Here is a 57,671-nt window from a genome sequence, read left to right on the forward strand (position 1 = left end):
TTGCAGGCGGTGGGAACCATGACCGGCATGAGCACGGAAGAGTATCAGGCCATGATGATTGCGGGAGGGCGATCACCAGAAGGCCAGCGATCAATAAGGGAGAAACGTTGATGGCCCGCATTACCGCTGGCGTAGGGACCAGCCATGTGCCCGCGATCGGCGCAGCGATGGACAATGGGAAAGTGGGCGAGCCCTATTGGGCGCCTCTGTTCGCCGGATATGAATGGTCGCGGCAATGGATCGCGCAGGAAAAGCCGGACGTCGTGATATTGGTCTATAATGACCATGCGTCCGCTTTCGACATGAAGATCATCCCGACCTTCGCGATTGGCTGTGCAGACCGGTACGGCATTTGCGATGAGGGCTGGGGGCCACGGCCGGTGCCCGATGTCGAGGGGCATGCCGACCTTGCCTGGCACATCGCGCAGAGCCTGATCCTGGACGAGTTCGACATGACCATCATCAACGAGATGGATGTCGATCATGGATTAACCGTGCCGATGAGCCTGCTGTTCAATCAGCCTGACAAATGGCCGGTGAAGGTCGTTCCGCTGGCCGTCAACGTCGTCACCTATCCGCCGCCGTCGGGCAATCGTTGCTGGATGCTGGGCGAGGCGATCGCGCGGGCGGTGGAAAGTTTCCCCGAGGATCTGAACGTGCAGGTGTGGGGCACGGGCGGGATGAGCCATCAGTTGCAGGGGCCGCGCGCCGGGTTGATCAACGCCGAATGGGACAATCGCTTCCTGGACCTGTTAAGTGCCGAAGATAATGGGCAGTTGCGCGCTATCCCGCATATCGAATATCTGCGGGAAACCGGATCGGAGGGGATCGAGATGGTGATGTGGCTTATCATGCGCGGTGCGCTGGGCAAGAAGGTCACGCCGCTGCATCGTCATTACCATGTTCCCGCATCCAATACGGCCGTCGGGCATCTGGTGTTGAGGCCCGACGATTCATAGCAAGGATCGAGGGGATGGGTCATGGGTCGCGCTGATATCGAGGATGCACTGGCCAAGCTGGAACAGGTGCATAAGCAGCTGGGGGTGCTATCCACCGGTGCGGAGCCGGGCTGGGAAAAGCAATATTTGCAGGCCCGGCGGACATTGCAGGAACAGATCAACCGATTGTGCCAGGCGGATGCGCAGCTGAACCTGTCCGATGAGGATAGCCGTCGGTTTCGCGATGCCTTTGGCAAGTTCCGCACGGCGACAGCGTTGCACCAGGCGGATTGGCCGGTCGTCGATATCGACCGGCAGAACACAGGATACATTCAGTCTGCCGCGAATGTGGGGCAGACTTATCAGCAATTCATGACGGTGATGCGCGCGCTGATGCAGCGATAGCCAGAGCGCGCGGCCAGCAAGATGAGGAGTTAGAATATGAGAATCGCGCTGGCCGGTGCGGGAGCTTTTGGTGAAAAGCATCTGGATGGTCTGAAGAATATCGACGGCGTGACCGTCACCTCGCTGGTTGGGCGCAATTTGGAGCCGACGCAGGCGATCGCGGCAAAATATGGGATCGGGCATGCGACGACTGAGCTGGCCGAGACGCTGGCGCGCGATGATGTCGACGCGGTTATCCTGTGCACGCCGACGCAGATGCATGCGGAACAGGCGATCGCCTGCATGGATGCGGGCAAGCATGTGCAGGTCGAGATACCGCTGGCCGATAGTTGGGCCGATGCGCAGGCGGTATTGCGCAAGCAGGAAGAGACGGGGCTGACCTGCATGGTCGGGCATACGCGGCGCTTTAACCCGAGCCATCAATGGGTGCATCGGCAGGTCAAGGCAGGCGCGTTCAACGTTCAGCAGATGGATGTGCAGACCTATTTCTTCCGCCGCAAGAACATCAATGCCAAGGGTGAGGCGCGGTCATGGACCGACCATCTGCTGTGGCACCATGCGGCGCATACGGTGGATCTGTTCGCCTATCAGGCGGGGCGGATCGTGGACGCGCATGCGATGCAGGGACCGATCCATGCCGAGCTGGGGATCGCGATGGACATGTCGATCCAGCTGAAGAGCGAGAGCGGGGCGATCTGTACGCTTTCGCTGAGTTTCAACAATGACGGGCCGCTGGGGACGTTCTTCCGCTATATTGGCGATACGGGGACCTATATCGCGCGCTACGACGACCTGTTTAACGGCAAGGAAGAGCCGATCGACGTGTCCAGGGTGGACGTGTCGATGAACGGGATCGAGTTGCAGGACCGGGAATTTGTGAGCGCCATCCGGGAAGGACGGGAGCCTAATTCGAGCGTGGCGAAGGTCTTCGACTGCTATCGGGTGCTGGGCGAGCTGGAGAAACAGTTGGGGTGAGAAGCGGCGTCCGCGTCATGGGATGGATAGTGGTGGATCGGCAAAATCAATGCGGGCCACCATTGTCGGCCCCGGCTTTCTCTGCGGCCAGTCTTTCCTCGATGATGCGGCGGCCAAGCGCCAGGCCGTTATCGGCGATGATGAACGCCATCTGATCCCCGGCGCTGCGGTTGACCTCGCCCTGTTGCGCCTCGATCATTAACCGGTCCTCTTCGAAGCCTTCCTCTATCCGAGCGGCAAGTTTCGCCGTGAAGTCGTGATCGCCGATGTTGAAGTTATGGGCATAGCTCCAGAAGAAGTGACTGTTCTGTTCGTCCTCGGGAGTGACGATCTGCGTCGCGCGGAACTGCATCGCCTCGCTGACGCGCTGGCCTTCAGGGGCGCCGCTGCCCGCCGGTGCGCTGCCCGAATCCATCAGGAACACATTGCCCGGTATGTGCAATTCGTAAATATGCCAGCGATCGACGGGACCTTCGAACGTGTTGAAACCCTTAAGATAAGGGGCGATGCCCGGCTCCCCCAAATACCAGCGGGTCAGCCGCACCTTGTCGGCGTCCCGCTCGATCTTGGGGCGGATATGGGCGATCGTCGCTGAACCGCCCAGCGTATTTTCATGCACATAGGTCAAATGGGAAAAGTCGAGCAGGTTGTCGAGGATAAGGCGGTAATCGGCCTTGTAATGTATATATGCCGGAATGGACGCCCAGGCCGGATCGTCCTGATAATGGCAGTCGGGGATGAGGCCGGGGTCGGCCTTTGCCGGGTCGCCCATCCATATCCATACCTGTTTATACCGTTCGACCGTCGGGTAGCTGCGCACATTGGTGTTGGGGCTGACCCCCTTTCGGCCGGGTTCCTCGATGCATTTCCCATCGGCGTCGAACAACAGGCCATGATACATGCAGCGCACGCAGTCGCCTTCCCGCCGTCCTATCGACAGCGGAGCGAAGCGGTGGCTGCATCGATCCCGAATGGCGGCCACCTTGCCGCCCGTCGTGCGGAAGAACAGGATGTTGTCGCCAAGCAGCCTGCGCGACATCATCGAAGTCACGTCCAGTTCATGGCTCCATGCGCCGACATACCACGCGTCGCGAATGAACATCCTGTCTCTCCTCCATCCAATGCCGTCATGATGGCATTTAAGGAGGAGCGCGGCGCTAGTGACGTGCGAAAAGCTTTGGCCATTTACTCAAAAATCGCATAGGATTTCGGCGGTGTCTCAGTCCACCATGCCCCCTTATTATTTCATCTACGGACAACATATCCGCGATCTCGATCCGCGCTTTATCCATGTCGAGAGAATCAGCGATCGCGGCACCCTGCACCACGGCAATGTCGAACCGCACGTCCATCCGCACCTGCATCAGCTTTCCTATTGGTTGCAGGGCGAAGGCCGTTTCACCATCGACGGCGCAGAGCATGACCTTTCGCCTGGCACGCTGACATGGATACCTGCAAACGCGGTCCACGGTTTCAGGGCGGACGCGGCCGCCGACGCCATCGTGCTGAGTCTGTCGCATGATTTCCTGTCCAACGTCCTTGACCATGTCGATGCCGCGCCGGTTGACGCGCTTGCCCGGAACCCGCTGATCTCGAAAATGCCCGAGGACCTGACTAGCCGCGTACGGGAGGCGTTTCTGGACCTGGAACGAGAACATCAGTTTCCGTCCTGGGGCCTGAAACATGTGGTGAGCGCGCAAGTGCAACTTATCATGGTCATGCTCGCCCGCTTGTTCGAAGCCGACCGGCTTGCATGCTATGCCCCGCCCAAGGCAGCTACGCTGTTTTCCCGCTTCATCAGCCTGCTCGAACAGCGATTTCGGGAGTGCCGCACGGTCGATGCCTATGTCGCGCTGCTGGGAACGACGCCTTATCTGCTCAATCGCGCCTGCCGGGAAGGGGCGGGCCGGAATGCGTCTGAAGTGATCCGGGGTCGGGTCCTGTTGGAGGCAAAGCGGCTGCTCCATTACACTGCCCTTAATTCGGGAGATGTCGCCTTTGCACTGGGCTTTAGCGATCCGGCGCATTTTGGCCGGGCGTTTCGCGCGGAAACCGGCCTGTCTCCGGCCCGCTGGCGGGCGCAGCAACGCAGGCTGGCTGACGCGAACAAGGATTAAGCGTAACCTCGGATCGCGACGCTCTGGACGACAATCAATTATCATGATAAATATAATCATGAGTGAGTTGGGAGATGCCCTGCATGAATGATGACGACCAATCTCTCCTGCAAAGACGCAGGCAGGTGCTGGGAACCAACGCGCCGCTTTTCTACGACCGGCCTTTGCATCTGGTCCGGGGCGAGGGAGCGTGGGTGTTCGATGCGGATGGGCGCCGCTATCTGGACGTCTATAATAATGTGCCGCATGTCGGCCATTGCCATCCCCATGTGGTGGAGGCTGCGTCGCGGCAACTGGCGACGCTCAACATCAACACGCGCTATCTGCACGACAATGTCGTCGATTACGCCGAACGGCTGGCCGCCACTACTGATTATGATCATGCGGGCGTCTTCTTCACATGTACCGGGACGGAGTCGAACGAGCTGGCGCTGCGCATCGCCCGGCATGTGACGGGCGGCACGGGCATCATCGCCAGCAGCGTCAATTATCACGGTAATTCGGCAGTGCTCGCATCCCTCTGCACCGCCTTTCCAGTCCCTGAGCCCTTTCCTGACTTCGCCCGGCTGGTGCAGGTGCCCGATCCTTATCGCCACCGCTTGGGCCGATCCGATGCCGAGTTGGCGAGTCATTATCTGGATGAAGCGCGCGGGGCGATCGCTTCGTTGCAGGAGGGTGGCGTCAAGCTGGCGGCCCTGCTGATCGATCCTTCCCTGGCCAATGAAGGCTTGCCCGAATTCGTGCCCGGATACCTCACCGGCCTGGTCGAACTGGTGCGTGCGGCGGGTGGCCTGGTCATCGCGGACGAGGTGCAATCAGGCTTTGGCCGAACTGGTGCCGCGATGTGGGCTCATCAGTATCACGGCATCGTTCCAGACATCATCACCACCGGCAAGCCGATGGGCAACGGCTTCCCGATCGGCAGTGTCATATCGACCTATGACGTGATCGACGAGTTCGGCCGGAGCGCGAATTATTTCAATACTTTCGGCGGAAATCCGGTGGCGACGGCCGCTGCTGCCGCAGTGCTGGACGTCATAGAGAATGAAGGGCTGATCGCCAACGCCGCCACCGTTGGCGCCTATGTCGAAGAGCGTTTGGCGGCGTTGATGATGCGCCATGAGATCATCGGCAATGTGCGTTGTCGCGGCATGTTCTTCGGCCTTGAACTGGTGGCGGATCGCGCAACGAAGGAACCTTCGCCCCATGCGGGCCGGATCGTCAATGCGATGAAGGACAAGGGCGTGCTTGTCAGCCGCATCGGTCCATTCGACAACATCCTCAAGATGCGGCCGTCGATGGTGTTCACCTGTGAACAGGCGGACATCCTTCTGACGGCGCTTGACGAAACGCTGGAAGAAATGGCCTGCTGATGTCCGCATCAAACGACGCTTTTTACGCCCGAACGCCGGATGAACAGATCGCCGCGCTTCAACTGCTGGCGGAAACGGCACTGAAGCTATGGCCGGGGCGCTTCACTGATCTGACGCCCGTCAAATATCGGGAGAACGCGGTATTTTCGGTGTTCCGCGACGATGGCCGCCGCTTTGCCGTGCGTATCCACCGATATGGATACCATAGCCCCGAGGCGCTGCGATCGGAACTGGCCTGGATGCGGTTGTTGGCCGATGCGGGCGTGGGTGCACCCCTGTCCGCGCTCAGCCGGGCGGGCGAGGCACTGGTCGCGGTGACGCATCCCGCAGTGCCAGAGCCGCGCCAGGTCGATTTCCTCGAATGGTTGCCTGGAACGCCGATCGGGTCGGCGGACCATGGCCTGTCCCTGACTGGCGCGGATGCAATCGCGGCAATGGAGAAAGTCGGGGCGCTTGCGGCCCGCGTGCACGGTCATTCGCACGCATGCACCAGTGCGGGGATGATGGCGCGTCATGCGTGGGACGCGGATGGGTTGATCGGATCGGAACCCTTTTGGGGACGCTTCTGGGAAATGCCGGGACTGACGACGGCGCAGCTTGAACTATTGCAGGAAGCGCGAAAGCACGCCGCGCGCGACTTGGCCGCCTTTGGCATGGATGGCGATCGATACGGCCTTATCCACGCCGATTTCGTGCCGGAAAATCTGCTGTTCGACGGCGAGCGGATCAATCTGATCGATTTCGACGATTGCGGCTTTGGCTGGCATATGTTCGAACTCGCGACCGCGCTGTTCTTCCTGGACCATCAGGAGGATTATGCGCTGCTGACGCAAGCGCTGCTGCGCGGTTATCGTCAGGAGCGTGTGCTGCCCGCCGAGCATGAAGCGCTGTTGCCGCTCTTTCTGTTCCTGCGCGGCACCACCTACATGGGCTGGACGCAAACGCGCTATGAAACGGAAACGGCCCAGACCCAGGGGCCGATGATAATCCAACGGACGTGCGACCTGGCGGAGCAGTATTTGAAGACGAAGTCGTCGGAAATGCTGAGCCGCTGCTGAAAGTTACAGGAAAGGCAGAGTGCCGACATCGACGATGCCGCCGCCGCCATCGACGCTAAGCGCCGTCCCTGTCATGAAGGATGCATCATCGGACGCGAGGAAGGCGACGACCGCCGCCATCTCGTCGGGCCGCGCCATGCGTCGCAAGGGGTAGGCGCGGGTTAGCTGTTGCTGAAGCTGAGCGGGATCGATGCCCTTTTCCCGCGCCATGTCCTGGATTTCGCGCTGCGCCATTTCGGTGAGCGTCCAGCCCGGGCACATCGCGTTGCAGCGGATATTTTCCGGTCCATAGTCGAATGCGATCGACCGGCTAAGCCCCAGCAATCCCGCTTTTGATGCACAGTAGGCGGCGTAGGACGGCGCGCCGGCGAGGGCCGCGACCGATGATATCAGGACGATCGCCCCGCCGCCGCGCGTGCGCATCACCGGAATGACGGCCCGGGCGGCCAGCATCGCGCCATCCAGATTGACGTCGAACGCGCGATGCCAGTCCGGCAGCGAAATGCTTTCCACCGATCCGAATTGTTCGGTGCCCGCGCTGACCACCAGAATGTCGATGCCGCCAAGCTCCGCAGTCGTCTTGTCGACGGCGTTTCGGATGTCGGCGGGGCTGGTTGTGTCGCCGACGATCGCGATGCCGTCGCACTGTGTTGCGACCTTCGTCAGTGACTCGCGCCGTCGTCCGAGCAAAACGACCCGGCCGCCTTCGTCCGCGATGCGCTGCGCTGCGGCAGCCCCGATCCCGCTGCCGCCGCCGGTTATCAGCGCGACCTTACCGTCAAATCTTTTCGCCATTTTCTCTCATTCTCCGATGATGGCTGATCCGGCGACATTTCCCTTGATTAACTTATCATGATAAATTACTCAATGGGTCTTGAGGAGACAGGTCTCCGGCCGCGCCGCTTGGGCGGCTCGCCGAACGGCCTATCCAATAACCAAGGTGACATTGGATACGACACGGCTAAAATAGGGGGAAATTGATGATGACTTGGTCTGCTTCACGGCTAAGCTCGGCATCCTTGATAGCGATGATGCTGTGCAGTCAGCCAGTCATGGCACAGGATGCTTCCGCACCGCCTCAGTCCGATCCAGCGCCCATGCCAACCAGTCCCTTCGGCGAAATCACCGTCACCGCCCAGAAACGTGAGCAGAGCCTGCGTGACGTACCGGTGTCGATATCGGCCTATTCCGGCGATCAACTCAAGAAGCTGGGTATCGCCAACACTACTGAAATCACGCAGCAGATCCCGGCGATGCACATCAATGCATGGTCGCCCAATGTGACGATCTTCAACCTGCGCGGCATTTCTCAGAACAACTTCACCGACTATCTCGAAGCCCCTGTCGCCGTCTATACCGACAACGCCTATATGGGTTCGATCAACGGCATCAGCGGACAATTGTTCGACATCGAACGGGTGGAGGTGCTGCGCGGCCCGCAAGGCACGCTGTTCGGACGCAACGCTACGGGCGGGGTCGTCCATTATCTCAGCCATGGCGCCACCGACCGCGACCTGAATGGCTATGTCGAGGGCAGCTATGGCCGTTTCCGGCAACGCTCGCTGGAAGGCGCCGTGGGCGGGCAGATTGCGGAAGGCTGGCGCGCCCGCCTGTCCATGCGTCGGGCGTTGGGCGGCAATTATATCAAGGCGAAGGATACCGACGCTGCCAATGGTCTGGTCAGTTCTGGGCAAGATGTCGGCGGGCAGAACGCCTTCTCCCTGCGCGCGACAACGCAGATCGACGTGACGCCCGACTTTATGGTCGAACTATGGTATAAATATTCGCGCGACCATGAAGTGCCGACCGGTGCCTACTCTTTCGAAAATTGCGTGTTCGAAGCGAATGGCTATTGCCGGGTCAACTCTGCGGGTTTGACCAACGGTCCTGGCGGCGTGGTCAATGGCATTACCGGAGCGAAAGCGTCGCCCTATGACAATTTCTCCGGCACGCCGGGGCACCTCAATCGCCGGGTTCATATCGGTCAGGCGAACGTCACATGGTCGCTGGGCGATGTCGAGCTGACGTCGATCACCAACTATACCAGTCTCAGGAAAGACTATCTGGAGGACGGTGACGGCCTGCCGATCGAAGTGATCGTGTTCGGCACGACCGCCAAATATGACCAGGTTTCGCAGGAATTGCGCCTGTCGGGCGGATCCGGGCCGCTCAAGTGGCAGGTGGGCGGCTATTATCTCGACATGCGCACCAAGGGGACGATGACCACGATCGGCGCGCCCGTGATCGGCAACGCTATCGACCTGAATGGTTCAGCCAACGCCCCGCGCGTGCTTGAACGCTATTCGCTGGTGTCGAAGAACTGGTCCGTGTTCGGGCAGGGCGAATATCAGTTGTCGCCCGCCTTGTCGCTGATCGCGGGTCTGCGCTATTCCAAGGACACGAAGTCCATGGACTATATCTCGACGCTCAGCGATACCGGTTTTCCGGACCAGACACTTGCGACGGACGAGACATTTGCGAGCCAGCGGCCCGGCGCGAACCGCATCAGCCATGGCGACTACGCCGCGCGCGTGTCGATCAATTACAAGCCCAATCGCGACCTGTTGCTGTTCGCGGCCTATAATCGCGGCATCAAGGGTGGAAACTGGACCCTCGCCCCGACCGTGACGGCGGAACTGTTCCAGCATAAGCCCGAAACCTTGCACAGTTTCGAACTCGGCGCGAAGCTGTCGACCCCGGATCAGAAATTGCGGGTCAACGCCACGCTGTTCCACTATATCTACGAAGATTATCAGGCGTTCGCCATGATCGGCGGCACGCCGCAGGTGTCGAACAGCGATGCGCTCGCGACCGGCGCGGAAGTTGAACTTACCTGGCAGCCGATAGACCATCTGAACATGATGCTGGGCGGCAGTTGGGAAACGTCCAAGGTCAGGACCGTCCGCGCCGCGGGTGAACAGATCGGGCCGGAACTCTTCCCCGGCGCGCCGGATGCGCAATATTGCACCAATATTGGCGGCGCCTTCCGCTGCGTCTTTCCCGATGCGACCGTCAGGAACGCGGAATTCCCAAACGCGCCACGGTTCAGCCTGAACTATCTTGTCCGCTATGATTTCGACGTCGGGGCAGGCACGGGCGCGGTGCAGGTCGATGGAGCCTGGTACGACAAGCAGTTCCTGGAAGTCACCAATGCCGCCTCTTCGGTCCAGCCCGCCTATAATGTGACGAACGCTTCGGTCAGCTGGACCGATCCAAGCAAGCGGTTCGACGTATCGCTATGGGGCAAGAACGTCTTTGGCGAGCAGTATCGGGCCTATACCCTGAACCTCGGCATCCTTGGGACGACGTCCTATTATGCGCCGCCCGCCAGCTATGGCGCGACGGTGCGAGTGTCCCTGTGATGAGGGGGCCGGCGCGCGATCGATCCCACCCCGACCATCCGCTGGCCATCGCCAGTTTTGTCCTGTTGGGGACGATCGGCGTCCTGTCCTTCATCGTGCAGCCCGCGCTGGTTCAGGGCTTCGTCACGCAGCTTCACTTGACCGAAACGCAGGCGGTGGACCTGGCCGGGATCGAGATGTCGGCCGTCGCATTGATGACCGTCATATTGGCGTTCGTGGGCAACCGCTTCGACTGGCGCATGTTGACCATCGGATGCCTGCTGGTCGCTGGCGCGGGCAATCTGGCATCGGCGGTGACGGCGGGAGGAAGCGGCTTCGGCGCAGCACGCTTCCTCGCCGGATTGGGCGAGGGCGGAGTCATCAGCCTGAGTTTCAGCTTTGTGGGCCTGACCCGGCGCACCGACCGCAATCTGGCTTATTATCTCGTCCTCCTGCTCGCCTACGGCGCGTTCGGCATATGGCAGGCGCCCATGCTGTTCGCGACGATCGGGCTGAAGGGGATATTCCTGATCTTCATGACGGCGACGTTGCTGTCCATCGCTTGCGCGCCTTTTTTGCCGCGATCGTCCAATGACGCCGATCGGCACGAAGGACAGGTCGCGCCGCGATCGTCTGGACTGCTCATGGTTTCGGCACTTACCGGCGTTCTGGTTTATAATCTGGCGCAGGGCATCGCATGGGCAAACCTGTTCCTGATCGGCATTGCGGCTGGCCTTGGCGAACAAAAGGTCGCTGATGCCCTCTTCATCTCTCAGGTCGTGGCGGTGGGCGGGGCGCTTGCCGCCATCGTGCTTGCCGAACGGATCGGACGCATGCCCGTCTTCGCGGCGGGAATATTGGGCGGTGTCGCCTGTATCGGCATGCTGATCGGCAAGCCGGGCGCCACCGTCTTCCTGATTGGGGTGTGCGGGTTCAACTTCCTCTGGAACATGGTGCAGCCCTTCATATTGGGCGCGGTCAACGAGATGGACGGCAAGGGCCTGATGATGCGCGCCGCGATCGCCGTGCAGATGGTCGGCCTGGGGGGCGGGCCGATCCTGTCGGGACGCCTGATCGGCAGCGGCGATTTCACCCTTGTGGAAGCGGTTTGCATCGGTTGCTTCCTGATCAGTTTCGTCCTGTTGATCCTGCCGCTGCGCAAGCGGCATGTCATTATGATCCATCCCCATGGCGCTTTCGCCGACGCGGGCTGACCCAGCAAAGGGGGAGGGCGCGGCCCGGCAGGAAGTCTTCCGCCGGGTCGCGTCTTTTTAAACCGGAAAGATGGCGTTGATCTGGCCAGTACCCGATGAGGGGAAATAGGGCGTCACGACCTCTGCCTTGCCAGTATAGTCCGCGCCGCCCAGTACGCCCATCATCATCGCGGTGTCGTGCATGAAGCCTTCGCCATGGCATTTGCTGGCATAGTCCTGCAACATGCCCGCAAAGCTGCGCCATTCGCCCTGTTCCCACATTTCCACAGCGCGCCGATCGACGGCTTCGAGCAGCGGGCTCCAGATCTTGTCCCTATATTCTTCGGACTCGCCATTCTGGGCGAAGCGGTGGGACAGTGACCCGCTGGCGAGGAAGGCGACATTGCCGTCATAGTCGCGCTCCACCGCTTCGCGCATGGCGCGGCCGAGCGTCATGGAATCCTCAAGCGTGTGGACCATGCAGAGCGCCGACACCGACACGGCGCGGAAATGCTGGTCCGGGTTCATGTAGCGCAGCGGCACCAGCGTGCCATATTCCGGCTCCAGCGACGCGATCTGATGCGCCCGCGTATGCACCCCCGCCTGTGTCGCAGCCGCCGCCAGCAGTTCGCCCAGCGCGGGATTGCCGTTGCAGGCATAGGGCATGTCCTTGATGAAATGCGGTAGCTCGCCGGAGGTATAGACGCCTTCCCACCGTGCCGAGCAGTTCACATGATAGCCTGAATTCACCAGCCAGTGCGTATCGAACACCACCAGCGTATCGACGCCCAATTCCCGGCATCGGCGGCTGATGATGCGATGCCCTTCGATCGCGGCCTCGCGGCAGCCCTTGTGCGGGCCATCCAGTTCCGACAGATACATGGACGGCACGTGGGTGATCTTGGCCACCAGTGAAACCTTGCCCATTGCGGCACTCCTTTTCCTTAAAACCTATGCGCCGTGAACTACGCCCGACTTTTGCAGTCGCTGGTGAATGGTGTTCGCCTTCCAGCCTTCTGCTTCCTCCACATACATGGACAGCGCCAGCGGGCGCTGCGCGAATAGCGGGTCCAGGAAGGTGCGGATGGCGGCGAACAGCACATCGAAATAGGCCTGGCGAAACTCGGCGGGGCGGCCCGCGCCCATCTTGACGTCGATATTGACGAAGGCGTCGTCAGGCCCTTTGCCATCGGCGATGACATAATGGTCCAGCCTGATGCCGCGCACGCGGATGCCGCCAACGGGGAACACGCCGCCAGCTTCCTCGCGCATGTGGCGCGCGATCAGCGCCAGCAGCTCGTCAAGGTCGAACGCGCTTTCGATATTAGCGGTATATTCAACGGTTGCATGTGCCATGCGCCTTACCCCCTCATGCCGCGACCAGATGATTGACCAGCCGCCCGACGCCTTCCACCTGCGTCACTACCGTATCGCCGGGCGCGCAGAAATGGACGCCCTGCGGCGTGCCGGTCAGGATCATGTCGCCGGGCATCAGTGTGGTGTGGCGGGAAAGATAGGCGACCAGATCCGCCACGGACATGATCATGTCCGCGGTCGTGCCGTGCTGAACCAGCTCGCCGTTCACATGGGTGGTCAGCTTCAGCGCCTGCGGGTCGGGTACGTCCGCCGCATCGACGATCCATGGGCCGATCGGCGTCGTCGCATCACGGTTCTTCACCCGCGCATTCGGCCGATAGTAATTTTCCAGATATTCGCGGATCGCATAGTCGTTGGCGACGGTGTAGCCGCTGACGCAGGCCAGCGCTTCTGCCGCCGTCACATTGCGGGCAGGGCGGCCGATCACAGCGACCAACTCGCATTCGGGGTGCATCTGGTTCCCGTCGGCGGGGCGGGGCGTGTCGCCTTCATGTCCGACGAAGCAATTGCCGCCTTTCATGAAGATCAGCGGCGTCGCCAGCTTCGGGGCAAAACCAAGTTCCTTGTTATGATCGGCGAAGTTGAGGCCCAGCGCATAGACTGCTGCGCCATTGACGACCGGCGGCAGCCATTGCGCGGACGCGGCGGGGATGGACGATCCATTGGGCAGGATCAGGCTTTGTTCGTCCTGCGACACCCGCACCCATATGTCCCGGCCACGTTGATAGATGCGTGCCCGCTTCATTGCGCATACTCCTCAACAAGAGCAGTGGCAGGTTCGAAACCCGCAGCCTCCGCGCGCAAGGTCATGCCCGCCTCCACTTCGGGGGCGTCGCCGGGCAGGCCAATCAGCAGCACATCGCCTGCCCGCAACGTCAGGAAGGCAGATATGTCCGCGATCAGTTGGCCAGGCGCGCGCATGAGGCGGTCGAGCGGCCATTCATGCGCCGCTTTGCCATCCACAAAAGTCGTGACCCGATCAGGCAGAGCGGGCGCTCGCCATTCTCCCATCAGTAGGAAGCCATCCGCATTACGTTGCGCAATGGCAGGCCGATAATAATCGGCCTGTCGGTACGCGATATCGACGGAGATAGCGGCCGCACCGACACAGTCCAGCGCGTCTTCCGCGCTCACCCCGGTCGTGTCCCGCGCGATCAGCAGTGCGACCGTCGCCGCCGCGAAGGCGCTCCGCCCCGGTTCGAGCCGCAGGGTGCCACGCGACAAAGTGACCGCAGGTTTCATAAAGACCACCGGCGCTGCTGGAGGCGCGAGATAGGGCTTTTCGTGAAAGTTCGGGGCTAGCCGGGCCAACTCGTCCCGGTCGTTCAGGACCACGCCATAGATGTGCCCATTGCAAATCATCGTCTTGTCCTCTCGCGGGCACAGGGTAACAGGGGAAAAGGCTGCACCCGAATCAACCGGGGCGGCCGTCGAAGGGGGCGCGCATGGCTAAGGCAAAGGCCGGACTGACCAGATATTCCCAATCGCTGGCGGGCACGTTGCTGGCGGCACGAGAGGCGGTGATGGCGCCGATCCGCCCGATCCTGCGGCAAGCGAACGTGACTGAACAGCAATGGCGCGTCCTGCGCGTGTTGACCGAGGTGGAGGAGCTGGACGCTAGCAGCATCGCCAAGGAAGCCTTGCTCTATGCCCCCACCGTCACGCGCATCCTGCGGGAACTGACCGAACGCCAATGGGTCGTTCGCAGCATCGATCCGAACGATGGCCGCCGATCGGTCATTTCCATTTCCGATGAAGGGCGGCGGCTGGTGCAGGGCACGGCGACCTACACGGTGCCGATGCTGTCCGCTTATGCCGAAGCCTTTGGCGAGAAGCGGCTGCGCGACTTCATTGCCGAAGCGCGCGAACTGGCCAAGGCGCTCGAACGCTTTTCCCCCGACCGCTGACCGCCAGCCCGTCACAGCGCGACCGTCATCGTTTTGAGTTCCAGATAATCGTCCAGCCCATGGCGCGATCCTTCGCGGCCAAGGCCCGACATCTTGATGCCGCCAAAGGGCGCGACCTCGGTCGAGATAGCGCCGGTGTTGACGCCCACCATCCCGGCCTCCAGCGCTTCGCCCACGCGCCAGCTGCGCGCCAAATCGCGGGTATAGACATAGGCGGCAAGGCCATCGGGCACCGCGTTCGCCAGACGGATGGCCTCCGCCTCGTCGGCAAAGCGCATGACTGGCGCTACGGGGCCGAAAATCTCCTCCTCTAAAAGGCGCATGCCGGGACCAGCGTCGGCCAGGATCATGGGTGGCACGAACCGGCCCTTGATCGGCCTATCCGCGCCTACCGGCATTGCTCCCTTCGCCTTTGCGTCGGCGATCAGCGCCGTCACCTTGGCGACCGCCGCATCATCGACCAGCGGGCCGATCGCCGTGCCGGGCGCATCGCCGGGTCCGACCGTCAGCGCGGCGGCGGCGTCGGCAAAGGCCTGGACGAAGCGATCGTAGATGCCGTCCTGGACGTAAAAGCGATTGGCGCAGACGCAGGTCTGCCCGCCATTGCGGAACTTGGCGATCATCGCGCCCGCCACCGCTGCGTCGATATCGGCATCATCGAATAGGATGAAGGGCGCGTTGCCGCCGAGTTCGAGGCTGAGCTTCTTCACCGTGGGCGCGCATTGCGCATAGAGAAGCGCGCCGGTGCGGGTCGATCCGGTGAAGCTCAGCTTGCGCACGATGGGGCTTGCCGTCAGCGCCCCGCCGATCGCGACGGGATCGCCGGTGACGATGTTGACCACGCCCGGCGGAATGCCTGCCGCCTGCGCCAGGACGCCCAGCGCAAAGGCGGTGAGCGGCGTCTGTTCGGCGGGCTTGATCACGATGGTGCATCCCGCCGCCAGCGCGGGCGCGAGCTTGCGGGTGATCATCGCCGCCGGAAAATTCCAAGGCGTGATCGCGGCGACCACGCCCACGGGCTGCTTGATCACCATGATGCGGCGATCCGCCTGCGTCGCCGGAATGACTTCGCCATAGGCGCGCATGGCTTCGGCCGCGAACCAGCTGAGGAAGCTCGCGGCATAGGCGATCTCGCCCCGCGCTTCGGCCAGCGGCTTGCCCTGTTCGGCGGTCAGGATGCGCGCCAGTTCCTCCTGATGGTCCATGACCAGCTGATGGTAGCGGCGAAGCGCATCGGCGCGGGCGGACGCGGGGAGGGCGGCCCAGCCGGGCAAAGCGTCCGCCGCCGCCGCGATCGCTTCCTGCGTCTCCCGCGAACCCATGGCGGGCACGCGCGCGATCAGGCTATCGTCGGCGGGATTGCGAACGTCCAGCCATTCCTCGCCGCTGCGCCACTTTCCGCCGATCAGGCAGGCGTCAGGCCTCAGGTCCAGTGTCACCGGACCCCCATTCGGGGCGTCGCGTGCGTGCCGCGCGCCAGGGCGACATTCTTCGTCTCCATGTAGAAGTCGAAACTCCAATCGCCGCCGTCGCGGCCGATGCCGCTTGCCTTCACGCCGCCAAAGGGGGTGGGGAGGTGACGGACATTCTCGCTGTTTACCCACACCATGCCGACATCCAGCGCTTCCGACACGCGCAGCGACCGGGCGAGATCGTTCGTCCACACATAGCCCGCCAGCCCGTAATCGACATCATTGGCCTTGGCGATCGCATCGGCTTCATCGTCGAACGGGATCGCCGTCAGCACCGGGCCGAAGATTTCCTCACGCGCGATGCGCATCGACTGTTCGGCCTGGGTGAACAGGGTCGGCTGGAAGAAGAAGCCGCTCGCCCCGTCCACCGGCGCGCCGCCGACCGCGATGGTCGCGCCTTCCTCCGCAGCGATCCCGGCATAGCTCGCCACCTTGGCGAAGTGGCGCGGGTGGATCAGCGGGCCGACCTCCGTCGCCGGGTCGAACGGGTCGCCGACCTTGAGCGCCTTCACCCGCTCGGCCGCCTTCGCCACGAAGGCGTCGTAGATGTTGCGCTGAACCAGCAGCCGGGAAGAAGAAGTGCAGCGCTGGCCATTGAGCGAATAGATCATGAATATCGCCGCATCCAGCGCCGCATCCAGATCGGCGTCGTCGAACACGATGCAGGGATTTTTGCCCCCCAGTTCGAAATGCACCCGCTTCAGGCTTTGCGCGCCCTGGCGCATGATCGCGCTGCCGGTGGAGGATTCGCCGACGAAGGCGATCGCCTTGATGCCCGGATGCTCGGTCAGGCGGCGGCCGGTGGTTTCGCCCAGGCCGTTCACTGCATTGAACACACCTGCGGGCAGCCCGGCTTCCGCGCCGATCTCCACCAGCAGCCGCGCTGAATAGGGCGACCATTCGGCAGGCTTGTGCACCACCGTGCATCCTGCTGCGAGAGCGGGCGCGATCTTCCATGTGGACAGCATGAAGGGCGTGTTCCACGGAGTGATCACCGCCACCGGGCCGATCGGCTTGCGGGTCGTGTAGTTAAGATGATCGGGCGCCGACAGCGCCTGCCCATCGGCGGCAGCGGGCGAACGATCGGCGAAGAAGCGGAAATTTTCCGCCCCCCGCAGCGCCGCCTTCGACATGAAGCGCCAGCATTGCCCGGCATCCAGGCACTCGACCGCCGCAATCTCGTCCGCATGGGCCACGATCAGGTCGGCCATGCGGTTGAGTATCCGGCGCCGTTCGTCGGCCGGGGTCGCCGCCCAGATGGGAAAAGCCTGGCTGGCGGCGGCCACCGCCGCCTCCAGCTGCGCTTCGGTCGCGTCGGCGCACTGGCCCAGCACATCGCCCGTGCCCGGTTCCAGCACGTCGAACAACGTCCCTTCCCCCGCGACCGGCTTGCCGCCGATGAAATGGCCCAGCGGGGCAGCGGTGAAACGGTCGATCGCCGCCATGGCGAGGGCGCGCTTGTCGGTCATCGGCAAACTCCGGGATGAAAGGGCCGCATCAGTCATGCAGCACCTGGAAGGATAGAAATTCGCTCAGGCCATGCGGCCCGAACTCGACGCCGAAACCGGACGCCTTGACCCCGCCAAAGGGCGTGTCGGGACGGATCGCGCCATGTTTGTTGACCCAGGCGGTGCCGCATTCCAGTTGCAGCGCAAGGTCGCGGGCGCGATCGATGTCGGACGACCAGACCGACCCGCCCAGACCGACCTCCGCCGCGTTGGCCGCAGCGATCGCTTCGCCGATGTCGGAATAGCGGATGATCGGCAGTGCGGGGCCGAATTGTTCCTCGTCCACCAGCGCCATGCCCGGCTTCGCATCTGCGACCAGCGTGACGGGATAGAAAAGGCCGCCGCCCGCCATCGGACTGCCGCCGGTCAGCACGCGCGCGCCATCCGCGCGCGCTTCATCGACCAGCCGGGCGACCTTGCGGAACTGCATGTCATTTTGCAGCGGGCCGAGCAGGCTGTCCTCCTGCGTGCCGGGGCCGGTCTTGACCGACGCGGCATAGGCGACCAGCGCGTCGCACACGGCGTCATAGATGCTGTCATGGACGAACAAGCGCTTCAACGCGGCGCAGGTCTGGCCATTGTTGATGAACGCGCCCCAGAACAGCCCTTCGGCAATGGCTTGCGGGTCGGCATCGGGCAGGACGATGCCCGCATCATTGCCGCCCAGTTCCAGCGTCAGGCGCTTCAGCGTGGGCGCGGCGCTCGCCATCACCTTGCGCCCCGTGGCGGTGGACCCGGTGAAGCAGACCTTGGCGATGTCGGGATGGCTGGTCAGCAGGCCACCAAGCTCATCGGGTCCGGCGACAGCGTTGAGGACGCCGGACGGCAGCGCCGCCTGCAACAATTCGACCAGCTTCAAGGTGGTCAGGGGAGTGAAGGGCGACGGCTTGATCACCACCGTATTCCCGGCGCGGATCGCGGGCATGATCTGCCAGATGGCGATCATCAGCGGCCAGTTCCACGGCGTGATCGCCGCGACCACGCCCAGCGGACGGCGATGGATAGCGATATGCGCGGCTTCATCGTCCTGCACATATTCGACCGGCAGCACCAGACCCGCCGTATGCCGCGTCCACGCCGCCGCGCCGCCCACTTCGAAACGCGAGCCCATGCCATTCATCGGCTTGCCCTGTTCGGCGGTCAGCAGCCGGGCAAGGTCTTCGGCATGGTCTTCGATGATGTCGGCGCAGCGGGCTACAGCGGCCTGCCGATCCGCATCGGGCGTCGCAGCCCATCCGGCGAAGGCGGCACGCGCCGCCGAAATTGCGCGTTCGCATGCCGCCGCATCGACTGTGGCAACCGCCCCCGCAGCATCCCCGGTCGCGGGATTCGCTATAGTGGAGAGCGTTTCGCCATATTCAGGCGACCCAGCTATGATAGCGCCAGCATATGTCATTCGCGGCCATCCTTCTGCTTAGATGTTGGCAGCAATAACTTATCATGATAAATTATTCAAGGGATGGATCTCTTTATGGTTTTCTGTTTCTGCGATTGGCATTTTCATGATGGACAGACGCGAACCGCGTCGCGAAGAAAGAGGCGAGGGCACGACATTGCCGCAGCGAAAATCATCAGGCGCGCCGCAGGTGCCGACCATCAGGGCGGTGAGCGTTCAACGCCTGCTTGAGCGGATCGACAAGGATGATGAAAAGGTCGCCGCACTGCTGGCCCGGCACGAGGTTGCCCCTGCCGGATTGCTCGATCCTTACGCGATCATGCCGCTTGCGCATTATGTCGCGCTGTTGGAGGACGCCGCTGACCTGCTCGACGCGCCGCACTTGGGCGCGGAGATGGGCAGTTGTTTCCGGCCCGCCGATATTGGCCCTACCGGACTGCTCTTTTCCCTGTCGGGCACGCTTGGCGATGCCTTCGCGCGCATGGGCCGCTACCTGCCCGCCTTTCAGACATCGACGTCCTCCGGTCTTTTGAATGCGGGCGAGCATATGTTGTGGGCGTACCGGATCCACGACCCGCGAATCTGGCCGCGGCGGCAGGACGCGGAATATGCGGTGATGGCGACTTGCGAGCTGATCCGCAGCTGTCTGACAACCCCATGGTGGCCGATCGAGGTGCATTTCGAACATGCCGCGCCAGCGGACCCCCGGCCGTTGCGCCGATTGTTCCGCGCGCCAATATTGTTCGATCAGCCTACGAACGGATTGCTGCTATCGAAGCAGGATGTCGAGCGGATCAACCGTGTGGAGGATCGTGACCTGTTGCACGTGCTGGAACGGCACGTCACCGAACTGCTCCAGGTCCACCTGGCAGAGGATAGCTATACCGGACGGGTTGAGTGGCTGATCGCCATGTATCTCGACAAGCGCCCGATCACGCTGGAGGGCATCGCAGCCGCACTGGGTCTTCCCGCTCGTAGCCTGCAACGCCGTCTTGCCGAAGAGGGAACTTCGTTACGTCAGTTGCTGCGTGATCACCGTACGCGGCTGACAGACGCGCGGCTCGGCGAAGGGCGAGGCGATGTCGCAGGCTTGGTGCAAGCGCTGGGCTATTCGGAACGGTCGGTTCTCTCTCGCGCTTATCGAGGATGGACCGGCCGCTCGCTGATCAGGGGCCGGAAGGCCGGTCACGGCAATTAACGCGCGAACTCAGTTCGTGGCGCGCTTTGTTCGTTTCTTGTCGTAATCCGCCATATCGCCGCAAGGAATTCCGCACCAGACCTGCCTCCGAACTTTGGGAGAGGGTCGATGGAAGAAGTGATGCGGCGGCTGGACGCCCTCAATTATTACACGGCCACGAAAAAATATGACATTCAGTATCCTCGCCTGACGCAGGACATTGACGTCGACATCGTCGTGATCGGCGGTGGTTTTTCAGGCATCAACACCGCGCTTGAACTTGCCGAGAAAGGCTTCACCAACACCGTTGTCCTGGAAGCGCGCCATTTGGGTTATGGCGGCACGGGGCGTAATGGCGGGCAAGTGATGGCGGGCATCGGTCACGACATCAACAAGGTCGCACGGCATGTCGGCAAGGAAGGGCTGGAGACTCTGTTCGACATTGCCAGCCTGGGCGCGGGTATCCTGCGCAGTCGGGCGGAAAAATATGGCATCGATGCCGACGTCCAGCGCGGCTACGCCTACCTCGCCTACAATGATCGCCAACTCAAAACGCTGCGCGGCTGGGTCGATGAATTTCGTGCCGCCAGTCCCGGCGAGGATATAGAATTGCTGATGGGCAAGGACGTCCAGAAGGTGATCGGATCGGACCTGTTCGCTGGCGCTATCAAGCATATGGGCGGTGGCCATGTCCATCCGCTGAACCTGTTGCTTGGCGAAGCCATGGCTCTAGTTGGCCATGGCGCGCGGATATTCGAAAACAGCCCGGTTATCAGCGTCGAATATGGCGACCGCATCACCGTCCGCACCAACGCAGGCAGCGTCCGGGCGTCCAAGCTGCTCTGGGCGTGCGACAGTTTCCTGGCGGGGCTGGAACCGGAAATATATGGGAAGACGATCAACACCTATGCTTATCAGATCGCGACCGAGCCGCTGCCTGATGAACTGATCGAGCGTATCAGTCCGATCCGGGGCGCCTATAGCGACATCAGGCCGGTAATCGACTATTATCGCGTCACCGCTGACAACCGTCTGCTTTATGGATCGGCCACACAGATGGTCGAATATTTTCCGTCCGACATCGCCGCCTGGACCCGGCCGTTGATGCTCAAAACTTTCCCTTATCTCAAGGATGTGAAGATCGATTATGCCTGGGGCGGGCCGATGGCGTGCAGCGCCAACCTGTTTCCCCAGATCGGGACCTTATCCGGCCGCCCGAACGCTTTCTTTGTTCAGGGATATTCGGGCTTTGGCGTCACGCCGTCGCATATCGTCTGCAAGGTGCTGGCAGAGGGAATGAGCGAAGGATCGGCCCGCTACGACCTGATGAGTTCGATCCCGCATATGCGCGTACTGGCCAAGGATTCGCTGCGCCGGGGCATGTTATCCGGCGCTAAGACCTGGCATCAAATCTCGGGCTTTTTCAATGGCCGCCGCTGATCAGCAGAGCATAGGAGGGTAATCATGTTCGCCATACATCAGAATGTTGTTCCAGACCTTGATAGTTGGGGCACTGTTGCCGACCTGGGTTCCGAAATAGTCGAGGGCGAAGGACTGTGCTTTGGCAAGATGGTCCATGGATCGCCCGACATGCCGTTCTCATGCGGATATTTCGCGACCGTCAAGGGCAAGTTCCGCATGACTTATCCTTTCTCGGAACACGCCATCGTGGTCGAAGGTAGCGTCACGCTGACAGACGAGAGCACGGGCAAAGCCACGACCTATGGTCCCGGAGATGGCTGGTTCGTCGAACGCGGCACGTCGGTTCTGTGGGAAATCCACAGCGATCGTTTTACCAAAAATTATGTCGCGATAGCCTGAGTTGAACGGAGGCATATCGGGTGCGGGGTGATAGGTTCGCCCTTATCCGGCGCTGACACTCTGCCCCCGGGCGGCGCGCCAGTCGCGGGGTGAGCGGCCGGTGTGGCGGGCGAAGAAGCGGGAGAAGTAGGCGGGGTCGTCAAACCCCGTGGCATAGCCGACCTCCGCGACCGACAGGTTGGAATAAAGGAGCAGGCGGCGGGCTTCGAGCAGGGCGCGCTCGTCGAGCATGGCGGCAGGGGAGAGCCCTGCGGCGCGGGCGCAGGCTTGGCGGAGCGCGGTTTCGCTGACGCCCAGCGCGCGGGCGTGGGCAGCGACAGGCTCCCGCTTGCGGAAACGCTGTTCGATCCGATCGCGCAGGCGGGCGACGAGGCGGGCCTGGCGGCCGCCGCTGCTGGCGCTGGCGTCGGACAGGGTGGCGTGACGCAGCGCCTGGACCATGAGCCAGAGGAGGAGCGCTTCGACCGCCGCGCGTTGTCCCGGGCCGGACCATGCAAGCTCGCGGGCGAGTGCGCCGATGCGGGTTTCCACTTCGGCGGCGCTGGATATGGCGATGGCGCGGGGCGCACGGAAGAGCGGTTGAAGGTCGGCGTCACGCTGCAATAGGTGGCGCAGATAGCTGTCCGCGATAGTCGTCACCCAGCCCCGCGAGTCGCGGTGCCAGGCAAAACCGTGGATGATCCCTGCTGGCACCAGCAGCAGGCAGGGCGCTTCAAATGTGACGCTTTCCCCATCCGCCCGCATCGATCCGCCGCCTTCGGCGATGAGGATGATATGGTTGAGATCGCGATGGAGATGCGGCTGGATCGTCCACTCGCTGGGGCGGGAACGATCATCCAGGCTTTCGACATGGACAAAGCCCTCCGCAACACTGCGCTGAGGCTCTCCATAGAGGTAGAAGCGGTGGACGGGAGCGGCCATGGTTCGCCATAAAATCTGCTGGATCATCCAAGTCATACGCCAGTTCCTCCCTGTCCGGCAAGGGTCGCCTCGCGCATCATGCACGGCGTCAGATGCGGGAGAGGTTTCATGAAGACACAGGTCGCCATCATAGGCGCGGGGCCTGCCGGGCTGCTGCTGGGCCATTTGCTTCGGGCGGAGGGGCTGGAGGTGGTCGTGGTGGAGCGAGCATCACCCAGCTATGTTCTGGGGCGCATCCGCGCAGGCGTGCTGGAGCGGACCACGACGGACTTGATGGACCGGCTGGGCCTTGGCGAGCGGATGCATCGTGAAGGGTTGCCCCATGACGGCTTTCACCTGGCCAGTAGCGAGCGGTCGATCCGCATTGACATCGCGGGCCTGACCGGACGGCAGGTCATGGTATATGGCCAGACGGAGATTACCCGCGACCTGATGGAGGCGGCGGCCGGACGCGGTCTGGAGATCGTCTACGAAGCGGATGAGGTGGCATTGCATGACGTTGACAGCGATGCGCCGTACCTGACCTATCGCAAGGATGGTCGGCAGGAGCGGATAGATGCGGAATTTATTTGCGGGTGCGATGGCTTTCACGGTCCTTCGCGGCGAGCCATGCCGGCTGGCGTAGCGACCGCCTATGAGAAGATATATCCGTTCGGTTGGCTGGGCATCCTGGCGGATGTGCCACCGTGCGATGACGAACTGATCTATGCCAATCATGAACGCGGCTTTGCGCTGGCGTCCATGCGATCGGGGACGCGCAGCCGCTATTATATTCAAGTGTCACTGGATGAACGGATCGAGGATTGGCCGGACGATCGGCTGTGGGATGAGCTGGCAGTGCGGCTGGGGCCTGAAGCGGGTGCGCGGATGGTGTGCGGGCCAGCATTGGAGAAGTCGATCGCGCCGCTGCGATCCTTCGTATTCGAGCCGATGCAATATGGCCGGCTGATGCTGGCAGGGGACAGTGCGCATATCGTGCCGCCGACGGGAGCGAAGGGGCTGAACCTAGCGGCGTCGGATATATTCTATCTTTCGGCTGCCTTGACCGGATGGTTCCGACGGCGGGACGGGGACGCGATAGCGGGCTATTCCCAGCAGGCGCTGGCGCGGATCTGGAAAGCGGAACGATTTTCCTGGCAGCTGACGCGGCTGATGCACCGCTTTCCGGAAATGGATGCGTTTGACCGGCGGATGCAGGTTGCCGAGCTGGACTATATTGCCTCTTCCAGAGCGGCGCAGGCAGCTATCGCGGAAAATTATGTGGGATTGCCGCTTTGAAAAGGACTGGCTCGCGAAGCGCGAGAGCATCTGCGAGGAACAGCAGTTGCGTGCAGGTTCGACGCGCTGCGCTCACCCATCCATCGCTTCTAACTCGATACCTTTGGTCTCGCGCACGGTCATCGCCACGAAGACGAGTGAGATGGCCGCGAAGGTCATGTACATGCCATAGGTTCCGGCCAGGCCGACATTGTGAGCCAGCCACGGGAACGACGAACTGACCACGAAATTCGCCAGCCATTGCGCAGCACCGGCCACAGCCAGCGCGGAGCCTCGCATCTGGTTGGGAAACATCTCGCCGAGCATCACCCACATCACCGGACCCCAACTGAGATTGAAGAAGACCACGAAGAGGTTGGCCGCGATCAGCGCTACGAAGCCGAGATCCCCCGGGAGATGGAGACTGCCATTTACCAGTTCGCCTTGCCCGAAGCACCACGCCAACAGTCCGAGCGTCATCGTGATGCCAGCGGACCCGATCAGCAACAGAGGGCGCCGACCCAAGCGATCGACGAGCAGGATCGCGGCCAGGCAGGCGACAATGGAGACCACACCCGACAGGATGTTGATCTTCAAGGCGTCGGCTTCGGTGAAGCCCACTGCCTGCCACAGCACGGCGCCATAGTAGAAGACCACGTTGATGCCGACCAGTTGTTGGAACACCGCCAAGCCGATCCCGACCCAGACGATCTTGCGCCACCCACCGCCCGGTTTGCGAAGGTCTGCGAGGCTCGGCTGGTGATCGTGGGAGAGGGACGCATCTATCTCGCCGAGCTTGGTCGCGGCGGTTTGTGGACCGAGTAGCCGCGACAGCACCTGAAGCGCCTCCTCCTTGCGGCCCTTCGCCATCAGGAAGCGGGGACTCTCGGGAATGCCGAGCAGCGCGAAGAAGAACAGCACGGCGGGCAGCGCCTGCACCCAGAACATCCAGCGCCAAGCGGCCTGTCCACCCCATCCGGTTCCCAGGGACGACCCCGCTGCCTGCGCCAGATAATAGTTGGCGAGGAAGGCGCCGGTCAGGCCGCTGATGATCATCACTTGCTGAATGCTGGAAAGCCGCCCCCGTACGTGGGAGGGCGTCACCTCGCTGATATAGGCTGGCGACAGTACGCTGGCCGCGCCCACGGCCATTCCTGCAAAGAAGCGGGCGAGCGCGAGGATGACGGCAGACGTCGCCGCGCCGGACCCGCCCGCGCTGATGATGAACAGGAGTGCTGCAGCCATCATCACCGTCCGGCGGCCCCAGACATCCGCGAATCGCCCTGCCAGGAAGGCGCCCAGCGCACAGCCCGGCAGCAGCGCGCTGACCGTGAGACCCAGTTGCGCCTCGGTGAGATGGAAAGTCTGCCTAAGCCCGTCCTGAGTGCCGTTGATGGCTCCGGAATCGTAGCCGAACATGAAGCCGCCGATAGTGGCCACCGCCACTATGCGGCCGATCAGGGCAAGGTTGGTGCCCCCTCCTGCTGTTGTTTGCATTTACCCTGTGCCCCTCCAATGGGATCGCTAACATGCCGGGCTGCCGCTCAAGGTCAAGTAGCGTCTGTGGGATGGACGTCTGATTTTCGCAATCGCTTGCGCCCATCTTGGCTGCGACTCCGGCTCTGCCTGGGCTTTCCCAGGACTTGGCCGGTGTAGCAAACCTCTTGAAGATCTCGACTGTTAGCGCTAATCCTGATCCGAACACCGCTTCTTTGCAGGCCTTGCCGTATCAATTCACTTGCCCACACCGTGCTCCAGTAGAAGCAATGGTTTGAAAATAAAATGAAGCGTGTCCTATGCCAACTCTGATCGCAGGCGACTCCCGCCTGGACTTGTCGCCGGAGCGCGGCGGTTCCGTGCTGCGCTTCGACTGGCGCGGGATGCCCATTTTTCGGCCTGCGACCGGCCCCGGCATATTGGACGTCGCGAGCTTCCCGCTCGTTCCATTCTCCAACCGCGTAGCTTTGGGACGGTTCATGGCCGCAGGGCGCGAAGTGGTACTCGCTCCGAATTTTCCCGGCACAGATCATCCCCACCCACTTCATGGTTTCGGCTGGCTTGCGCAGTGGGATGTGATTGCACTGGATGAGCGCCACGCAGTGCTGGAGCATCGCTATGCTGGAGGTGAGTGGCCTTGGCCCTACGTAGCGGAACAGCGACTGGACCTTTACGATGATGGCCTGGAAATGAGCCTCTCAGTCATTAACCTCGGCCATGATCCCATGCCTGCGGGCTTGGGCTTCCACCCCTATTTTCCGCGACAGGCAGACACGCTCTATCATGGGCTGCATCGCGGCGAATGGCGCAATGATCCGACTGGCCTGCCGCTCGCACAGGAGATTAGCCCCACGCCACAAGATTGGTGGCACGGCTCGCCGGTCGGCTGCCGGGCCGTCGATACTCTTTACACGAACCGTCACGGCGGCCTTCGGATCGAGTGGCCGTCACGCCGTTTGGCGCTGAAAATCGCGCCATCGGCAACTCTGCCACACACGGTCGTCTATTCGCCGGCAGGCATGGATTATTTCTGCGTCGAGCCGGTCAGCCACATGACCAATGCAGTGAATATGGACGACGGGACGGAAACGGGCCTCCGTTATATCTCTCCGGGCGAAGTCTTTATGGGAAGCGTAGAGTTAAAGGTGGAGCAACTCTGAAAGATCACCGCACCGCTCTCTGAGGATGAGATGCGCAAACCCGAGAAAGCGAAGCAGCGCCGCTATCCTCAACCCTTGATGATTGAGTGCGGCGGCGCATCGCTGGCGCGAACTATGAGCTCATAGGGAAGTTGTCGATTGCAGGGCTCAACGGCCTCGCCCGCCAAGGTAGAGTGGATGCCCTCGATCAGCATGCGCATGCCCTGTTTCGCCATTTCGACAACGGGTTGGCGAATCGTGGTAAGTTCAGGCCAGATCGTCGTTGCGATCGATGTGTCGTCAAAGCCGCAGACCGACAGGTCGTTGGGTACGTCGAGCTTTAACCGATGCGCGACCGCAACCGCAGCCGCAGCCATGTCGTCGTTACTGGCGAAGATGGCCGTGGGCCGAGGCTTTAGGGCCAATAACGCCTCCGCTGCCTTCATCCCCGACCGGTAGGTAAAGTCGCCGCCGACGATCATCGCCTCGTCATCGGCCAAGTTCGCGTCCCTGAGCGCGCGGCGATAGCCGTTGAGACGCAGGGTGCTGGAGGCCTGATTGGGTTCGCCCCCGATGAAGCCAATGCGGCGGTGCCCTTGTTCGATCAGGCGAGACGTCATGGTATAGGCAGCGGCCTCATCGTCTATCGTCACCGACAGGGCCTGCGGATCCGGCGATCCGGTGGCGATCTGGGCGAACGGCTGGCCACTTTTGCGAAGTAATTCCAGCAGCGCGGCGTCGTCGCTAAGCGGTGGCGTAAACAACACCGCATCAACACGATGGGCCGCCAGGGTGGCCATGATCGAGCTGGCATCAGTGCCAGGACCGCAATGTTCGACGATCAATTGCGCGCCACTTTGGCTGGCTCCCTCCAGGCTGCCCACAAGAAATTCGCTCAGATAGGCCGCGCTCGGATTGCTATGCAGCAGGGCGATCCGGCATTGGCGGCCGCCAGCAAGGCTTCTGGCGGCCGGATTGGGAACATAGCCCAGTTGCGCAACAACTCTTTCGACGAGCTGTTTCGTCCTGGCGGTGACCTTTGGTTCGTTGTTGATCACTCGGGATACGGTCATCGCAGACACACCGGCGGCGCTGGCGACGTCCGCGATGGTTATACTGCTTCGGCTACGCCGCGGAGCACGTTGTTTTGGTGTGTGGGGACGCTGAACCATTGCCGTAACGCTATTCACCATTTGACGCGAATTGCGCAAGCGGGTTGCACCAAAATCCATGTTAGCGCTAAATAGCCATCTTGGGAGAGCAGGCGAATCGTGTTTTTGGGTATTGATCTCGGCACGTCGGGCGTGAAAGCCGTGATCGTGGACGCCGACGGCACAGTCGTCGCGCAGGAATCCGCGCCGCTAACAGTTTCGCGTCCCTCTGCCCTATGGTCTGAACAGAATCCCGAGGATTGGTGGGAAGCGACCGACATCGCGATCCTGGCGCTTGATCCTGACTTGCGCGCGGGCGTGCAGGGAGTGGGCCTGGCTGGTCAGATGCACGGCGCTACTCTGCTGGGCGATGACGACCGGCCCTTGCGTCCTGCTATATTATGGAACGACGGCCGCAGCTTTGCCGAATGCGCTGAGTTGGAAGCCGCCGAATCGCGCTCGCGTGCGATCACCGGCAATCTCGCCATGCCCGGCTTTACCGCGCCCAAGCTGCAATGGGTCCGCAATCATGAGCCCGCGACCTTCGCGGCGACGCGCAGCGTGCTGCTGCCAAAGGATTATCTGCGCCTGCGCATGACCGGCGACAAGGCGTCGGACATGTCAGACAGCGCCGGAACCCTGTGGCTGGATGTCGGTGCGCGGACCTGGAGCAAAGAGATGCTCGCGGCGACCGGGCTCTCCGAAAGCCATATGCCGACCCTCTACGAAGGCAGCGACGTCACCGGAAGCCTACGAGCTGATGTCGCCGCCCGCTGGGGCATGGGACGGGTGCCGGTGGCAGCCGGAGGGGGAGATAATGCCGCCGGCGCAGTCGGCGTCGGCGTGATGGGAGAAGGCGATGCGCTGCTTTCGCTCGGCACGTCTGGCGTCCTCTTCGTCGCCACCCGCGATTTCCGTCCCAACCCGGCTCGCGCCATGCACGCTTTCTGCCATGCCTTACCCGAGACTTGGCACCAGATGGCCGTTCACCTCTCCGCCGCTTCCTGCATCGACTGGGCCGCGAGGCTGATGGGCACGGCCGGGCCGGCGGAGGTGTTTGCCCTGGCCGAAGGTGAAGGTGTCTCCTCCGGACCCGAACTGTTCCTGCCCTACCTGACCGGCGAGCGCACGCCGTATAACGATCCGCACGTGCGCGGCGCGTTCCTGTCCCTCGGCAGCGAAAGCTCCCCTGGCAGGCTTGCCGCTGCGGTGCTTGAAGGCGTGGCGTTCGCCCATGCCGATGGCCTCGCCGCCTTGCGCGAGGCAGGCACCAAGCTGTCCTCGCTCTGCGTCATCGGCGGTGGCGCTCGGTCGCGGCATTGGGGCCAGATCTTCGCTGCGGTGCTCGATACGCCGCTGGTCTATATCGAGGGCGGAGAGGTCGGCCCTGCGCTTGGCGCGGCCAAGCTGGCGCAGATCGCCATCACCGGCGCGCCCGCCGCGGAGGTTTGCGTGCGGCCGCCAGTGCGCCATGTCATCGAACCCGATCCCATTCTCGCCGACCGGCTTGCACCCAAGCTTGATCGTTTTCGTGCGGCCTATCCGCTCATTCGCCAGATTCAGGAGTAATTCTTTTGTCCGCTGACTATTTTTCCCCATTCGACACCATCCGCTACGAAGGACCCGACAGCACCAGCGAACTCGCCTATCGCTGGTACGACAAGGACCGGCTGGTCATGGGCAAGCGGATGGAGGAGCATCTGCGCTTTGCCGTGTGCTTCTGGCACACCTTCTGCTGGCCGGGCAGTGATGTATTCGGCGGCGGAACCTTCCGTCGGCCCTGGCATGCTGGCGCCAACGACGCGGCCAGCGCCCGGTCCAAGCGCGACGCGGCGCTGGCCTTCGTCGAAAAGCTGGACGTGCCGTTCTACTGCTTCCACGATATAGACGTGATGGCCGAGGCCGAGGATGCCGCCGGTTTCCGCAGGAGCTTCGCCGAAGCGGTCGATCACCTTGAGGAACTACAGGGTCGGCACGGCCGCAAGCTTCTGTGGGGCACGGCAAACTTGTTCAGCCACCCGCGTTACATGGCCGGGGCGGCGACCAATCCCGATCCCGAAGTCTATGCCTGGGCCGCCATGCAGGTGCGCGACTGCCTCGAGGCGACCCATCGGCTGGGCGGGCAAAATTATGTGCTGTGGGGCGGGCGCGAAGGCTATGATACGATCCTGAACACCGAGATCGGTATCGAGCAGGACAATTTCGGCCGCTTCCTCAATCTGGTCGTCGATCACAAGCACCGTATCGGCTTCACCGGCGCCATCCTGATCGAGCCCAAGCCGCACGAGCCGACCAAGCATCAGTACGACTTCGACACCCAGACCGTCTTTGCTTTCCTCCAGCGCTATGGTCTGGAAAAAGAGGTCAAGGTCAATATCGAGGCGAACCACGCAACGCTTTCGGGCCATAGCTTCGAACATGAGATCGCCATGGCGCGCGCATTGGGCGTGTTCGGCTCGATCGACGCCAACCGTGGCGATCCGCAAAATGGTTGGGACACCGACCAATTTCCCAACTCGGTTGAGGAGCTGACGCTGGCGATGATCGAGATCATCCGAGCAGGCGGATTCACCACCGGCGGTTTCAATTTCGATGCCAAGGTGCGCCGCCAGTCGATCGATGCGGCGGACCTGTTCCACGGGCATATCGGCGGCATCGACACGATCGCGCGCGCCCTGTTGCGCGCCGCTGCGATCATCGAGGACGGCCAACTCGACGCCTTCCGGCAGGAGCGTTATGCCGGCTGGCGCGGCGAGATGGGCGCGGCGATCCACGCACCTGGAGCGACGCTTGCCTCGGTTGCCGACATGGCCGTGCAAAGCAACCGCGGGCCTGAGCTTCGATCCGGGCGGCAGGAATGGTGCGAAAATCTCGTGAACCGGTTTTGATGGACCAGGCAATGGAAATAATCGCACAGGTAAACGAACTTTGTCGTTCAATTAGACATCATCATCGGCTAAGCTAAACCTTGTCGAGGGCCGATCACAAAGTGGAAAACGCCCAGTGAGCCGTAAGCTATTTGTACAGTCCGCCTTTTTTGCAACATTCGTGGGCGCATTCGCCAGCCTTCAGCCATTGCAAGCTGCGCCCGCTGGTCCGGATGGCGACTTGCTGTTCCGCCAGCGCTGTTCGATGTGCCATTCGGTCGTGCCGAGCCAGCCCAAGCCCTTGGCTCCCGGCTTGTCGGGCGTGGTCGGGCGCAAGGCGGCGTCTACCCAGTTCAATTATTCAGCAGCGCTCAAAGCGTCGAACCTGACGTGGACCAAGCCTAATCTGGATCGTTACCTCAGCGCACCCATGCGGATGGTGCCTGGAACCCGCATGGCCGTCTCAGTGCCTGACGCGGCTCAGCGTGCGGCACTGATCAAATATCTCGAAACCAAGAAATAAGATTATTGGACGTCGGCTTGCCGACGTGGGAGGGCAGAATGTTGCGGAAGGCCTTGAAGTGGGTCCTGTGGGCTCTTGTCGCGCTGGTGGTGGTTGTTGCCGCACTGGTTGCGTGGAACTGGGATTTGATCCAGCGCACCGCGTTGGGCGGAGTACATGTATACGAGGCCGTCCCCCCGCAGCTGCCGGCCGAGGTCAAGCGCCCGGCGATCCTAGTCTTCTCCAAGACCAACGGTTTCCGCCACGAAGAGGCGATCCCCGCCGCCAATGCCATGTTCGCCGCGGTCGCGAAACAGAAGGGCTGGGGCTACTTCCAGACCGAGAATGGCGCGACCTTCAGCCCGGCTATCCTGTCGCGGTTCGATGCGGTGGTGTTCAACAATGTGAGCGGCGATGTCTTCACGCCCGATCAGCGCAAGGCGTTCAAGGCCTTTATCGAGAATGGCGGCGGCTTCGTTGGCATACATGCTGCTGGCGACGACTCGTCCCGTGATTGGACCTGGTATCTGAAGGACGTGATCGGGGCGCAGTTCATCGGCCATCCAATGAACCCGCAGTTCCAGGAAGCAACCGTCAAGGTCGAGGACCGCACCCATCCCGCCACCAGAGGTCTGCCCGCAAGCTGGAAGCGCACGGACGAATGGTATTCGTTCGACAAGCCCACCCGTCAGCCCGGCTATCATGTTCTGTTGACCCTGGACGAGAGCTCTTTCGCCAACCACAAGATGTTCGGCAAGGATCTGGCCATGGGCGCCGACCACCCGATCGCCTGGTGGCACTGCGTCGGCAAGGGGCGGGTACTCTATTCGGGTCTGGGTCACCAAGCGAGCGCCTATGCCGAACCGCTCTATCGCGGGATGCTGACCGAGGCGGTGGACTGGTCGCTGCACGGCCGGGAATGTGCCGCACCGGCGCCAGCCACGGAGACGCCCAAGTGAAGCCTGTTCGTTATGGCATGATCGGTGGCGGGCAGGGCGCCTTCATCGGCGGCATCCACCGCACCGCTGCGGCGATTGCCGGAAACTGGCAGCTCGTCGCCGGGGCTTTCTCATCGACGCCGGAGAAATCGAGGGCTTCGGGCGCCGAGATCGGCGTAGATCCGGCCCGGACCTATGGATCGTGGGCCGAAATGCTTGAGCGCGAAGCGGCGCTACCGGAAGGTGAGCGGATCGAGGCGGTGGCGATCGTCACCCCCAATCACATGCATGCCGCGCCTGCCGTGGCGGCCATGGAAGCGGGCTTCGACGTGATCATTGACAAGCCGCTGGCCGACACGATGGAAAACGCCAAATCCATCGCTGACGCCGCCGCGCGAACTGGCCGCCAGATCGCGGTGACCCACACCTATACCGGCTATCCGCTGGTGAAGCAGGCGCGCGAACTGGTCCGGGGTGGTCAGTTCGGCCCGGTGCGGCGTGTCGCGGTCAAATATATGCAGGACTGGCTGAGTCGCGCTTCCGACCTTGAAGGTAATAAGCAGGCCGCCTGGCGCGTCGATCCCAAACAATCGGGCGACGCGGGCGCGTTCGGGGACATCGGCACCCATGCCGCCAACCTCGTCGAATTCATCACCGCCGAGCGGATCACCGGGATTTGCGCCGAGCTGACCATGCTGCCCGGCCGTGCGATCGATGACGACGGCGCCGCGCTGTTCCGGCTTTCGGGAGGCGGCAAGGGTACGCTGACCGCCAGCCAGATCTGCGTGGGCGATATCAACGATCTCGCCATCGACATCTACTGTGAGCATGCGGGCTTCCACTGGCGGCAGGAAGAGCCCAACACCCTGCGGATCGGCTATCGGGACAAGCCAACCGAAATCTGGCACGCGGGTGCCAACCGCGCTTACCTTTCGCCCGAAGTCCTGGCGATCCAGCGCACTCCGGCGGGTCATCCCGAAGGCTATCTGGAAGCCTTCGCCAACATCTATCGCAGTTTCGGCGAGCAGATCCGGGGCGCCGCCGCGCCGGTCGGGGAGCCTGGTTATGCCACCATGGAGGACACCCTCGCGGGCATGCGGTTCATCGCAGCCGCGCTCGAATCCAGCCGACGCGGCGCGGTCTGGGTCGATCTTTAGGAGAGTAAAATGATGAAGGGTCCCGCTATCTTCCTCACCCAGTTTGCGGGTGACGAAGCGCCGTTCAACTCGCTCGATGCGATCACCAAATGGGCCGGGTCGCTCGGCTACAAGGGCGTGCAGATTCCCACCTGGGACGCGCGGCTGTTCGATCTGGAAAAGGCGGCCGAAAGCCAGGACTATGTCGATGAGGTCAAGGGCGTCTGCGCGGCGAACGGCGTCGAAGTGACCGAGCTTTCGACCCATTTGCAGGGCCAGCTGGTCGCCAGCAATCCTGCCTATGACACGCTGTTCGACGGTTTCGCGCCCCCGCATTTGCGCGGCAATGTTGCGGCTCGCACAGACTGGGCGGTGGAGCAGTTGAACCTTGCCGCCAAGGCGAGCCGCCGCTTCGGCTGTACCGCCCATGCGACCTTCTCGGGCGCGTTGCTGTGGCACACGGTCTATCCCTGGCCGCAGCGCCCCGCCGGGCTGGTGGAGGAGGGCTTCGCGGAACTTGGCCGCCGCTGGAAACCGATCCTCGATCGCTTTGACGAAAACGGGGTCAACGTCTGCTACGAACTGCACCCCGGCGAGGATCTGCACGATGGTGTGACCTTCGAACGGTTTCTCGACGCAGTCGACCAGCATCCGCGCGCGAACATCCTCTACGATCCGTCGCACATGGTGCTGCAGCAGATGGACTATCTGGCGTTTATCGACATCTACCATGAGCGGATCAAGGCCTTCCATGTCAAGGACGCCGAGTTCCGTCCGACCGGCCGCGCCGGGGTTTACGGCTCCTACTCGGGTTGGGTCGAGCGGCCGGGCCGCTTCCGGTCGCTGGGCGACGGGCAGATCGACTTCAGCGCCATCTTCTCCAAGCTGATCCAGTACGGCTATGACGGTTGGGCCGTGCTGGAATGGGAATGCGCATTGAAGCACCCGGAGCAGGGCGCGACCGAGGGCGCGCCGTTCATCGCCCGACATATGTTCCGAAAGGCTGACAAGGCCTTCGATGACTTCGCTGGCGGTGGAGTCGATGATGGGCTGATCCGCGACATTCTCGGCCTGAACTGAACAATAAAAACAAGCGGGAGAGGGCGATGGAAGAGGACGGGCACAACCGGAAAAGCCTGTTTTGGGTATGCGTGCTGTTGGTCTTCACCGCGGCGCTGTCATTTTCGATCCGAACCGGCGCGTCCGGCGCGATCAAGGCGGCTCTGCTTGACGGGCCGGTGCCGCTGCATTCCGGCGAGATGATCGCCGCGGCACTAGGTAACTCGTTTCTCGGTTTTGCGCTCAGCCTGCTGGTGATTTCACCGCTGCTCGACATGATCGGGGCCAAGCGGGTCGTCCTGTTCTCTTGCGCCTGCTTCATCCTGGGGCCGATCCTGATCCTTCTGTCCCCGCGGATGGGCGGGATTGAGGGCGTATATGGCCTGCTCAATGTTGGCATGGTGGTCTGCGGCCTCGCTTGGGGCGGGATGGAAGGTTCGGTCAACCCGGTCACTGCCGCGCTTTATCCAGACGACAAGACACACCGCCTGAACCAGCTCCATGCATGGTGGCCAGCAGGCATTGTCGCTGGCGGCCTCGCCTCGCTGCTGCTGTTCAAGCAGCTCGACCTTGGCTGGCAGGCGGTGATCGCGCTGATTCCGATTCCGGCGGTGGTGTGCGGTATCTGGGCGCTGACCCAGGAGTTCCCGAAGACGGAAAGCAGCGCGATGGGCGTGCCATTCACGCAGATGCTGGCCGAGCCGTTCAAGCGGCCGGGCTTCTGGATATTCCCGGCGGTCATGTTCCTTACCGCTTCTGCCGAGTTGGCGCCCGGATCCTGGGTCGATGTCGCGCTAACCCAAACAGTCGGCATGCCGGGCATTCTGGTGCTGGTCTATGTCTCGGCGATCATGTTCGTGATGCGACATTTTGCCGGGCCGCTGGAGCGGCGGTTTTCGGACATGGGGCTTTTGTGGTTTTGCACGATGCCGGCTGGTATCGGGCTCTACCTGCTTTCGATCGCCAGCTCGCCGCTGACCGCGCTGGTGGCGGCCACGCTCTGGGCCTTCGGCGTCTGCTTCATGTGGCCGACCATGCTCGCCGCGTCAGCCCGGCGCTATCCGCGAGGCGGATCATGGGCGATCGGCATCGTTGGCTTCGCCGGCGCTATGGCGATCTACTTCGTCCTGCCGCAGATCGGCGCGATCTACGACCGGGCGAAACTGGCCAAGGCGGGCGGAGACGCTGCCTTCGCCGCGTTGCAGCCGGGTGCGGAGATGAACCGCGTGCTCGCTTATGCCGCCGAGCAAAGCTTTCAGGCGATCGCCATAGTCCCGGCGATACTGTTTTTCGTTTTCGGGGGCATCTGGCTCGTCGAACGCAGGTGCAAGGGATAGGTCAATGAAGATCGGCATGAACCTGCTGCTCTGGACCGGTCATGTGACCGAGAAGCATCTGCCCGTGTTGCGGGCGTTGAAAAAGACCGGCTTCGATGGCGTCGAAGTGCCCGTGTTCGATGTGTCGGACCCCACGCACTACAGCTGGCTGGGCGGGGTGCTCGACGACATCGGACTGGAGCGCACCGTCGTCGCGATCATCCCCGACGAAGCGCACAGTCCGATCTCCCCCGATGCGGCCGCCCGTCAAGGTGCGGTGGATCACCTTCAGCGCGTGGTGGATTGCTCTTACAAGCTCGGCGGGCAGGTCATTGCCGGTCCCTGGTTCCAGCCGCTCGGCGTCTTCACCGGAGAGAAGCCCAGCGAGGCTGAACTCGATCGCTGCGCCGGAGTACACCGCCAGATCCTGCCTGCCATGCGCGCAGCGGGGATCACTCCCGGTCTCGAGCCGCTCAACCGTTTCGAGGCGCATCTGCTGAACACCTGCGACCAGGCGATCGCCTATGCCGAGCGCGTCGGGGAGGGGGGTATCGGCATGCTTTACGACACCTTCCACGCCAATATCGAGGAAAAGGACCCGTTGGCAGCGTTGCGAGCGCTGCACGCCTCGGGCAACCTCACCCACATCCACATTTCGGAGAATGATCGCGGCACGCCGGGGCGGGGCCATGCGCCGATCCGCCCGACGATCGCGGCACTGAAGGCGCTCGGCTATGACGGCTGGCTGACGATCGAGGCGTTCGGCCGGGGCGTGCCCGACCTTGCTGCCGCCACCCGCGTGTGGCGCGACTTTTTCGCGGACGAGGCGGAAGTCTACACTGAGGGCTTCAGTCTGATCCGCGAAAGCTGGGACGCGGCGTGAGCGCGTTAATCCTTCAACTTGATTTGGAGGTCGCAAGACTTCCGCACCGCCTCCTGGGAGAAGATCAATGATGGACATAAACCGTCGCTCGATGCTGCAGCAGGCTCTGTTGCTGGTCGGCGCAGCCGTGGTGCCGGGAAGCGTCGAGGCGCTGGCTGCTGCCACCAAGACTGACAAGCCGCAACTCAGCGCTCCTCGTTTTGCGACGCTCACCGCCTTGGCGGATACGATCGTGCCCAAGACAGAGTCGCCAGGCGCAGTCGAAGTCGGCGTGCCGAAGATGGTCGATGCACTGCTTGGCACATGGGCGTCGCCTGAGCGCCGCGTGGCGCTGACCGAAGCTCTCGATCGGATCGATTCGGCGGCGAAGGCGCAGAAGGGCAAATCCTTCGTCGCGCTGAAGCCGGCTGAACGTCTTGCCTTCCTGGTTCCCTACGATTCGGCGGCCCTCAAGGCCTTGCCTCCGGAGGCCGCATCGCCGCCGACCACCGTCCCGTTGGGGAAGGCATCGACCACGGTCGATCCCCAGGTCGGTCGCGCCAAGGAACAGCGGCCGAAGTCAGTGCAGGACTTGTTCAGCCCCCGCGCCACGGACGCGGGCTACGCCAAGCTCAAGGAACTGATCGTGATCGGCTATTATACCACGGAAGCCGCGCTCACCACCGAGTTGCGCTACGAGCATAATCCCGGCGCCTGGGAGCCTTCGCTTCCCATCACCCCCGACACCCGCCCCTGGGGCGGCTTCGCCCTCATCTGACGGAGCGCACACCAATGTTCGACGCAATCGTAATCGGCTCCGGCATGAGTGGCGGCATTGCCGCCAAGGAACTCTGCGAACGTGGTCTCAAGACCCTGATCCTCGAGCGGGGCAAGAAGATGGAACATGGCGCTTCCTACACCGACTGGATGCAGCCTTGGGACATTCCCAACGAGAATATGATCCCCGAGGAGGAACTGGCGCGGGACTATCCGATCCAGCGCAACTGCTACGCCGTCAATGAGACGACCAAACAATATTGGGTCAAGGACAGCGAGCACCCTTATACCTTCCAGGAGGACAAGCCGTTCCACTGGATACGCGGCTATCACCTGGGCGGGCGCTCCATCATGTGGGGCCGCCAGTCCTACCGACTCAGTGCGCAGGACTTCGAGGCCAACGCGAAGGACGGGCATGGCTGCGACTGGCCGATCCGCTATGATGACCTTGCGCCCTGGTACGATCACATCGAAGAGTTCATCGGCGTCGCGGGGTCGAAGGAAGGACTGCCGCAATTGCCTGACGGCAAATTCCTTCCGCCCTTCGAGCTGAACGATGCCGAGTTGATGCTCAAGCAGGCGGTCGAAGCGAAATTTCCCGGGCGCAAGGTCATCTCTGGCCGCACGGCCAACCTGTCAAAGGCGCAGCCGCATCACGAGGAACTGGGCCGCAGCACGTGTCAGGTTCGATCGTTCTGCGAGCGCGGGTGCAGCTTTGGCGCCTATCATTCGAGCCTGAGTTCGTCGCTTCCGGCGGCGGATCGGACCGGCAACCTGACGATCATCACCGATGCCATCGTCCACTCGATCGTCTATGATCCGAAGACCGGCCGGGCGACCGGCGTGCGCGTAATTGACCAGAACACGAAGAAGCCGACCACCTACGAGGCGAAGATAATCTTCTCCAACGCCTCGACGATCGGCACGGCGCAAATCCTGCTGAATTCGAAGTCGGAAGCAATGCCCAATGGCCTGGCCAACAGCTCGGACCAAGTCGGGCGCAACCTGATGGACCATCTTTACGGCTTGGCGGTTGTCGGCATCATGCCGAACGGTCCGAACACCTATTACCGCGGCCGCCGACCAACCGGCCTCTACATTCCGCGCTTTCGCAATGTGACCGAAGACGGTGTCGGGTTCGTGCGCGGCTATGGCTATCAGGGTGGCGTATCGCGCACGGGTTGGCGCACCGCCGCGCTCTCCATCCCGGGCGTCGGCGTGGATTTAAAGGAGCGCGCCCGTAAGCTCGGCTCGTGGGTGACCTTTATTTCGGGGTTCGGCGAGATGCTGCCCAACCCCGAGAACCGCGTCACCCTTACCGCCCAGAAGGATCAGTGGGGGATTCCAATCGTCCATGTCGACTGTGCGATCGGCGACAATGAGCGGGCGATGGCCAAGCAGATCATCGAGGACGGCAAGGCGATGGTCGAAGCAGCCGGCGGCATGGTCGTCGCAGCGATAGACCAACCGGGCGCGCCGGGCCTTGGCATTCACGAGATGGGCACGGCTCGCATGGGCAAGGACCCCAAGACTTCGGTGCTCAACAAATACAACCAGACCCATGATGTGAAAAACCTGTTCATCACCGACGGGTCGGCAATGACATCGAGCAGCTGCGTCAATCCCTCGCTGACCTATATGGCCCTGAGCGCGCGGGCCGCCCATCATGCGGTCGAGTTCCTCAAGGAAGGCAAGGTCTGAACAAGGTATCGAGCGGGGAGTATCGTCCGCTGCCGCTCGGGTGATGCGGGAAAACCGGCTTCGCCTTTGGGCTAAACGGTAAAGGTGAGGCATAGCCCGTCGTTGTGGGCGATAGCTCGGTCCTGCCACGTGGCGAACGGGGAAATGGATGATCCTGGTTATGGCCGCGAACGCCGGTGGAAGCTCGCGGCCGTATTGCTGCCCCTTGGGCTTGCCGCCTGCGTAAGCGCGAGATGGGCGGGCTGGCCTGGACCTAAGAAACGGGTATGGGGGGGTGCGCATTGATGCGGACGGGATTATTCCGGCGGCGTAATTCCTCGTTCGGTAAAGAAGTCCGGCGCATTGATCATTTCTGGTCCGGCCAGGTCCGGGGCGTCTGCATGGCTCGCCAACCACACCACCGTCTGTGCGGTTTCCTCCGGATCGCGCGCTGCTTCTCCCTGTCCGATCGTTTCAGCCTGATCGCCCATGGCCGCGCGCAGCGTGTCCGTCATGGTAAAGCGCGGTTCGATCAGGAAGGCGCTGATCCCGTCCTTGCCGTGCTCCTGGTTGATGTGGTCCGGGATACGATTGAACGCTGCCTTGGGCGCCAGATAGAAGAGGCCCACCCCCGGCGAGCGGGCGGAAGGTTCGATGGAGGACAAGGTCGTCATGAAGATCATTCGCCCTGAACCCTGTGCTACCATCGTCTTCAGCACGATCTGGCTCAGGTGAAATTGGTTCAGGAAATTGCCGGTGATCGCTCTTTCCGCGTCTTCCAGCGCGACGTCCATGATCGGTTGGAGGATAACCGGCCCTTGGTAGATGCCATTGTTCACCAGCACGTCTATCCGCCCCCAGTGGTCGAGTACCGCCGCGACCCCTGCATCGATGGATGCGCGATCGAGCAGGTCGATCCGTGCGCCCATCGCCTGACCGCCAGCCGCCCTTATCGCTTCCACTGTCGATGCCACGCTGCCCGGCACAGGCGTGCCCCCCATGCTCTCCATACGGCCAGCGCCTTCCGCCATGGTGCGGCCGGTCACTGCGACGGCGAAGCCCGCGCGGCCAAGGGCGATCGCTATTGCACGGCCGATGCCCCGCGTCGCCCCGGTGACCAGCGCCACCCGTGGTTGAATTTCTTCACTTCGTTTCATCATCAGGCCATACTCTCTCCAGCTGTCCCGGCCTTTGCCGACGATCGCCTGTGAACATCATAGCCGAGCGATAAACCACAGGCTTAGTTTGTTGACAAGTGTCATCGGTTGATTAACCCTGTCGTCAGGAACAATGCAATAGATGTAGGAGATGAAGGCGTGAGCGTGGAAAAAAGGCTGACCGGGCGTGCGGCGCTGATTACCGGAGCGGCGGATGGAATTGGCCGGGGCATGGCGCTGCGATTTGCGCAGGAAGGCGGGTCGATCCTGGTCGCGGATTTCAATGCGGACAAAGGCGTGGAGGTCGTGGAGGAACTGCGCGGCCTTGGGGTGGATGCCGACTTTCGCAAATGCGATGTCACGGTGCGTGATGACGTGGTCGGTGCCGTCCAGGCTTGTGTCGATCGCTTTGGCTCTATCGACGTCCTGGTCAATAACGCCTTTAGCGGCGGCGGATTGCAGCGCATCGAAACCCTGTCCGATGCGCAATTCGAATCCTGCATGAACATGTGTCTTTACGCCGCGAAATGGTCGATGGAGGCGGCGTTCCCGCACATGCGCAGCAGACATTGGGGCCGCATCATCAACATCGGGTCGCTCAACGGCGTCAACGCGCATATGGGGACCGCCGAATATAATGTCGGCAAGGAAGCCCTTCGCGCCTATACCCGCAGCGCGGCGCGGGAATGGGCCAGATATGGAATCTGCGCCAACATCATCTGCCCCGCCGCCGTTTCCGCCGGTTACCGCGAGTTTGAACGTACGGAGCCGGAGGTCGCCGCGGCCACCACGGCGGCTAATCCGATGGGCCGAATGGGCGACCCGGAGGCCGACATCGGCGGCGTTGCCCTTTTCCTGGCCAGCGAGGACGCGCGATACCTGACCGGCAACACGCTGTTCGTCGATGGAGGTGCGCATATCAATGGCGCTGCATGGGTGCCCGACCTCGGCCCGGATAGCTGAACATCACAGGGTGAGCGACGCGGAGGCGGTCAAACCCCGCCTTCGCGTCGGCGATCCTTTCACACGCAAGACTCCGGTCTCTCGCCGATCTTAACGGCAGCGCGTCGCACGGCCGATCGCAAGAGTTCGTCTAACCAACCCAATTTGCCACCCCGCATCCCTTTGCGCTGTTGATCGGTAGCGCGTTCGACGGGATGAGTTGGGCTGAACCGTCGCGCTTTGGGGAGATAGGATGGCGCTGCCAGTTTCAGTCGTCGTTGGCAGCGTTTGCCCGCGCGGTGGCGAGGCCGCGAGATGAGAGCCGTGCTGAATGCGGTGCGGGCGCATGTGATGTGGGCCGCCCTGTTCAGCGCGCTTGCCAATCTGTTGTTCCTGGCGCCGACGCTGTACATGTTGCAGGTTTATGATCGCGTCGTGCCGACGCGGGGGGCCACGACGCTGGGGTTCCTGACCATCGTGGTGCTGATGGCTTTCGCCACCCTTTCGTTGCTGGAATATGTTCGTTCGCGCATCATGGTGCGGGCAAGCATCGCGCTGGACCGGCGGTTTGCGCGCACGCTGATCGCCGCTGCCCTGCGCCAGCCGCCAGCCGCGACGGGCCAGCACAGACGGCAACAGCCCATCCGCGAGTGCGACCAGCTTCGGCAGGCGTTGACCGGCCCGGTCATGAACGCGCTGTTCGATGTGCCGTGGGCGCCGATCTACATCATTGTGTGCACCATCATCCACCCCTGGATCGGCCTGTTGGCGCTGGTGGGCAGCGTGGTGCTGCTTGCCATAGCGTGGGCTAGCGAGCGGGTGATTTATTCCCCGCTGGCGCAGGCCAATGCGGCGGCGAGCCAATCCTATGCCAGCCTGGACCAGAGCATGCGCGGGATGGAAACGATCCGCGCGCTGGGCATGCGGAGCCCCATGGTGCGCCGCCATCTGGCCGAGCGGGCGGATATGCTGAAGTGGCAGGCCAATGCCAGCTTCGCGGCGGGAAGGTGGGTGATGGTCAGCCGTTTCCTGCGCAACGCGCTGCAATCGGGGGCGCTGGGCCTGGGCGCCTTGCTGGCGATCGATGGGCAGATTTCGGGTGGTGCGATCTTTGCCTCATCCTTTCTGCTGGGGCGGGCATTGTCCCCCATCGATCAGCTTGTCGGCCAATGGCGCAGTTTCGTGCAGGCGCGCGAATCCTATGCGGAGATCAAGATTTGGCTGGAGGGGGAGTTCGATCCGGCGCCGCGTACCGCCTTGCCCGTGCCGATCGGCCGGGTGGATGCCCAGAATATTTCCGTGCATGATCGTCAGTCGGATCGGCTGATCATCAACAATGTGTCCTTCACCATCGCGCCGGGCGAATTGGTGGCGGTGATCGGGCCGAGCGGGGCGGGCAAGTCGACCCTGGCACGCCTGACCGCCGGGGCAATAGGGATCAGCCGGGGCACGATCCGCATCGATGGCGCGGATTATGCCCAATGGGATGACGAGGCGCTGTCGGCGCATATCGGCTATATGCCCCAGCAGCCTTCGCTCTTTGCCGGAACGATCCGGGACAACATCGCCCGCTTCGCTTTTGAAGAGGGAAGCGCCGCCGTCGACAGGGACAGGATCGATGCCGAAGTGATCGCCGCCGCTCGTCTGTGCGGTGTGCACGAGATGATCCTGGGATTGCCGAGAGGCTATGAGACGATGCTGGATTGGGGCGGCACGGGGCTGTCAATGGGGCAGGCGCAGCGGATCGCGCTGGCCCGCGCATTGTTCCGCGATCCCGCCGTGCTGATCCTGGACGAGCCCAATGCGCATCTCGATTCCGATGGAGAGGCGCAGTTGATCGACGCGCTGCGGCAGGCGAAGGCGCGCGGCGCCGCGATCATGGTGACGGCGCATCGCACCAGCCTACTGGCGCCAGCGGATCGGATATTGGTGCTGGACCATGGCCGCATGCGGATGAATGGCCCGCGCGACAAGGTGCTGAGTGCGCTCACCGCGACACGATCATTGGCTTCGGCGGAGAGGGCGTGATGTTGATGCGGTCGCGGCGCGTACTCCTGCTGACCAATGGAGAGGGGGGGACGGTGCCTGCCGTGGGGCCGGATATCCGCCGGGAGGTGCGGGCCGGTCTGTTGATTGCGGCGGCGTTTTTCCTGCTGTTTCTGGGCTGGGCCGCGTTTGCCCGGTTGGACGCGGCGGCGCTGGCGCCGGGCCGGGCAACCGTCGCGGGGCAGCGGCAGAGCGTCCAGCATCGCGATGGCGGCATCGTCGCCGCGATATTGGTGAAGGAAGGGCAGCAGGTGCGGCAAGGCGCCGTGCTGATCCGTCTTGCCGCACCGGCGGTCACGGCGCAGGAACGGGTGTTGGCTTCACAGGCCATTTGGCTGATGGCTCAGCGCGCTCGGCTGAGGGCGGAGTTGGCGGGGACGGCGATCGCTGCGCCGGTAGAGTTCCGGTCGCTGACCGGGGTGGATGTCGCCGATGCAGATGCTGCCATGCGGGCGCAACGGGCGCAAATGGGTGCGCGATCGGCGCTGCTGGCGACGCAACAGGGTGTGGCTATGCAGGAAGGCAGCCAGGCCGGATCGCAGGTGCTGGGCTATCGCGAGCAGGTTGCTGCGGTGGTCGAGCAGGAACGGTTGATCAGCGACGAATTGAACAGTTTGCAAGATGTCGCGGCCAAGGGATTTGTCAGCAAGACCCGCATCCGCGCGCTGGAACGGGCCAAGGCCGACCTGATCGGGCAACGCGCGCGGCTGATGGCGGCGCGCGACAGTTCCGTCAGCATGGCCGGGGAAGCGCGGTTGAAGGCGCTGGAGGCGAAGCAAGGGTTGCAGGAAAAGGTGACGGCCGAATTGCGGGACGTCGAAACACAGCTGGGCGATGTCCTGCCAAAATGGACGGCGGCGCGCGATGAAGTGGCGCGCACGCAAGTACGTGCGCCGGTCAGCGGGACGGTGGTCGGATTGTCGGTCCATACGGTGGGCGGCGTGATCGCCGCCGGGCAGGTGCTGATGGACATCGTGCCCCGCAACGGCGCGGTGGTGATAGAGACGCGCTTTTCCCCCGCCGACATTGACGACTTGGCGGTGGGGCAAAGGGCGGAGGTGCGCTTTGCAGGGGTTCCGGCGCGCAGCTTGCCCATCATCGACGGGCGGGTGACGCGGGTATCGGCCGACAGTTTCGTCGAGGAGAAGACCGGCGTTTCCTATTTCGTGGGCGAGGTGCAGATACCGCCGGAGCAGATCGCGCTCATCAGACGCTATGCGCGCGGCGATTTCGTCCTGAAGCCGGGCATGCCGGTGGAGGTGGTGGTGCCCCTGCGGCGGCGCACGGCATTGCAATATATGTTCGACCCTTTGACCGACCTGATGTGGCGGTCGTTCCGCGAACAATAAGCCTATTGGTGGAGCCTTACCCTTAAGGGTGGCGCCTTTATCCCGATGATCTTCGCGGCGCGGGCCGTTTCGAGGGTATCAGCTTTCCACACGCTCCGGGCCGGGGGGCAGGCCCCAGCCATCCTGGCACGAGATGGGGAGACGATATGGCCAGCTATTATAATGTTGTCGGCAGCTCAACGGTCACCGGCACGGCCGAGAAGGACCTGTTCTTTGCCTTCACCCGCCTGTCGAACCTGGACATCGTGCGGCCCGATGCCGTGCTGGCGCAGCTCGTGTGGAACACCGCGATCCTGACCGACGCCGGAACCCAATATCAGATCGCCGTGTCCAATATCCAGATTTCCATGGATCTTCTGCTGGGCAGCACCGGCACCGATATCGTCTATGGGTCGAACCTATCCGACGCGATATTCTATAATAATGGGACCATTTCGGGCGGCTTTGGCGGCTTTGACAATATCGAGCAGTTCTGGCTGGGGGATGGCGATGATGTCATAGACCTGACCAACCACGGCGTCGGCGGCATCGATTATGCGAAGGACGTGCTGGTTCAGGGCGGCGCGGGCAACGACATCATCGTGGGCGGCGCGGGCAAGGACAACCTTCAGGGCGACGCAGGCGACGACATCATCTTCGGCTGGCGCGGCAGCGACAACATCTCAGGCGGGCTGGGCAACGACCGGCTTTATGGCGACGATCTGGGGTTCAACAATATCTCGGGCGACGACATCATTGACGGCGGCGCGGGCAATGACCTTATCTGGGGTGGCCGGGGCAGCGACAAGCTGAACGGCGGGGATGACAATGACATCCTCTATGGCCAGGCGGGCGGCGACACGCTGTCGGGCGGTAGTGGCGACGACATATTATATGGTGATGATGCGAACACATCCAGCAACGACACGTTGAACGGCGATTCCGGCAATGACCAGCTGTATGGCGGTGCGGGCAATGACGAGCTGTATGGCGGCACGGGCGACGATCTGCTCGATGGCGGTGCTGGCGATGATTATATGCACGGCGGGGCGGGCAACGACCGCATCCTGGCGGGAGCGGGCAACGACCTGATCGACGGCAGCGCCGACATCGATACGCTGGTCTTTTCCGGGAACCGGGCGGATTATATTTTCACGCTTCAACCCGACGGCAGCTATATTGCCGGTGACCTGCGTCCCGGATCGCCCGAGGGCACGAAGACGATCCGCAACGTCGAATTTTTCGAGTTCGCCGATGTGACGATCCCATCGACGGGCCTTAACGCCCCGCCGGTCATCACATCCAATGGCGGTGGCGCAAGTGCCGCGCTGTCCATCGATGAAAACAGCACGGCGGTCACCACCGTCGCGGCGACGGACACTGACGCTGGCCAGACCATAGGCTTTTCGATTGCGGGGGGTGCTGACGCGGCGCTGTTCGCTATCGATGCTGTGACGGGCGCGCTGCGCTTTCTGGCGGCGCCCAACTTTGAAAATCCGGCGGATGCGGATGGCGATAATGTCTATCAGCTGATCGTCGTCGCCAATGACGGCAATGGCGGGGTGGATACCCAAAGCCTGTCCGTCACCGTGCGCGACGTGGCGGATGGGGCCGCGCCGGTCATTACCTCCAACGGCGGAGACGCTGCCGCCGCGATCACAATCAATGAGAATGCGACGGCTGTCACCACCGTTACGGCGACCGACCCCGATGGCCCATCGATCAGCTTTTCGATTGCGGGGGGTGCTGACGCCGCGTTGTTCACCATCGACGCGGCGACCGGCGCCCTGAGCTTCAGGACGGGGCCGGACTATGAGGTGGCGGCGGATGCCGATCACAACAATGTCTATGACGTGATCGTGCAGGCGAGCGATGGCGCGAACGCCGATCGGCAGACGCTGGCGGTCACGGTCGCCAACCTCAATGACAATGCCCCGGTCCTTACATCTTACGCCGGCGCGGCATCGGCGGCGCTTACGGTCGCGGAAAACAGTCTGCTGACGGCGACGGTGCAGGCGAGCGATGCCGATGGCACGGCGCTGGGATACAGCATCAGTGGCGGAGCGGACGCCGCGCTGTTCACGATCGATGCAGTGACAGGCGCGCTTAGTTTCAAGGCGGCTCCGGATTTCGAAGCGCCCGGCGATGCCAATGGCGATCGCACTTACAATGTCGTCGTCACGGCCAGCGATGGCACCAATAACGTGGCGCAGGCGCTGGCGATCACCATCGCCAACGTCAATGACAGTGCCCCGGTCATCACCTCCAACGGGGGCGGAGCCAGCGCGGCCATCAGCATGGCGGAAAACCAGACGGCCTTGACCACCGTGACGGCCGCCGATGCGGACGGGACCGCCCCGAGCTTTGCGATCGCGGGCGGGGCCGATGCTGCGCTGTTCACGATCGATGCGGTGACCGGCGCGGTGTCCTTCCTGACCCCGGTCGATTATGAAAATCGCCTGGATGCGGACCAGGATGGTGTCTACCAGCTGATCGTGCGGGCGACCGATGGCAGTTATGTCGATGACCAGTTGCTGTCCATCAGCATCACCGACATTCCGGAAATCGGCAAGACCATCATCGGATCGTCGGGCAACAACAGCATCAATCCGACCACTACCGTGCTGGGTTACCAGACGACCGCGCTCAACGACACCATCTATGGCATGGCGGGTAACGACATCATCGATGGCGGCGCAGGCGCGGACTATATGGATGGCGGCACGGGCAACGACACCTTCTATGTCGATACCTATTCCGACGACGGCTTTGCCGGGAATGACGATCAGGTGATCGAACAGGCATCGGGCGGCACCGACCTTGTCTACGCATCGGTCAGCTACCGGATGGCGGCGGAGGTCGAAAAGCTGACCCTGACCGGCCTTGCCCCGATCAACGGCATCGGCAACGACCTTGCCAACATCATCGTCGGGAACGAGGCCGCCAACCAGATTTTCGGCGGGCTGGGGCAGGACAATCTGTCCGGCAATGGCGGCAGCGACCTGCTGGACGGCGGCGATGATAACGACCTGCTGTTCGGCGGCGACGGGAACGACACGCTGATCGGCGGGCTGGGGAATGACAGCCTGGACGGCGGTACTGGCGCGGACAGCATGACCGGCGGGCTGGGCGATGATGTCTATGTGGTGGACAGTTGGTCCGATGACGGCAACGCCGCCAATGACGATCTGGTCATCGAAGCCGTGGGCGGTGGCACGGATCAGGTCAACGCCTCCGTCAGCTATCGGATGGCGGCGGAAGTCGAAAAGCTGGTGTTGACGGGCGCTGGCAATATCGACGGCATTGGCAACGATCTGGCCAACACCATGACCGGCAATAGCGGCGCCAACAGCCTTTGGGGCGGGTTGGGCAATGACTCGCTGGTGGGTAATGGCGGCAATGACAGATTGTTTGGCGAAGACGGCGGCGACCTTCTGGATGGTGGAGCGGGCGACGACTTTTTGGATGGCGGGGCGTCGACCGACACGTTGAAGGGCGGTGCGGGCGCCGACATCCTGATCGGCGGTGCGGGCAAGGATACACTGACCGGCGGCACGGAAGCGGATACTTTCGTCTTCGCAGGGCTCGCATCATCGCTGAACAGTTCCAGCTATGACCGCATCAACGACTTCCGTATCGGCGAGGGGGATCGCATCGACTTTGATTTCCTGAACGGCAGCCTGCCAGCCGCCAATTATGCAGAAGCGACGATCGCGACCAACAATTTCGCCGATGCGCTGAGCGCTGCCCAGGCGACGGCGGGCGTCAACCATGTGACCTTCATCGCCGGGACGACCGACGGCTGGATCTTCTACGACGGCAATGGCGACGGCACATTCGAACAGAGCGTGATACTGGTCGGCGTCAATACGCTGGCGGGCGTGGATGTGAGCAGCTTTATATAGGGCGCGCTGGGGACGGGCGCGCGTTCGGGCTGGAGTCCGCGCGGCGGAGTTTCACCAGTAGGAGGACTTCGTCGGCTGGCCGTCGGATCGCCCGATAATGACCGGCCCCTGTTGAGGTAGCAAAACGAGCCGTTTGGCGCGGCGTTCGCTCACCTTCGGTGATGAACCATGCCCATCATGGAATGGCGCCTGATGAAACAGTTGACGAACATCAACGGGTGGGCCAGCATCCCGTCGATTCGCGCCGGGTCGCCGCTAACACTTTGCCTGAACTTTGGAAGAAGCGTTCGCTGGAGCAGTGATGGGCCTACCATCTTCCTGGCGGTGGTCGGACAATTTTTGGTGACGATCGCTCGTCCAGTCGCAAAGGCGGTAAATGCATGACTGAAGTTGTGGGCATGGGTGGTCAGGGCATCGCGCTGCAGCGACGCAAGCGGGGGATGCTTTTCAGGGCCATGCTCGCGCAAAATGTCGGGACAGGTTGCGCGTTCGGTGGGCTGGGCGTCAGCGTCCTTGCATTGCAGGACCGGTACGACGCGTCATTGGCCATGGCCACGATGGCTCTCTCCCTTGCCATCCTGTCGCTCACCGCATTTGGTCCGCTGATAGCGGTTGCGATTGGTCGCTGGGGCCTTCGCCGGGTCATGTCGACCGGGGTCTTCATCTCCCTGATTGGATATACGGCGCTGGCCTATGCGCCGACCATGCCGATCGCGCTGGCTGAATGCGGCCTTCTGATCGGTCCCGGCGCTGCCCTGTTTTCCGCCCTGCCGCCTGCGGTCCTGGCGAGCGGCTGGTATCCCGAAGCGCGGGGCAAGGTGATGGGCATTGCCTTTTTGCCCCTATTTGTGACCGTCCTGCCCGCCATCGGGGTGAGCATCATCCAAAATTATGGATTGAAGAGCTTTTTCCTGTTGCTCGCCGCCCTGCATCTGCTCTTGCTGCCGCTGACCTTGACGGTGATCGATCCTCCGGTCGAAGCGCCGGACGAATCCGGCTGGGTCGAGGGGGCGACATCGGGTCCGACGCAGATCGCCATTTTGAGCGGCGCGCTGTTCTGGCTGATCGCGGTCGGTGACGGAATCCTTAATGGCACGGCCATCACGGGTGGCGCGCATCTTCTGCCCATCGTCGAAGGATATCATCAGTCTTTGCAGACGGGAGCGGTGCTGCTCGCCGTTTCAGGCGCGGCCAGCATCGTCGGATCGCTGGTGGCGGGCTTTGCGTGCGACCGGGTCGGTCCGGCCAGGACTCTCGGCCTCGTCGGTCTGGGCTTCGCTGCTGCCTGGGCAATCATGGGCATGTCAGGAGGGATGGTCGCATTGAATGTCGCGGCGTTCCTGATCGGTTTTTGCGGCGCCTCCGTATTTCCTCCCCTCAGCGCGCTGGTTGTTCAGGTATATGGCCTTGACGCCTTGCCAAAGGTCCTGGGCTTGCTGGGCGTCATGACGCTGCCATTCTCTTTCTTCATGTCGCCTGGCGCAGGGTGGCTGCGTGACTTTGCGGGCAGTTATGAACCGGTATTTGTCGGCGTGTTTGCACTCTGCGTCTTCGCCGCTGCCATATTCTTCGGAATGAGCAGATATCATGCGCGCAATAGGGAGGAGCAGCTAAACATTCCCGACGCCGGGCTGCCGCCTGCGAAAGCAGCCTGAAAAAAGGCGTTCCGCAAGGGCGGATAAATTCACTCGCCATTTGGTTGAATAACGTCAACTATTGATAATGTTCAGCGAGCGTCGGGGCCGTTGAAGCGGCTCTGGCGACATGCCTGCGTTGCCATTATGCTGCGGATGCATAGGGGAAACAGGCGGGGAAATACTGGTGAGAAAGGTTTCCGTCGATGGCCCACAAGAAGTTCCACCTTGGCTATTTCACGAAGTTCGGCGCGACGTCCTGGCCGGGCGATGGCAAGGAACTCGGCTCGCAATGGGCGGATGGTTCCTACCATAAGGAACTGGCCAAGATGCTTGAGGCGGCGAAGTTCGACTTCATCTTCTTCGAAGACACGGTGATCGTGGGTGATCGCTACGCTGGCTCGATGGAACTGGACCTCAAGAATGCGACGCTGTCGCCCAAGCTCGATCCGTTGCCGCTGTTGCCGGTGATGGCGCAGGAAACGTCGCATATCGGGTTGATCGCGACAGCTTCGACCACCTTCTACCCGCCCTATCTGCTTGCAAGGCTGCTCTCCACCATCGACTCCCTGACGAGGGGGCGAGCGGGATGGAACATGGTGACGTCGAGCGAGAAGAACGCCGCGCTGAACTTTGGCATGGAAAAGCTGCTGCCGCCCAGCGAGCGCTATGACATTGCCGACGAGTTTGTCGAACTGTGCAAGAAGCTGTGGGATAGCTGGGAAGAAGGGGCATTGGTCGCTAACACCGAGACGGGTGTCTATGTCGATCATACGAAGGTCCACACCGTCAATTTCGAGGGGCAGCATTTCAGATCGAGAGGGCCGTTGAACACGTTGCGGTCGCCGCAGGGCTATCCGGTTCTGGCGCAAGCGGGCGCGTCCGAGCGGGGCCGTGATTTCTCATCGAAGAATGCCGAAGTCGTGCTGGGCATGATGACCGGCGGGGTGAAGGGCATGAAGGCCTATCGCGAGGACATCCGCAACCGCGCCGAAAAACAGGGCCGCGATCCGGATGACATCAAGGTGTTTTTCCTGACGCCGGTCAACATCCTGCCCGACGGTGGAGAGCCGCCCGAAATGACCGAGGCCGAAAAGCAGGCGGCGTTCGAGCATAATATCGTGATGGCTTCATCCTCGCTCGACATCGACTTTTCGCTCTATGACGTGGATGCGCCCGTGCCGCAGGACATCGTGGCAGGCGGCCACACCAGCGCGCTGGAACATATGAAGAAGGCCGGACGGGAGGAGGGCAAATCCCTTCGCGACCTGTTTTCCTCAGGGAAAGGGGGCAGCGGCTCCAGATTCAGGGGCACGGCGCAAGAGGTCGCGGATCAGTTGATGGCGGTCATGGACGAAGTGGGTGGCGACGGCATATTGATTGAAGGGTCCGGCTATAACCGCCAGCTGCCCGATCTGGTCAATGGCGTCATCCCTGCGCTTCAAAGGGCGGGCGCGGTGCGCACCGAATATGAGGGCACGACGCTGCGCGAAATCCTGCGCGAATTTTGAGGCTGGTGGCGGATGGTTGCTTGGCGACCATCCGTATTCACCCGGCTTAAGCTTTCCTGTCGCGGTAGAATTGAATGCCCAATTGCAGGCTCTCGGCAATCCGGTCGGCCTTCTCCTGAAAGGCCGCTGCGACGTCTGGGGCGAGGATGTCACCGCTGGTCTGTCGCCACAGGGCAAGCCAGTGGCTGAAATTATCGGCGGTCATGTGCGGTTCGTGTCGTACATGCGCGACCATCGGCTGCCCCTTGTACCGGCCGGTTCCCAGCATCACCGATGACCAGAATGCCTTGAGCTTTTCCAGATGAAGCGGCCAGTCGTCGATCGCCTGATTGAATATCGGGCCAAGGATCGGATCCGCGCGCACCCGATCGTAAAATGCGGGGACCAGCCGGTCGATATCCTCTTCGCTTATCTTGCTCATCGGTCAGGCGGCATTCGCTCAGTCGCAGGAAATCAGGGCATTGCGCAGTTCATAGCCTGTCACCAGCGGATTCCATGCCAGCGTCGGCGCGCGGTCGAGCTTCAAGCCCGGCACCTGCAACAGGCGTTCCAGGAAGAGGCAGCTTTCCTGGAGCGCGACTTGCGCGCCGGGGCAGCGATGTTCGCCATCGCCGAAGGAGAGGCCCGCATTGCCATATTTGGCGCTGACTTCCCGACCCGGCACAAATTCGCAGGGCCGCTCGCCAAAGGCAGTTGTGTCCGTGTTCGCGGCGCGGACGTCGATGGCGACGGCAGCACCGGGAGGGGCGCCCACTGCTTCCGCCTCGTCGGCTGGCATGCGGCGGTAGAGATAGCCGACGACCGGCTCCAGCCGCAGCAATTCCTCCAGCAGGGCGATCTTCCCCTTTTCATCCGCGGTGAGGAAGGCGGTCTTCAAATCCTCGCGCTCAAGCATATGCCATGCGGCCATCACGATGAACTCGCGCGTCGTCGCCATTCCAGCGGCGCCATAGACCAGGCATTCGGTCAATATCTCCCGACCATTATAGCCTTCGTCGATAAGGTGGGAGATGACATCGTCCCGCCGCTGCCTTCGCCGTGCGCGGATCGCTGGCGCGACGTCATGATAATAGAAGGACAGCACCCGATATTGGGATTGCACGAATTTGATCAGTGACGCCAACTTGCCCGGATGGGGGCGGAAATCGCCGGTAAAGAACACATCCAGCCGCCGCGCCAGCCCCTTGGGGTCGCTGTTGGTCAGGCCGACGATATGGCTGGCGACGGCGACGGCAAGATCAAGGCTGAGCTGGTCGAGGAAGGCGGTCTTGTCCTTCACGAACCGAGAAACCAGCATTTCGCTGAGTTCTACCATCAACTCGCGATAGTGGGTGGTGACGATGCGGGGTGTGAAGAAACGGGCGGTAGCGCTGCGCTGAACGCGATGCGTTTCGCCTTCGAGGAACAGGATTGGCTGGCGCGTCGCACTGCCGATCCTGCCGACTTGTTCGGCCAGAAAACCGGCCTGCCGTACATTCGGGTGACGCAGGATGGCGCGCGCTTCGGCGAAATCGCGGGTGCGCATATCGGGATCGACGGTCCCACCGGCGTCGGCGGCGGCGGCTGACTTGCGGTCATCGCCTTCGCGATGAAAAGGACAGGCGGCGGAAAGGCGAGCGTCCATCAGCGTCGACCCTCATATGATGCACGACGAGCGCCTAACTTAGGTGCCCCCCGGTGCCGGTCAAGGCCCCACCTGTCCTGATCAATCATGTGGAGAGGGAGGCGTCTGGCCGCAAAGCAGCCCCGCGCCTCCCCCGCCTTACAGTCAGTCGAACTTATAATCTTCCAGGATCGGTTCCTGCAGCTCATTCCACATGTCGACGAGGCGGAACGGCCAGGGACCAACGGGTCGGCCCTTGCTGTTCTGATAGTAGCTCTTCGACTTGGGATGGGTCCAGATCATGTGCTTCATCTGATCGTCGATCCGCTTGTTGTGGCGCAGGAAGGCTTCCTCCGTCACTTCGATCGTGCGGGCGCCGGTCGCGATCATCTGATCGAGACATTCGATCAGATAATGGACCTGCGATTCGCTGACGATGTTGAGGCCGCCTGCGTGGTTCGGGCCGATATTCGGGCCGGTCGACAGGAAATAGTTGGGATAGCCGGGGATGGTCGTGCCCATATAAGCACGCTCTTCCTCGTCCGCCCAGTCCACCGCCAGATCATGACCGTCGCGGCCCTTGATCTCCAGATCCTGCACCAGCGACGATGCGTTGAAGCCGGTCGCACAGATGATGATGTCGAGCTCGTAGACCTTGCCGTCGTTCGTGCGGATGCCGTTCGGCAGGATTTCGGCGATGCCCGCTGTCTCCAGCGTCGTGTGCGGCTGCACGAGGGCATCGTACCAGCCCGCGTCCATCACGACGCGCTTGGAGAAGATCGGGAAATCGGGCGTCAGCTTTTCGATCAGGTCGGGACGCCCCGCCAGCTTGTGATGCATGTGCGACAAGGCATATTGGCGCATGCCTTCATTGAGCGCCGACACGGCGATGCCGTCTTCGGGGTAGGACGGGTCTTTCACCACATTGGGATAGAGGCCGTCGGCCGCGAACCAGAACACGCGGAAGCGGAACCATTCCTTGTAATAGGGAATGTGCCGCAGCGCCCATTTCACCGGATCGGGGACTTCCGCCTTCACTTCGGGATTATTGATCATCCAGTGCTTGGTGCGCATGAAGACGACCAGTTCATCGACTTCCTTGACGATCGTGGACACGATCTGCGCGGAACTGGCGCCGGTGCCGATGACGGCCACCTTCTTGCCCTTCAGGTCGATATTTTCGTCATAATCGGCCGAGTGGGTGATGATGCCCTTGAAGCTTTCGATGCCGGGGATCTCGGGCAGCTTCCAACGGTCGGTGGTGCCGAACGCGTTGAACACGGCATTGGCTTTGATGACTTCGCGCTTGCCGGTGTTCAGATCCTCGACCGTGACGTTCCACACGGCCTCATCCTGATCGAAGATCAGGCTGTGCACCATGGTCTTGAACCGGATGTTGCGGCGGACGTCATATTTGTCGGCCACGGCGCGGAAATATTCGCGCATGTCCGCGCCATGCGGGTGGTAGTGGTTCCATTCCGGGCTGATTTCGAAGGAATAGGAATAGAAGTGGCTGGGCGTATCCACGCCGACGCCCGGATAGCGGTTCTTCCACCAGGTGCCGCCGACTTCTTCATTCTTCTCGATGATCACATGATCGTAACCGGCGCGCTCCAGCTCGATCCCGGCGAGAATGCCGGTAAGGCCCGCGCCGATGACCAGCACCTTGAAGTCAGCCGGAGGCGGCGTACGCTCCGACAGTTCCTTGCGCACGGGGCTGCGGTGGAAGCCGCCCTGCTCCATGACCATGGGAACGAACTCGTCAGTTACCGGTTCGCCGACGCCGATGCTCATCATCTTCTGCATCAGTTCGATTGGCGGATCTTCGGACTTCGCCGCGCCCGGCGTCGTCAGCACATGGACCAGCTTTTCGTGCAGGTCGTCGATGCAGTCCTGCGGGATTACATAGTCGGGGTTGGTGTAAGGGGGATGAATGTGGACCTGGAAGGTCTGAAGCATCGATTCATCATGGGTCAGGTGCACATACACCATCAGCAGGGTCTGGAGATTGGCCGCCTTCAGCGCTGCGCGCAGTTCGGGGCCATCAGCCAGCGGAAGGGGGCGGCTGCCACTGTCAAGCATGTTCGGCAAAGTCTTCGTTCTCATATCCATATGTCTCTCCATGAGAGCTGGGGGTCTGTTGGGGACGCGGGGGCGATGTCGCCCTGCCGTTATCTCGCCATCATCTCCACATTCTCGCTCAACCGTCCTTCAGGGTCGCTGGTGAACAGGACGCGCACGCCATGTTCGGGCATTTCGCGAACCAAGCCGACATGCCTGCCGCCGTGCGTGAGCACCCGTTCGGCAAGCGCGTCGAGGTCCGTGGTGATGAATCCAAGGATCACTTCCCGGTCGCGTGGAGCAGGCCTATCTAAAAAGTTGATCATCGTCAACGATTCTGCGCCCATGCTTTCACCTGGACCCATAATCACTTCGCGCAGGCGGCCCATAACGGCGGGATCGCCCGATTCCACGCGGTGCAGGCTGTTGAGCCCGTACACCGCGCCGTAGTAGGCGGCCATGGCTTCCTCATCCTCCACGATCAGCTTTGTGAAGCCGAATCGCGTGTCGTCTGCGTTGCTCAAAGTCATTCTCCCGTCATTTCCGATTGCGCGTTCGCTGCCTCCGCGATGATGCGTTCCAGGCCGACTATGATGTGGGTGAAGCCGTAGGTGAGGGCCGCTTTCCGATCGACCTGCAGCAGGTCGTGCTGAAGACCCTGCAACAACGCAGCCTCATAGGCCGTCAGGGCATGGATATGCGCGGTCGTCCGCTGGTTGTTGTGCTCCGGAGGAGGCGGCTGGGACGTGATGAAGCCGAGAGCCGATGTCGTGAACCACCGCACCGCAAAGGCAAGGTCGGGGCCGGTCAGCCCTTGCGCGCTGATCAATTCCACCACAGGTATCCATGTGCGCAACCAGCCCGGTGACGCATGGCCATCCCACAGGCTGAGCTTCATCGCAACGGGATAGCGCTGAAACAGATCCTCCGTTGCCCACAACCATTGCCGGATTTCGTCCTGCCAGGGCGCGCCCTTTGCCGGGTAATCGAACCGGCTATATATTTCGTCGGCGACGGCGATCAGCAGATCGTCGCGACTGGGGAAGTAATTGTAAAGGGTCATGACCCCGGCTTTCAGGCTCTTTGCGAGCAGGCCCATGGAAAATCGGTCGATCGACATTTCGTCGAGCAGGACCAGTGCCGCGTGGATGATCGTGCCGCGCGACAGCCGGGGAGGTCGCCCACGCCCGCGCGTGACGGCAACCGGCTGAAGAGTGGTGTCGGGCGCCATCCTATCCCCGATGTTAAAGCCGCCCGACATCCTGACCTCTCCCACTCTTGTATCATGCTAGGAATAAGGGTTTGGCCTCGTCTGTCAATTTACGTATGGGTTACGAGATCGTGAACGCCAGTTGATCGGCAAGGGAAATATCCTTGTTGATCGGCGGCCCGGCCGCGTCCAACTTCGCGATCGGCTTTTCCGCCAGATGGCAAGCCATGGATCAGAACAGATTGTCGAATGGAGAAAAGAGGCATGCAGAGGTTTAGGGACAAGTCCGTCGTGATCACCGGCGGTTCCAGCGGGATCGGCCTCGCCGCGGCCCAGCGGATCATGGAGGAGGGCGGATCGGTGCTGATCACCGGATCGAACCGGGAAAGACTGGACAACGTCGCGGCGCAGTTGCCCGGCGTGCACACCCTGCAAAATGACGCATCCCGTCCGGAAGCCGCCGAAGCTCTTGCGCAGGAAGCTGCCCGTCTGTTCGGCAAGGTCGATGGCCTGTTCCTGAACGCAGGCGTCGGTGCAGGCGCGCCGCTCGGCCATATCAGCGCCGAGCTTTACCGGAACCTTATGGATCTGAATGTCGGCGGGCCGATTTTCGGGACGCAGGCGATGGCACCGTTGATCCGCGACGGCGGATCAATCCTGATCACGGCATCCGTCGCGAAGGACAAGGGGCTCCCCGCAAGCGCCCTTTATGGCGCCACAAAGGGGGCCGTCCGCTCGCTTGCAAGAGGCTTTGCCTATGAGCTGGCCCCGCGCCGCATCCGCGTGAACACCTTGAGCCCCGGACCGATCGCGACCGACTTTTTCAACCGCCTCGGTCTGCCCGAAGAGCATGTTGCCGCGGTCGAACAGCAGATGGCCGGGAGCAACCCGCTGGGTCGCCTTGGAACGCCGCAGGAAGCAGCGGCCGTCGCCCTGTTCCTGCTGTCTGACGAGGCGAGCTATGTGACGGGGTCGGATTATTTCGTCGATGGCGGGGAAGCGCAGCTCTAGCATAGCTGGTCTGCCCGGGAGATCATGTCTAACAGCATCCAGATGCAGCATGTTAGTGATAGCCAGGTGATCCGCGGGCAGACTTTGGCGCGCCAGGATATTG

The 57,671-nt window shown here is 62.3% G+C and carries 51 protein-coding genes (2 of these 51 cut by a window edge); 33 read left to right on the forward strand and 18 right to left on the reverse strand.

All coding sequences use genetic code 11. The features are described 5' to 3' along the window. The 4 genes in view from ligA to AC6JBC_RS17355 are tightly spaced (at most 36 nt apart) and all read left to right on the forward strand, a layout consistent with a single transcriptional unit that may run on beyond the window. Positions 1-111, forward strand: partial view of a protocatechuate 4,5-dioxygenase subunit alpha gene (ligA, locus tag AC6JBC_RS17340; RefSeq protein WP_404954720.1) — the 3' portion only. It extends 294 nt beyond the left edge of the window; 111 of the gene's 405 nt are visible here — the last part of the coding sequence; its start codon lies beyond the left edge, outside the window; its stop codon occupies positions 109-111. After that, on the forward strand, positions 111-959 hold the full coding sequence (locus tag AC6JBC_RS17345) for a class III extradiol dioxygenase subunit beta (RefSeq protein ID WP_498026698.1): 849 nt from the start codon (positions 111-113) through the stop codon (positions 957-959). Before ligA ends, AC6JBC_RS17345 begins: the two co-directional genes overlap by 1 nt. A 21-nt stretch (positions 960-980) precedes the next feature. Continuing rightward, a complete protein-coding gene (locus tag AC6JBC_RS17350; protein WP_498026699.1) occupies positions 981-1,343 on the forward strand; it encodes a hypothetical protein in 363 nt (120 codons plus the stop codon). Positions 1,344-1,379: 36 nt separating this feature from the next. After that, complete coding sequence (locus tag AC6JBC_RS17355; RefSeq protein WP_498026700.1) at positions 1,380-2,318, forward strand: Gfo/Idh/MocA family oxidoreductase; 939 nt, start codon at positions 1,380-1,382, stop codon at positions 2,316-2,318. 46 nt (positions 2,319-2,364) lie between these two features. Here AC6JBC_RS17355 and AC6JBC_RS17360 read toward each other — a convergent pair whose 3' ends face one another. Beyond that, the gene (locus AC6JBC_RS17360; RefSeq protein WP_498026701.1) at positions 2,365-3,420 is read right to left on the reverse strand and encodes a Rieske 2Fe-2S domain-containing protein; all 1,056 of its coding nucleotides are present in this window, start codon (positions 3,418-3,420) and stop codon (positions 2,365-2,367) included. 112 nt (positions 3,421-3,532) lie between these two features. Here AC6JBC_RS17360 and AC6JBC_RS17365 point away from each other — a divergent pair, with 112 nt between their 5' ends. The 3 genes from AC6JBC_RS17365 (at position 3,533) to AC6JBC_RS17375 (ending at position 6,866) form a co-directional block, all read left to right on the forward strand. Continuing rightward, the gene (locus tag AC6JBC_RS17365; RefSeq protein ID WP_498026702.1) at positions 3,533-4,435 is read left to right on the forward strand and encodes a helix-turn-helix domain-containing protein; all 903 of its coding nucleotides are present in this window, start codon (positions 3,533-3,535) and stop codon (positions 4,433-4,435) included. A gap of 83 nt (positions 4,436-4,518) precedes the next feature. Beyond that, positions 4,519-5,808, forward strand: coding sequence for an aspartate aminotransferase family protein (locus AC6JBC_RS17370; RefSeq protein ID WP_498026703.1), 1,290 nt, complete (start codon positions 4,519-4,521; stop codon positions 5,806-5,808). Continuing rightward, positions 5,808-6,866 carry a phosphotransferase enzyme family protein gene (locus AC6JBC_RS17375; protein ID WP_498026704.1) on the forward strand — a complete coding sequence of 353 codons (1,059 nt, stop codon included), beginning with the start codon at positions 5,808-5,810 and terminating at the stop codon, positions 6,864-6,866. Before AC6JBC_RS17370 ends, AC6JBC_RS17375 begins: the two co-directional genes overlap by 1 nt. 3 nt (positions 6,867-6,869) lie before the next feature. On the opposite strand, the gene AC6JBC_RS17380 is transcribed toward AC6JBC_RS17375, so the two are convergent. Then, positions 6,870-7,661 carry an SDR family NAD(P)-dependent oxidoreductase gene (locus AC6JBC_RS17380; protein WP_498026705.1) on the reverse strand — a complete coding sequence of 264 codons (792 nt, stop codon included), beginning with the start codon at positions 7,659-7,661 and terminating at the stop codon, positions 6,870-6,872. Between the two features lie 302 nt (positions 7,662-7,963). Between AC6JBC_RS17380 and AC6JBC_RS17385 the strand changes: the two genes are divergently transcribed. Together AC6JBC_RS17385 and AC6JBC_RS17390 are read left to right on the forward strand one after the other, a co-directional pair. Next, positions 7,964-10,228, forward strand: a complete 2,265-nt coding sequence (locus tag AC6JBC_RS17385) for a TonB-dependent receptor (RefSeq protein ID WP_498026706.1) — start codon at positions 7,964-7,966, stop codon at positions 10,226-10,228. Then, a complete protein-coding gene (locus AC6JBC_RS17390) occupies positions 10,228-11,421 on the forward strand; it encodes an MFS transporter (protein ID WP_498026707.1) in 1,194 nt (397 codons plus the stop codon). Before AC6JBC_RS17385 ends, AC6JBC_RS17390 begins: the two co-directional genes overlap by 1 nt. 57 nt (positions 11,422-11,478) lie before the next feature. Here AC6JBC_RS17390 and hpaD read toward each other — a convergent pair whose 3' ends face one another. Genes hpaD through AC6JBC_RS17410 form a run of 4 tightly spaced genes read right to left on the reverse strand, consistent with a single transcriptional unit; the run spans position 11,479 to position 14,139 of the window. After that, positions 11,479-12,327, reverse strand: a complete 849-nt coding sequence (hpaD, locus tag AC6JBC_RS17395; protein WP_498026708.1) for a 3,4-dihydroxyphenylacetate 2,3-dioxygenase — start codon at positions 12,325-12,327, stop codon at positions 11,479-11,481. Positions 12,328-12,351: 24 nt separating this feature from the next. Further along, the gene (locus tag AC6JBC_RS17400; RefSeq protein ID WP_498026709.1) at positions 12,352-12,756 is read right to left on the reverse strand and encodes a 5-carboxymethyl-2-hydroxymuconate Delta-isomerase; all 405 of its coding nucleotides are present in this window, start codon (positions 12,754-12,756) and stop codon (positions 12,352-12,354) included. 13 nt (positions 12,757-12,769) lie between these two features. Beyond that, positions 12,770-13,522: a fumarylacetoacetate hydrolase family protein gene (locus AC6JBC_RS17405; protein ID WP_498026710.1), complete on the reverse strand. Its 753-nt coding sequence runs from the start codon at positions 13,520-13,522 to the stop codon at positions 12,770-12,772. Further along, positions 13,519-14,139, reverse strand: a complete 621-nt coding sequence (locus AC6JBC_RS17410; RefSeq protein ID WP_498026711.1) for a fumarylacetoacetate hydrolase family protein — start codon at positions 14,137-14,139, stop codon at positions 13,519-13,521. The genes AC6JBC_RS17405 and AC6JBC_RS17410 overlap by 4 nt, the downstream gene beginning before the upstream one ends. 83 nt (positions 14,140-14,222) lie before the next feature. Between AC6JBC_RS17410 and AC6JBC_RS17415 the strand changes: the two genes are divergently transcribed. Continuing rightward, positions 14,223-14,684, forward strand: a complete 462-nt coding sequence (locus tag AC6JBC_RS17415) for a MarR family transcriptional regulator (RefSeq protein ID WP_498026712.1) — start codon at positions 14,223-14,225, stop codon at positions 14,682-14,684. 11 nt (positions 14,685-14,695) lie between these two features. Here AC6JBC_RS17415 and AC6JBC_RS17420 read toward each other — a convergent pair whose 3' ends face one another. Genes AC6JBC_RS17420 through AC6JBC_RS17430 form a run of 3 tightly spaced genes read right to left on the reverse strand, consistent with a single transcriptional unit; the run spans position 14,696 to position 19,060 of the window. Beyond that, a complete protein-coding gene (locus tag AC6JBC_RS17420; RefSeq protein WP_498026713.1) occupies positions 14,696-16,123 on the reverse strand; it encodes an NAD-dependent succinate-semialdehyde dehydrogenase in 1,428 nt (475 codons plus the stop codon). Continuing rightward, positions 16,120-17,661 carry a 5-carboxymethyl-2-hydroxymuconate semialdehyde dehydrogenase gene (gene hpaE / locus AC6JBC_RS17425; protein ID WP_498026714.1) on the reverse strand — a complete coding sequence of 514 codons (1,542 nt, stop codon included), beginning with the start codon at positions 17,659-17,661 and terminating at the stop codon, positions 16,120-16,122. Before hpaE ends, AC6JBC_RS17420 begins: the two co-directional genes overlap by 4 nt. Continuing rightward, entirely contained in the window at positions 17,654-19,060 is a 1,407-nt protein-coding gene (locus tag AC6JBC_RS17430; RefSeq protein WP_498026715.1) for an aldehyde dehydrogenase family protein, read from the reverse strand. The genes hpaE and AC6JBC_RS17430 overlap by 8 nt, the downstream gene beginning before the upstream one ends. 106 nt (positions 19,061-19,166) lie before the next feature. Here AC6JBC_RS17430 and AC6JBC_RS17435 point away from each other — a divergent pair, with 106 nt between their 5' ends. The 3 genes from AC6JBC_RS17435 to AC6JBC_RS17445 all read left to right on the forward strand — a co-directional run bounded on the left by AC6JBC_RS17435 (position 19,167) and on the right by AC6JBC_RS17445 (position 22,058). Beyond that, on the forward strand, positions 19,167-20,258 hold the full coding sequence (locus AC6JBC_RS17435; RefSeq protein WP_498026716.1) for an AraC family transcriptional regulator: 1,092 nt from the start codon (positions 19,167-19,169) through the stop codon (positions 20,256-20,258). Positions 20,259-20,366: 108 nt separating this feature from the next. Then, positions 20,367-21,677, forward strand: coding sequence for an NAD(P)/FAD-dependent oxidoreductase (locus AC6JBC_RS17440; RefSeq protein ID WP_498026717.1), 1,311 nt, complete (start codon positions 20,367-20,369; stop codon positions 21,675-21,677). Between the two features lie 24 nt (positions 21,678-21,701). Then, entirely contained in the window at positions 21,702-22,058 is a 357-nt protein-coding gene (locus AC6JBC_RS17445; RefSeq protein WP_498026718.1) for a cupin domain-containing protein, read from the forward strand. A 42-nt stretch (positions 22,059-22,100) separates the two neighbouring features. On the opposite strand, the gene AC6JBC_RS17450 is transcribed toward AC6JBC_RS17445, so the two are convergent. Next, complete coding sequence (locus tag AC6JBC_RS17450) at positions 22,101-23,015, reverse strand: helix-turn-helix domain-containing protein (protein WP_498026719.1); 915 nt, start codon at positions 23,013-23,015, stop codon at positions 22,101-22,103. A 72-nt stretch (positions 23,016-23,087) separates the two neighbouring features. Between AC6JBC_RS17450 and pobA the strand changes: the two genes are divergently transcribed. Beyond that, complete coding sequence (gene pobA / locus AC6JBC_RS17455) at positions 23,088-24,257, forward strand: 4-hydroxybenzoate 3-monooxygenase (protein WP_498026720.1); 1,170 nt, start codon at positions 23,088-23,090, stop codon at positions 24,255-24,257. Between the two features lie 72 nt (positions 24,258-24,329). Here the strand turns inward: pobA and AC6JBC_RS17460 are convergent, their stop codons facing one another. Beyond that, positions 24,330-25,733: a sugar porter family MFS transporter gene (locus AC6JBC_RS17460; RefSeq protein ID WP_498026721.1), complete on the reverse strand. Its 1,404-nt coding sequence runs from the start codon at positions 25,731-25,733 to the stop codon at positions 24,330-24,332. A gap of 299 nt (positions 25,734-26,032) precedes the next feature. On the opposite strand from AC6JBC_RS17460, the gene AC6JBC_RS17465 reads away from it, so the two are divergent. Further along, positions 26,033-26,893 (forward strand): aldose 1-epimerase, encoded by an 861-nt coding sequence (locus tag AC6JBC_RS17465; protein ID WP_498026722.1) that lies wholly within the window; start codon positions 26,033-26,035, stop codon positions 26,891-26,893. A gap of 68 nt (positions 26,894-26,961) precedes the next feature. Here the strand turns inward: AC6JBC_RS17465 and AC6JBC_RS17470 are convergent, their stop codons facing one another. Then, on the reverse strand, positions 26,962-28,065 hold the full coding sequence (locus AC6JBC_RS17470; protein WP_498026723.1) for a LacI family DNA-binding transcriptional regulator: 1,104 nt from the start codon (positions 28,063-28,065) through the stop codon (positions 26,962-26,964). Positions 28,066-28,143: 78 nt separating this feature from the next. Between AC6JBC_RS17470 and xylB the strand changes: the two genes are divergently transcribed. The 10 genes from xylB (at position 28,144) to AC6JBC_RS17520 (ending at position 39,181) form a co-directional block, all read left to right on the forward strand. Then, on the forward strand, positions 28,144-29,592 hold the full coding sequence (gene xylB / locus AC6JBC_RS17475; RefSeq protein WP_498026724.1) for a xylulokinase: 1,449 nt from the start codon (positions 28,144-28,146) through the stop codon (positions 29,590-29,592). Between the two features lie 5 nt (positions 29,593-29,597). Further along, positions 29,598-30,911 carry a xylose isomerase gene (gene xylA / locus AC6JBC_RS17480; RefSeq protein WP_498026725.1) on the forward strand — a complete coding sequence of 438 codons (1,314 nt, stop codon included), beginning with the start codon at positions 29,598-29,600 and terminating at the stop codon, positions 30,909-30,911. Between the two features lie 160 nt (positions 30,912-31,071). Continuing rightward, entirely contained in the window at positions 31,072-31,413 is a 342-nt protein-coding gene (locus tag AC6JBC_RS17485) for a c-type cytochrome (RefSeq protein ID WP_498026726.1), read from the forward strand. A 38-nt stretch (positions 31,414-31,451) separates the two neighbouring features. Further along, the gene (locus tag AC6JBC_RS17490; RefSeq protein ID WP_498026727.1) at positions 31,452-32,351 is read left to right on the forward strand and encodes a ThuA domain-containing protein; all 900 of its coding nucleotides are present in this window, start codon (positions 31,452-31,454) and stop codon (positions 32,349-32,351) included. After that, entirely contained in the window at positions 32,348-33,487 is a 1,140-nt protein-coding gene (locus AC6JBC_RS17495; protein WP_498026728.1) for a Gfo/Idh/MocA family protein, read from the forward strand. Before AC6JBC_RS17490 ends, AC6JBC_RS17495 begins: the two co-directional genes overlap by 4 nt. A 9-nt stretch (positions 33,488-33,496) precedes the next feature. Next, on the forward strand, positions 33,497-34,546 hold the full coding sequence (locus tag AC6JBC_RS17500) for a sugar phosphate isomerase/epimerase family protein (protein WP_498026729.1): 1,050 nt from the start codon (positions 33,497-33,499) through the stop codon (positions 34,544-34,546). Positions 34,547-34,572: 26 nt separating this feature from the next. After that, positions 34,573-35,862: an MFS transporter gene (locus AC6JBC_RS17505; protein ID WP_498026730.1), complete on the forward strand. Its 1,290-nt coding sequence runs from the start codon at positions 34,573-34,575 to the stop codon at positions 35,860-35,862. Between the two features lie 4 nt (positions 35,863-35,866). After that, positions 35,867-36,724: a sugar phosphate isomerase/epimerase family protein gene (locus AC6JBC_RS17510; RefSeq protein ID WP_498026731.1), complete on the forward strand. Its 858-nt coding sequence runs from the start codon at positions 35,867-35,869 to the stop codon at positions 36,722-36,724. Between the two features lie 67 nt (positions 36,725-36,791). Next, a complete protein-coding gene (locus tag AC6JBC_RS17515; protein ID WP_498026732.1) occupies positions 36,792-37,481 on the forward strand; it encodes a gluconate 2-dehydrogenase subunit 3 family protein in 690 nt (229 codons plus the stop codon). A 14-nt stretch (positions 37,482-37,495) separates the two neighbouring features. Continuing rightward, positions 37,496-39,181, forward strand: coding sequence for a GMC oxidoreductase (locus AC6JBC_RS17520; RefSeq protein ID WP_498026733.1), 1,686 nt, complete (start codon positions 37,496-37,498; stop codon positions 39,179-39,181). A gap of 296 nt (positions 39,182-39,477) precedes the next feature. Here AC6JBC_RS17520 and AC6JBC_RS17525 read toward each other — a convergent pair whose 3' ends face one another. Then, on the reverse strand, positions 39,478-40,320 hold the full coding sequence (locus AC6JBC_RS17525; RefSeq protein WP_498026734.1) for an SDR family NAD(P)-dependent oxidoreductase: 843 nt from the start codon (positions 40,318-40,320) through the stop codon (positions 39,478-39,480). 156 nt (positions 40,321-40,476) lie between these two features. Here AC6JBC_RS17525 and AC6JBC_RS17530 point away from each other — a divergent pair, with 156 nt between their 5' ends. The 6 genes from AC6JBC_RS17530 (at position 40,477) to AC6JBC_RS17555 (ending at position 51,683) form a co-directional block, all read left to right on the forward strand. Then, positions 40,477-41,280 (forward strand): SDR family NAD(P)-dependent oxidoreductase, encoded by an 804-nt coding sequence (locus AC6JBC_RS17530; RefSeq protein WP_498026735.1) that lies wholly within the window; start codon positions 40,477-40,479, stop codon positions 41,278-41,280. A 294-nt stretch (positions 41,281-41,574) separates the two neighbouring features. Then, positions 41,575-43,287: a type I secretion system permease/ATPase gene (locus AC6JBC_RS17535; RefSeq protein ID WP_498026736.1), complete on the forward strand. Its 1,713-nt coding sequence runs from the start codon at positions 41,575-41,577 to the stop codon at positions 43,285-43,287. Then, entirely contained in the window at positions 43,287-44,654 is a 1,368-nt protein-coding gene (locus tag AC6JBC_RS17540) for an HlyD family type I secretion periplasmic adaptor subunit (protein WP_498026737.1), read from the forward strand. Before AC6JBC_RS17535 ends, AC6JBC_RS17540 begins: the two co-directional genes overlap by 1 nt. 146 nt (positions 44,655-44,800) lie before the next feature. After that, on the forward strand, positions 44,801-48,538 hold the full coding sequence (locus tag AC6JBC_RS17545) for a beta strand repeat-containing protein (protein WP_498026738.1): 3,738 nt from the start codon (positions 44,801-44,803) through the stop codon (positions 48,536-48,538). A gap of 380 nt (positions 48,539-48,918) precedes the next feature. Then, complete coding sequence (locus tag AC6JBC_RS17550; protein ID WP_498026739.1) at positions 48,919-50,193, forward strand: MFS transporter; 1,275 nt, start codon at positions 48,919-48,921, stop codon at positions 50,191-50,193. A gap of 185 nt (positions 50,194-50,378) precedes the next feature. Then, positions 50,379-51,683 (forward strand): NtaA/DmoA family FMN-dependent monooxygenase, encoded by a 1,305-nt coding sequence (locus AC6JBC_RS17555; RefSeq protein WP_498026740.1) that lies wholly within the window; start codon positions 50,379-50,381, stop codon positions 51,681-51,683. Positions 51,684-51,729: 46 nt separating this feature from the next. Here AC6JBC_RS17555 and AC6JBC_RS17560 read toward each other — a convergent pair whose 3' ends face one another. The 5 genes from AC6JBC_RS17560 to AC6JBC_RS17580 all read right to left on the reverse strand — a co-directional run bounded on the left by AC6JBC_RS17560 (position 51,730) and on the right by AC6JBC_RS17580 (position 56,578). After that, the gene (locus AC6JBC_RS17560) at positions 51,730-52,104 is read right to left on the reverse strand and encodes a group III truncated hemoglobin (protein WP_498026741.1); all 375 of its coding nucleotides are present in this window, start codon (positions 52,102-52,104) and stop codon (positions 51,730-51,732) included. 18 nt (positions 52,105-52,122) lie between these two features. Further along, positions 52,123-53,307, reverse strand: a complete 1,185-nt coding sequence (locus AC6JBC_RS17565; RefSeq protein ID WP_498026742.1) for a cytochrome P450 — start codon at positions 53,305-53,307, stop codon at positions 52,123-52,125. Positions 53,308-53,451: 144 nt separating this feature from the next. After that, positions 53,452-55,398, reverse strand: a complete 1,947-nt coding sequence (locus AC6JBC_RS17570) for a flavin-containing monooxygenase (RefSeq protein WP_498026743.1) — start codon at positions 55,396-55,398, stop codon at positions 53,452-53,454. Positions 55,399-55,457: 59 nt separating this feature from the next. Continuing rightward, a complete protein-coding gene (locus AC6JBC_RS17575) occupies positions 55,458-55,871 on the reverse strand; it encodes a VOC family protein (RefSeq protein WP_498026744.1) in 414 nt (137 codons plus the stop codon). 2 nt (positions 55,872-55,873) lie between these two features. Then, entirely contained in the window at positions 55,874-56,578 is a 705-nt protein-coding gene (locus AC6JBC_RS17580; RefSeq protein WP_498026745.1) for a TetR/AcrR family transcriptional regulator, read from the reverse strand. A 243-nt stretch (positions 56,579-56,821) separates the two neighbouring features. Here AC6JBC_RS17580 and AC6JBC_RS17585 point away from each other — a divergent pair, with 243 nt between their 5' ends. After that, positions 56,822-57,568 carry an SDR family NAD(P)-dependent oxidoreductase gene (locus AC6JBC_RS17585; protein ID WP_498026746.1) on the forward strand — a complete coding sequence of 249 codons (747 nt, stop codon included), beginning with the start codon at positions 56,822-56,824 and terminating at the stop codon, positions 57,566-57,568. Between the two features lie 24 nt (positions 57,569-57,592). Then, positions 57,593-57,671 carry the 5' portion of a pentapeptide repeat-containing protein gene (locus tag AC6JBC_RS17590; RefSeq protein ID WP_498026747.1) on the forward strand. 626 nt of this gene lie beyond the right edge of the window, so only the first 79 of its 705 coding nucleotides appear in the window; it begins with the start codon at positions 57,593-57,595; the stop codon falls past the right edge of the window.

This window comes from Sphingobium sp. RC1, assembly GCF_059738765.1.

Bases quoted from the DNA above. Each gene is read 5' to 3' on its own strand.
- AC6JBC_RS17520 (WP_498026733.1), top strand. From the start codon at position 37,496: ATGTTCGACGCAATCGTAATCGGCTCCGGCATGAGTGGCGGCATTGCC.
- AC6JBC_RS17515 (WP_498026732.1), top strand. From the start codon at position 36,792: ATGATGGACATAAACCGTCGCTCGATGCTGCAGCAGGCTCTGTTGCTG.
- AC6JBC_RS17470 (WP_498026723.1), bottom strand. From the start codon at position 28,065: ATGGTGAATAGCGTTACGGCAATGGTTCAGCGTCCCCACACACCAAAA.
- AC6JBC_RS17465 (WP_498026722.1), top strand. From the start codon at position 26,033: ATGCCAACTCTGATCGCAGGCGACTCCCGCCTGGACTTGTCGCCGGAG.
- AC6JBC_RS17435 (WP_498026716.1), top strand. From the start codon at position 19,167: ATGATGGACAGACGCGAACCGCGTCGCGAAGAAAGAGGCGAGGGCACG.
- AC6JBC_RS17360 (WP_498026701.1), bottom strand. From the start codon at position 3,420: ATGTTCATTCGCGACGCGTGGTATGTCGGCGCATGGAGCCATGAACTG.
- AC6JBC_RS17540 (WP_498026737.1), top strand. From the start codon at position 43,287: ATGTTGATGCGGTCGCGGCGCGTACTCCTGCTGACCAATGGAGAGGGG.
- hpaE (WP_498026714.1), bottom strand. From the start codon at position 17,661: ATGACTGATGCGGCCCTTTCATCCCGGAGTTTGCCGATGACCGACAAG.
- AC6JBC_RS17505 (WP_498026730.1), top strand. From the start codon at position 34,573: ATGGAAGAGGACGGGCACAACCGGAAAAGCCTGTTTTGGGTATGCGTG.
- AC6JBC_RS17445 (WP_498026718.1), top strand. From the start codon at position 21,702: ATGTTCGCCATACATCAGAATGTTGTTCCAGACCTTGATAGTTGGGGC.
- AC6JBC_RS17450 (WP_498026719.1), bottom strand. From the start codon at position 23,015: ATGACTTGGATGATCCAGCAGATTTTATGGCGAACCATGGCCGCTCCC.
- AC6JBC_RS17460 (WP_498026721.1), bottom strand. From the start codon at position 25,733: ATGCAAACAACAGCAGGAGGGGGCACCAACCTTGCCCTGATCGGCCGC.
- AC6JBC_RS17535 (WP_498026736.1), top strand. From the start codon at position 41,575: ATGAGAGCCGTGCTGAATGCGGTGCGGGCGCATGTGATGTGGGCCGCC.
- AC6JBC_RS17500 (WP_498026729.1), top strand. From the start codon at position 33,497: ATGATGAAGGGTCCCGCTATCTTCCTCACCCAGTTTGCGGGTGACGAA.
- AC6JBC_RS17550 (WP_498026739.1), top strand. From the start codon at position 48,919: ATGACTGAAGTTGTGGGCATGGGTGGTCAGGGCATCGCGCTGCAGCGA.
- AC6JBC_RS17380 (WP_498026705.1), bottom strand. From the start codon at position 7,661: ATGGCGAAAAGATTTGACGGTAAGGTCGCGCTGATAACCGGCGGCGGC.
- AC6JBC_RS17525 (WP_498026734.1), bottom strand. From the start codon at position 40,320: ATGATGAAACGAAGTGAAGAAATTCAACCACGGGTGGCGCTGGTCACC.
- AC6JBC_RS17390 (WP_498026707.1), top strand. From the start codon at position 10,228: ATGAGGGGGCCGGCGCGCGATCGATCCCACCCCGACCATCCGCTGGCC.
- AC6JBC_RS17375 (WP_498026704.1), top strand. From the start codon at position 5,808: ATGTCCGCATCAAACGACGCTTTTTACGCCCGAACGCCGGATGAACAG.
- AC6JBC_RS17345 (WP_498026698.1), top strand. From the start codon at position 111: ATGGCCCGCATTACCGCTGGCGTAGGGACCAGCCATGTGCCCGCGATC.
- pobA (WP_498026720.1), top strand. From the start codon at position 23,088: ATGAAGACACAGGTCGCCATCATAGGCGCGGGGCCTGCCGGGCTGCTG.
- AC6JBC_RS17560 (WP_498026741.1), bottom strand. From the start codon at position 52,104: ATGAGCAAGATAAGCGAAGAGGATATCGACCGGCTGGTCCCCGCATTT.
- hpaD (WP_498026708.1), bottom strand. From the start codon at position 12,327: ATGGGCAAGGTTTCACTGGTGGCCAAGATCACCCACGTGCCGTCCATG.
- AC6JBC_RS17585 (WP_498026746.1), top strand. From the start codon at position 56,822: ATGCAGAGGTTTAGGGACAAGTCCGTCGTGATCACCGGCGGTTCCAGC.
- AC6JBC_RS17545 (WP_498026738.1), top strand. From the start codon at position 44,801: ATGGCCAGCTATTATAATGTTGTCGGCAGCTCAACGGTCACCGGCACG.
- AC6JBC_RS17415 (WP_498026712.1), top strand. From the start codon at position 14,223: ATGGCTAAGGCAAAGGCCGGACTGACCAGATATTCCCAATCGCTGGCG.
- AC6JBC_RS17410 (WP_498026711.1), bottom strand. From the start codon at position 14,139: ATGATTTGCAATGGGCACATCTATGGCGTGGTCCTGAACGACCGGGAC.
- AC6JBC_RS17350 (WP_498026699.1), top strand. From the start codon at position 981: ATGGGTCGCGCTGATATCGAGGATGCACTGGCCAAGCTGGAACAGGTG.
- AC6JBC_RS17385 (WP_498026706.1), top strand. From the start codon at position 7,964: ATGCCAACCAGTCCCTTCGGCGAAATCACCGTCACCGCCCAGAAACGT.
- AC6JBC_RS17555 (WP_498026740.1), top strand. From the start codon at position 50,379: ATGGCCCACAAGAAGTTCCACCTTGGCTATTTCACGAAGTTCGGCGCG.
- AC6JBC_RS17430 (WP_498026715.1), bottom strand. From the start codon at position 19,060: ATGACATATGCTGGCGCTATCATAGCTGGGTCGCCTGAATATGGCGAA.
- AC6JBC_RS17440 (WP_498026717.1), top strand. From the start codon at position 20,367: ATGGAAGAAGTGATGCGGCGGCTGGACGCCCTCAATTATTACACGGCC.
- AC6JBC_RS17510 (WP_498026731.1), top strand. From the start codon at position 35,867: ATGAAGATCGGCATGAACCTGCTGCTCTGGACCGGTCATGTGACCGAG.
- AC6JBC_RS17490 (WP_498026727.1), top strand. From the start codon at position 31,452: ATGTTGCGGAAGGCCTTGAAGTGGGTCCTGTGGGCTCTTGTCGCGCTG.
- AC6JBC_RS17405 (WP_498026710.1), bottom strand. From the start codon at position 13,522: ATGAAGCGGGCACGCATCTATCAACGTGGCCGGGACATATGGGTGCGG.
- AC6JBC_RS17370 (WP_498026703.1), top strand. From the start codon at position 4,519: ATGAATGATGACGACCAATCTCTCCTGCAAAGACGCAGGCAGGTGCTG.
- AC6JBC_RS17400 (WP_498026709.1), bottom strand. From the start codon at position 12,756: ATGGCACATGCAACCGTTGAATATACCGCTAATATCGAAAGCGCGTTC.
- AC6JBC_RS17355 (WP_498026700.1), top strand. From the start codon at position 1,380: ATGAGAATCGCGCTGGCCGGTGCGGGAGCTTTTGGTGAAAAGCATCTG.
- AC6JBC_RS17570 (WP_498026743.1), bottom strand. From the start codon at position 55,398: ATGGATATGAGAACGAAGACTTTGCCGAACATGCTTGACAGTGGCAGC.
- AC6JBC_RS17580 (WP_498026745.1), bottom strand. From the start codon at position 56,578: ATGGCGCCCGACACCACTCTTCAGCCGGTTGCCGTCACGCGCGGGCGT.
- AC6JBC_RS17565 (WP_498026742.1), bottom strand. From the start codon at position 53,307: ATGGACGCTCGCCTTTCCGCCGCCTGTCCTTTTCATCGCGAAGGCGAT.